Below are 56,608 nucleotides of genomic sequence, written 5' to 3'. Positions count from 1 at the left end.
CCAGATGAGCGGCAAGACCTATGAGGTAGCCAGGACCGTCTCGAAAGATCGCGATGTTGCCGCCATCGTCGGTTTTCTGGGCGGTCGTCAGGCCAATCAGGCCAATCTCTTTGCCTCGCTCAAGGATAAATCCGCTCGCAACGATACGGTCACCCAGACCATCGAACGCCTGGGCCGCAAGTTCAGCCATATGGTGGGCGCCGAGATTTTCTTCATGGCACCCGGTGCCGTAAGGGCGGGTGCCCGTGGCGGCAATGCCTCCTACCAGTATGCCCTGCAGGGCCCCGATGCCGATGAGCTTTTCACCCTCACCCCCAAGGTGGTGGAAGCTTTCCAGAAAATCCCGGGGCTTATGGATGTCTCCTCCGATCTGAGCGAAGGCGGCTCGGCGCTGGATGTGAAGATCAACCGCGACCTGTCGTCGCGTTTCCAGATCACCCCACAACTCGTCTCGAACATTCTGTTCGATGCCTATGGCCAGCGTGCTGCCTCGGTCATCTACAAGCCGATCAACCAGTATCGTGTGATCATGGAGGCAGCGCCACGCTTCTGGCAGGACCCCAACACGCTACAGCAGGTCTGGATAAGCACCTCGGGCGGTACGGCCTCCGGCAGCGTCGCATCGAACCGCATCCGCGTTGTCACGACCAGCACGGCCTCAAGCAGCGTCTCGACCGCCGATTCCAACTACCAGAACCAGATGGCCAACAGTCTGGCCGGCGGTAGCAATGCCTCTTCGGGCTCGGCAGTTGCGACCAGCGCAGAGACTATGGTGCCGCTCAGCCTGACCTCGCATATCATTCCGGGCACCACGGCCCTGAGCGTGAACCATCAGGGACAATCGGTGGCTACCACCATTTCGTTCAACCTCAAGCAGGGCGTGTCGCTGGGTGATGCGGTGACGGCCATCAATGCTGCACTGATCAAGCTGCATGTGCCCTCAGACATTCAGGGTGGCTTTGCCGGTAATGCCGCCCTGTTCCAGAAATCGGTCAATGACGAGCCCCTGCTCATCCTCGCGGCCCTGGCCGCGGTCTATATCGTGCTGGGCGTGCTCTATGAGAGCCTCGTACACCCGCTTACCATTCTCTCCACGCTGCCTTCCGCCGGGGTCGGGGCCATTCTGGCGCTCCAGATCTTCGGCGAGGAGTTCTCGCTGATCGCCATGATCGGCGTGATCCTGCTGATTGGCATCGTCAAGAAGAACGCCATCATGCTGATCGATTTCGCCATGCAGGCCCAGCGCGACGGCGCCACCCCCGAAGAAGCCATTCGTCAGGCCAGCGCCCTGCGCTTTCGCCCCATCATCATGACCTCGCTCGCCGCAGCGCTGGGTGCAGTTCCGTTGATCATTGCCAATGGCTATGGTGCGGAATTGCGCCGCCCTCTGGGTATTTCCATTCTCGGCGGTCTGGTCGTCAGTCAGGCCCTCACCCTTTACAGCACGCCTGCGGTTTTCCTGACGCTCGATGCGATGGGACGCAGGATTTCACGGTTTTTCCATTCCATCTCCATGCTTTTCCGCCGGCACCATCAGGATCAGACCCAAGGATGACTCTCTTCCCGTCTCGCTCAGCCCGACGCCTGTCCCTCCTTGCTGCATGTTGCACGCCCCTGCTTTCAGGATGCTTCATGGTGGGGCCTGATTACCATCGTCCCCATGCGGTGATTTCGGCCAAGTTCAAGGAAGCCCCAAAGCCACCTGCGGGCTGGGGCGTCGCCCAGCCCCAGCTGGCCGAGGCGCCGAAAGGGGCGTGGTGGGAGGTCTATCATGATCCCCAGCTGAACTGGCTTGAGTCGCAGGTCGCGATCTCCAACCAGAACGTCAAGCAGTATGAGGCGCAGTATCGCAAGGCCGAGGCAACCATCGACTCCATTCGTGCCCAGCTCTTCCCCACGCTTTCCGGCTCGTTCAGTTTCAGCCGCAATGCCCAAGGTAGCGGCTCACGAAGCGCAAGTTCCGGGTCTGTGGTCAACTACTCGTCTACCACCACAGTCAATACATGGAATACCGGGCCGTCGGCTTCCTGGACACTCGACGTATGGGGTCGCATCCGTCGCCAGATCCAGCAACAGGTGACGGCCACTCAGGCCAGCGCGGCTGATCTCGCCAATGCGCAGCTGTCTTATCAATCCCAGTTGGCCAATGCGTATTTCAACCTGCGTTATCAGGACAGCCTGAAGAAGCTCTACCTCGATAATGTCGGCTATTTCCGTCAGGCTCTCAGCATCGTGCAAAATCAGGTCGATGCCGGCGTAACGGACCCGAGTTCGCTCTGGCAGGCGCGATATCAGTTGCAGCAGACCGAGGCGCAGGCCACCCAGGCCGGGATCACACGGGCACAATACGAACACGCCATAGCGGTGCTGATCGGTCGGGCACCTGCTGATCTGACCATTCCTGTCGGGGCTCTTCCCCTCACCCTGCCCACAGCGCCCAGTGCCGTGCCGTCGGTGCTTCTGCAGCGCCGCCCCGATATCGCAGCCGCCGAACGCAACATGGAAGGGTATAATGCCGAGATCGGCTATTATATCGCCGCCTTCTATCCGGAGATCTCGGTTAGTGCGAGCTACGGGTATAGTGGCAACCCACTCCAGACATTGATCCAGGCAGCCACGCGCTTCTGGTCACTCGGCGCGTCATCGACCGAGACCCTGTTCAATGGCGGCGCACGCAGCGCGGCCGTGCTCAGCGCCCGGGCCGATTACGATGCCTCGGTGGCGACCTATCGTCAGACCGTGCTGAGCGCACTGCAGGGCGTTGAGGATAATCTGTCGAACCTGCGTATTCTTGAAGAGCAGCTGGCTCAGCAGGATGTCGCCGTCAAGTCAGCTCAGGAAGCCGTGCGTGTTTCGCTCAATGAGTACATGGCCGGCACTCAGACTTACACGACCGTCCTGACCAGCCAGCAGAATGCCCTCAATTACGAAGTTCAGGCTCTCGGCATCCATCAAAGCCAGGCTATCGCCCATGTCGATCTGATTGTGGCCCTCGGCGGCGGCTGGGATGTCTCGCAGCTTCCCAGCAAGGCTTCGCTGCAGACCAATAATCCGCTGCTGCCGGAATTCCTGTCCAAGACCAAGCAGTAAGCCCTATGCACCGTTTTCGGCTCGGCACTACGAGCGAATAAAAAAGGGAGAGCCTTTCGGCTCTCCCCTTTTCGTTGTGTCGTCTCTGATGAGCTCAGGTCACGGCCTTGCCGACAAAGACGGCAATGACCAGAAAAAGCACAAACAGGGCGATGAAGAGGAAGAACAGGATTTTCGCGATTCCCGCCGAAGCTGCCGAGATACCGGTGAATCCGAAGAGCCCTGCAATCAGGGAGATGATCAGGAAGAAGATGGCGAGCTTTAGCATAGCGAAACCCTTTTTAGTTCTGTCCGGGGTCAACGCGAAGTCGCAACGAAAGTTCACCCTGCCGCCGCACTGGTGACAGACGCAAGGTCAGTGCGTGTGTGGAAACACGAACACGACAGCAAACTCCACGCACCATAGCTCCATCGTCTCACTGAACTGGTTCAGACGACGGAAATAACGCTCATGCTCGCCCCGCCAATAGGCGAAGCTCCGGTCGCCCTCGCCTTCCTTGGCCGCGAAAGCCTCGTCCACGTCACAATAGCGTCGTTTCTCGATAGCCAGCGTGCGAGTGATGACACGAGGCTGGTCCCTGCCGTCACAGATGACGCTCAACTTCCCGATATGGGTTTGCTGCCCGTCGCAGGCGGCCCAGCATGTGCCGGTCTTGATCCCGTGGATAACGAGGCCAAGGAGTTCATCAGCAAGAGCGGGACTGTCGCCGAAGGAAAAGCGATCGAAGCTTTCCCATCCTGATGGTGGTGAAGAGACAGGGTTAGTCATCCAGAAAGAGAAAAGGCGCCGTCGACAGATGTCAACGGCGCCTCGCCAAGTCTGTAAAGGAGGATGTGAACCTTTAGTGTCCGACGGCCGTCATGTTCTCACCACGGGCAAGCGCTTCCTGCGTATAACGACGCGCCTCGTCCGAGATACGAAGCGTGATCGTCATACCGGCGGCTGCCAGATAGATCAGGGCAAAGGCCCAGATGATCCCTTCCATGCCAAAACCGAACACGCTCTCGCAGATGCCGGCAATGGCCGGGCCAACCCAGGTGCTCGCACCGGCACCCAGACCAAGGATCGACAGCGCGGCCGCCTTCTCCTTGGGGCAGATCTGCGGCATCAGGCCGGAGAGCGGCACGAAGGCAGCGACGGTCGCGCCGTAGAAAATGCCAACAGCCGCAGCAGCGGCGAAGTTACCAGGATACCAGACCGGGATATAATAAAAGAGCGGGATCGAGACAAAGCCACCAATGCCGCCGAACACCGAGACGATGAAGCGGTGTCCGAGTGCATCGGCCAACATGCCCGAGACGAGATTGAACAGGATATTGCTGAGGAAGATCAGCGACAACAGGTTCAGCCACTGGCCTTGGGTGAAACCAAGGTGATCGATGAAGAACGCCGGCATGATCGCGAGGAACGCGTATTCCGACGACGTGTCGATGGTGCGCACGATACCAGCGATCAGTGTCTTGGGCTCGCGCCACATGATGCTGATCGACCCGAAGAAAATGTCACGCGTGCTCACATGGTCGGGCAGCAGACGCTTCTTCCCGGTCGGTTCATGGGTAAAGAGCAACGCCACCAGACCGCCAAGGATCACGAGACCAAGCGAGCACCAGAACGTGGCCAGCTCGCCAATTGCGGGGATGGCGTAACGGGCAAACTGCGAGCCGAGCGTCGGCAGACCGGCCGAGAAGGAAAACCAGAACCAGCCAGCCGCCGAGCCCAGCATCGTAGCCGGTGTCGCCGCCGCAATCCAGACGAGGAACCCGTAGGCGAAGAGCGGATACGCGAAGCCGCGCAGCGTGTAGAAGACGAGCGTCATTGTGAAGTTGTTCGGGCCAAGACCCAGAGCAAGAAGCCCAACCTCAAGCACGGACCAAAGGATCAATCCGATCCACATCACACGCTTTGGACCATAAAGGTCTGACAGCGGCCCGGAAAACCAGGCCGAGATCATGACCGTGATACCGTAGGTCGTGAACAGAAGGTTCACGTCGCCCTGGGTATGCCCGTTATGGAGCATGAATGTATCAAGGTATCCCGCCTCGACACCGTCACCGATCATGAACAAAAGCAGACCGACGAAGCCGAAAAAGAGAGGGCGTGGAATACCGAGGATCTCTGCGATCCCGCGTCTCTGGGTGGTGCTTGCCTCAGACAAAGAAGCTCTCCTGTATCTACACGCAGCGCGAGCGTACCGGGCCTCATTGCCCGGATCGGCATGGGATGCGTGGTGACTGGTCCTACGAGAGTGCTCGGACCGTGAAAGAAGCCAGATCTCGCCAACGCGAGAAAACGTCCGGATATTCATGTAGAATATCGAAACTGGCCCCCCGACCCCGTGAAAGGAAGGATCGGTATCGAAACTGATCAAAAATCCTGCTCTTCGAGGTAGGATTGATGTGTTTACGCGTTGGGAGGTTGTTTAAACGATTGGACAGAATTTTGTAAGTCCAAATGAAAAAGGCCGGGCAGTTTCCTGCCCGGCCTCCTCATCAACGTGTCGATCCTCTGGGATCAGGCAGCCATCGGCTCTTCACCGGACTGGTTGAACACCGGGCCGCTATCCTTGCCCTTGGCGTCAACATCACGGTCAACCATCTCGACAACGGCCATGTCAGCGTTGTCGCCGTAGCGGACGCCGGCCTTCAGGACGCGGGTGTAGCCACCCGAACGGCCCTGATAGCGCTCTGCAATGGTCGAGAACAGCTTGGTGACGATGGTCTCGTCGCGCAGCTGCGCAAAAGCCTGGCGACGAGCGTGCAGCGTGCCACGCTTGCCGAGGGTGATCAGCTTCTCGACGATCGGGCGAATTTCCTTCGCCTTGGGCAGCGTCGTCGTGATCTGCTCGTGCTTGATGATAGCCACGGCCATGTTGCGGAACATGGCTGCGCGGTGGGTCGAGGTTACGTTGAGCTTACGCCCAGCAACACCATGACGCATGATCGGGTTTCCTTACTCTGCTTTCTACCGGATAGGGCTCAGAACGTCTCGTCGAGACGCTTTGCCAGATCCTCAATGTTCTCGGGAGGCCAGGCCGGAACATTCATGCCCAGCGACAGACCCATGGAAGTCAGGACTTCCTTGATTTCATTCAGCGACTTACGACCGAAATTCGGCGTACGCAGCATTTCCTGCTCAGACTTCTGAACCAGATCGCCGATATAGACGATGTTGTCGTTCTTCAGGCAGTTGGCGCTACGCACCGACAGCTCGAGCTCGTCAACCTTGCGAAGCAGGTTGCGGTTGAACGGCAGATCGTCACGCGGCTCTTCCTGACGCACCGGACGCGGCTCGTCGAAGTTGATGAAGAGCTGGAGCTGGTCCTGCAGGATGCGGGCGGCCAGAGCCAGGCTGTCTTCCGGGGTAACCGCGCCATTCGTCTCGACCGTGAGCAGCAGCTTGTCATAGTCGGTGACCTGACCCACGCGGGTCGGCTCAACCTTGTACGACACCTTGCGCACCGGGGAATAGATCGCATCGATGGGGATAAGCCCGATCGGCGCGTCTTCCGGACGGTTGGCAGCAGCCGGAACATAGCCCTTGCCCATGTTCACGGTGAATTCCATGCCCAACTTAACGCCGTCATCGAGCGTGCAGATGACCAGGTCGGGGTTCATGATTTCGATGTCATGACCGGCCTGGATCTGGCCTGCACGCACTTCGCCGGGGCCCGTAGCCGTCAGCACCATGCGCTTGGGGCCTTCGCCGTGCATGCGCAGGGCAAGCTGCTTGATGTTCAGCACGATGTCCGTCACGTCCTCACGGACGCCCGGCACGGACGAGAACTCATGCAGCACGCCGTCGATCTGGATCGCGGTGACGGCAGCACCCTGCAGCGAGGAGAGCAGCACGCGACGGATCGCGTTGCCGAGCGTCATGCCAAAACCACGCTCCAGCGGCTCGGCAATCACCGTGGCTGTCTGCGTGGGCACGGAGCCGGGCGCGACTTCCAGCTTTTCCGGCTTGATAAGGGACTGCCAGTTCTTCTGGAGGACCAATGTCGTGGCCTTTCAAACAACTTGTCCCGCTGGGGACCAACGGAACATCAACCGCGCCGGAGCGCGGTCAGAACGTGCCGGTGGCCTCTCCCTAGAGAGAAACCACCTACGGACGGGTGGTGACAGACAACCGGCCCCCGAAGGGGCCGGAGCCAATCAGACGCGACGACGCTTGCGCGGACGGCAGCCGTTATGCGGCACCGGGGTCATGTCGCGGATCGACGTGATGGAGAACCCGACGGCCTGAAGGGCACGCAGGGCGCTCTCACGGCCCGAACCCGGACCCGAAACTTCGATTTCCAGCGTCTCCATGCCGTGGTCGCGTGCCTTGCGGCCTGCGTCTTCAGCGGCAACCTGTGCGGCATACGGCGTGGACTTACGCGAGCCCTTGAAGCCCTGCGCGCCAGCCGAAGACCATGCAATCGAATTGCCCTGGGCGTCGGAGATGGTGATCATGGTGTTGTTGAACGTCGAAAGAACGTGCGCGACACCGGAGATGATGTTCTTGCGCTCCTTCTTACGGATACGCGGAGTTGCGGCCTTGGCCATGATGAGGTCGTCCTGTCAAACTTGGCAATGAGCGAAGGGCAGAGGACAGCCTGAGGGCCGCCACTCGCCACGATCCGCCTAAGATGCGCGAATTAGCGCGTCGCTTTCTTCTTACCGGCAATCGCCACGGCCTTGCCCTTGCGGGTACGGGCATTCGTGTGCGTACGCTGGCCGCGCACCGGCAGACCACGACGGTGACGCAGACCACGGTAGCAACCAAGGTCCATCAGACGCTTGATGTTCATCGCGGTTTCGCGGCGGAGGTCACCCTCGACGCGGTAATCGCCGTCAATCAGTTCGCGGATCTTCACGATCTCATCGTCGCTCAGCTCGTTGACGCGCTTCGCTTCAGGTACTTCGAGCTTCGAGCAGATTGCCTTCGCCGTCGACGGACCAATGCCGTAGATGTAGCTCAGGGCAATGACTACCCGCTTGTTCGTCGGAATATTTACGCCGGCAATACGCGCCACGCCACTCACTCCCTGCCTGACCGGAAGGTCAGGCTCTCTTTCTGCTTCGACCCATGTCATGGGCCAGTTCAATCGAAACTGTTCAATCCGCCAAAGAATCGAACGCCTCACGGGCGACGATTAACGCGACTGACAGCACCTGTGTCGAGGGCGCGCAATATATCGAGCACCCCCCTTGAGTCAAATAAAACCGTTCACTTTTGCGTGATCGACCCTATCCGACTTATTTTGTAAGCCCAAGAGCCGCGACGATAGCCTGATGCACCGTCTCGACATTCTGCATACCATCAATGCGACGCAGACGCCCCGCATTCTCATAATAGGGCAGAATAGGCGCCGTCTGGTCACGATAGACCTGTATACGACGACGGACCGTGTCAGGTTCATCATCGGCACGTCGTGAGCCATCCGGCGCACGTCGTTCGGCCAGACGAGCCACGATCTGCTCGGCATCGACCTCAAGCAGCAGCACCGCATCGATCTTCATATCGCGCGAGGCCAGCATCGCGTCCAGCGCCTCTGCCTGGCTCTCCGTGCGCGGGAATCCATCGAGGATGAACCCATTCGCGCAATCGGCCTGCAAGGTGCGGCTTTTGATCAGGTCGATCATCACCGGGTCCGGTACGAACTGCCCGGACTCGACGATCGACTTCACATTGAGACCCAACGGCGTTCCTGCGGCCATCTCGGCGCGCAACATATCGCCCGTCGAGATCTGCTTCAGTCCGTATTCCTGCTCGAGACGCTGGGCCTGCGTTCCCTTGCCCGCACCAGGCGGGCCAAGAAGGATGATGTTCATCGACGGCGCACTCCCCTGCCAGCCTCAGCCTTGCCGTTTCCGCGACCACGCTGCTTGCGGATAAGGCCCTGATAGCGATGAGCGACCAGATGCGACTGTACCTGCGTCATGGTGTCGATCGTGACTGACACGATGATGATCAGGCTCGTGCCACCGAAGTAGAAAGGCACGTTGTAGCGGCTGATCAGAATTTGAGGCAGCAAGCAGACCGCAACGAGGTAGAGCGCACCGATGGTCGTCAGGCGCGAGAGGATACGGTCGAAATAACGCGCCGTGTTCGAGCCGGGTCGAATACCTGGCACGAAGCCACCCTGCTTGCGCAGATTCTCGGCAGTCTCTTCAGGGTTGAAGGTGACCGCTGCGTAGAAATACGAGAAGAACAGGATCATCGCTGCGTAGAACAGCATGTAGAGCGGCTGCCCCTGCCCCAGTTCCTGACCAAGTGTATTGAGCCAGCCCGGAAGCCCCTTGCCGTTCATGAAGCCTGCAATTGTCACAGGGATCAATAGAACAGAGGAGGCGAAGATGGGCGGGATCACGCCTGCCGTATTGACCTTGAGCGGCATGTGCGAGGAATCGCCGCCAAACATGCGGCTGCCGACCTGACGCTTGGGATACTGGATGACGACCCGGCGCTGCGCCTGCTCCATGAACACGATGAACGCAATGGTCGCCCCGGCAAGCACCAGGAACAGCAACACGAAGAACGGCGAGAGCGCGCCCGTGTAGCCAAGCTGGAACAGGCTGGCGAGCGCGTGAGGCAGGTTGGCGACAATACCAGCAAAGATAATCAGCGAGATGCCATTACCGACGCCACGCGACGTGATCTGCTCACCCAGCCACATCAGGAACATGGTTCCGCCCACGAGGGTCACCACGCAGGACAGGATGAAGAACGGGCCAGGCGCCACGACAGCCAGGGCACCGGTCTTGCTGGTCATGTGCTCGAGCCCCATGGCGATGCCATAGGCCTGGAACAGGGCGATCAGCACAGTCAGGTAACGCGTGTAGGCGTTGAGCTTCTTGCGGCCCTGATCACCCTCTTTCTTGAGTGCCTCAAGCGAAGGCAGCGCCGTGGAAAGCAACTGCACGATGATCGACGCGCTGATGTAAGGCATGATGTTCAGGGCGAACACAGTCATACGCCCAAGCGCACCACCGGTGAACATATCGAACATGCCGATGATGCCGCCCTGATTCTGGTTCAGGAGCTGACCCATCACGGTCGCATCGACGCCGGGAACCGGGATGTAGGTTCCCAGACGATAGATGATGAGCGCGCCCAGGGTGAACCAGATGCGCTTTTTGAGCTCGGTCGCCTTGGAGAACGAACTCAGATTGAGATTGGCGGCAAGCTGCTCGGCTGCGGAGGCCATCCACCGGTCCTTTCAACAAAAACAGCGTCGCCGCAGGCGCGGGACGCTGTTCAGGATTACCGTCGTTCGTCGCGCACGAAAAGGTGCGCGATGAGCGTTTCGGGCGATCAGGCTTCTGCCGGAGCTTCAGCCTTGGCGGCAACCTTGACAGAGCCACCAGCCTTCTCGACAGCCGCAATCGCGGTTGCCGAAGCGCCGGAAACTTCAACGGTCACGGCCCGGGTCAGCTCGCCCTTTGCCAGTAGACGGATACCGGCATACTTGCCAGTGCCCACCAGACCAGCGGCGCGCAGAGCCTCTTCCGTGATCGTCGCGTCTGCCTGAAGCTTGCCATCAGCCAGTGCACGGTCGATCGCGCCCAGGTTCACAGGAGCAAATTCCTTGCGGAAGATGTTCTTGAACCCGCGCTTCGGCATACGACGATACAGCGGAAGCTGACCACCCTCGAAGCCGTTCAGCGAAACGCCTTCACGGGCCTTCTGACCCTTGACGCCGCGACCGGAGGTCTTGCCTTTGCCCGAGCCGATGCCACGGCCCAGACGCTTCTTGCGGTAACGCGCACCGGCGTTATCGCGCAGTTCATTAAGGTTCATATCAACCCTCCACCTGAATGAGGTGGGCAACCTTGCGGATCATGCCGCGAACCGAAGGCGTATCCTCCAGTTCACGAACACTGCCGATGCCGCGCAGGCCCAGACCCACGAGGGTCTCAGCCTGGCCGGGCTTGCGCCCGATAGCCGAAGCGATCTGCTTGACGCGAACAGTCTTGTTCTCAGCCATTGGTCGCCTCCACTGCCTCGTCAGACGATGCATCACGCTTTGCGAACAGCTCAGAGGCCTTCTTGCCACGGCGGCTTGCGACAGCGCGGGGGCTGCTGCAACGCTCGAGAGCGGCAAAGGTCGCCTTGACCATGTTATGCGGGTTACGGGTCCCGAGGGACTTCGCAACAACGTCATTCACGCCCAGCGATTCGAAAACGGCGCGCATCGGGCCGCCTGCGATGATGCCGGTACCGGCTTCAGCTGCACGAACCACGACCTTGCCAGCACCGAAATGCCCGTAGGAATCGTGATGCAGCGTGCGGCCTTCCTTCATCGGAACGCGGATCATCGTGCGCTTGGCGCGCTCGGTGGCCTTGCGGATTGCTTCCGGCACTTCACGGGCCTTGCCCGCACCGTACCCGACGCGACCCTTCTGGTCACCAACGACAACCAGGGCAGCAAAAGCGAAGCGACGTCCACCCTTGACCACCTTGGCCACGCGGTTGATCGTTACCAGCTTGTCGACCAGATCGTCGCCTTCGCGTTCCCGCTCGCGACCACCACGGCCGCCTTCTCTTGGCTCACGTGCCATGTGTGATCCTTCCTTAGAACGAAAGGCCGCCCTCGCGGGCAGCTTCGGCCAGCGCCTTGACGCGACCATGATAGAGATACGCACCGCGATCGAACACGACCGCCGTCACGCCAGCGGCCAGAGCGCGCTCTGCAACCAGCTTGCCGACAACCGAAGCCGCATCGACATTTGCACCCGTCTTGCCAGACTCGCGAAGAGTCTTCTCGAGGGTGGAAGCGCTGGCGAGGGTAACACCCTGGGCGTCGTCGATCACCTGTGCGTAGATGTTCTTGCCAGAACGGAAGACCGACAGACGCGGCCGGCCACCGCTCTTGCGGCGAAGCTGGAAGCGAAGCCGCTGACGGCGCCGTTCCTGCAATCCATGCTGCGTAGCCATTATTTCTTCTTGCCTTCCTTACGACGGAGAACTTCGGTCTCGTAACGCACGCCCTTGCCCTTATAGGGTTCCGGCTTGCGGAAGTTACGGATGTCGAGCGCAACCTGACCAACACGCTGCTTGTCGTTTCCTTCGACCGTGATGGCCGTGGGACGAGGCGTGGTGATCTTCACGTCGGCGGGGATCGGATAGACGACGTCGTGGGAATAACCCAGGTTCATCACCAGGTTCGAACCCTGCACGCTGGCGCGGAAACCCGTACCGGTGATTTCGAGCGTCTTGCTGAAACCTTCGGAAACGCCCTTGACCAGGTTGGCGACGATGGCGCGGGTTGTGCCCCACATCGTCCAGGTCTCACGCGAACGGTTACCCACCGGAAGGATCGAAACCTTGCCGTCTTCCACCTTCGCCTGAACGAAGCGGGTCAGAGGCATGCTCAGCGAACCGCGCTTGCCCTTGGCAGTCAGGGACCCATCAGCAATGGACACGTCCACGCCAGCAGGAATGACGACCGGATACTTGCCTACTCGTGACATGTGATCCTCCTCAGAAGACGCGGCAGAGGACTTCGCCACCGACATTCGCGGCGCGAGCCTCGATATCCGAAAGGATACCGCGCGGGGTGGACAGGATCGACACGCCGAGACCGGCATACACGCGCGGCAGTTCCTTGATCTTGGAATACACGCGACGGCCCGGCTTGGACACGCGGTGGATTTCCTTGATCACGGGCTGGCCGTCTGCATATTTCAGCTCGATGCGCAGCTGGGAGACGCCGGCGCGCAGCTCTTCCGTGGTGTAGCCACGGATATAACCTTCGCGACGCAGCGCTTCCAGAACGTTCGCACGCAGCTTGGAAGCCGGCGCGATGCAAGCCGCGTGACGTGCACGCTGGGCATTGCGAATGCGGGTGAGCATATCACCCAACGGATCGGACAGGGACATTCGCTTCTACCTTACCAGCTCGACTTGACCATACCGGGGATCTGGCCGGTGGAGGCCAGGTCGCGCAGGGCGATACGGCTCAGCTCGAACTTGCGATAGTTCGCGCGGGGACGTCCCGAAACCTTGCAGCGCAGACGGAAACGAACGCGCGACCCGTTGCGCGGCATTTCTGCCAGCTTCAGGGTTGCGTCGAAACGCTCCTCTACCGGAAGGCTCCGGTCCTTGATGATATCTTTCAACGCGGTCCGCTTCGCCTTATCGCGCGTCGCCATGTAGGCGCGCTTGGCGTTGCGGTTCACGGCGGAGATTTTTGCCATGCTAAATCTTCTCCCGGAACCTGTCGGGCCAATCCCAACGGTTTTCCAAACAGCGTGTGTATATAGGGAGCCGAGCTTCCTTTGAAAAGGAAAAAACCCGGCTCAACCCGATAAATCAGGCAGTGAAGGGCAGATCGAACGCCTTGAGCAGCGCTTTTGCCTCTTCATCGCTCTTCGCCGTGGTGACGAAGATGATGTCCATGCCGCGTACGGAGTCGATCTTGTCGTAGTCGATTTCCGGGAACACGATCTGCTCCTTGATGCCCATGGCGAAATTGCCACGACCGTCAAAGCCCTTGTTGGGGGGCAGACCGCGGAAGTCACGAATGCGCGGCATCGCGATCGTCACGAGACGATCGAGGAATTCGTACATGCGTGCGCGACGCAGGGTCACCTTGCAGCCGATCGGCAGGCCTTCACGGATCTTGAAGCCTGCGATTGCCTTGCGGGCAACCGTCTTGACGGGCTTCTGACCGGAGATGGCTGCCATTTCGGCAACGGCGGCATCGAGCTTCTTCTGGTCGCCGGCGGCTTCGCCAACGCCCATGTTCAGCACGATCTTTTCCAGCTTGGGAACCTGCATGGCGTTCTTGTAGCCAAACTGCTCACGCAGCTTGTCACGGAGAACGTCATTGTAACGCTGTTGCAGGCGCGGCTGGATGCGGGTAATGGTCTCGCTCATTGTCGCCCCCTTAGCCTTCGATCACTTCGCCGGTCACCTTGGCGACACGGACCTTGCGTCCATCCTCAAGCTGACGGAACCCGACGCGAGTCGGCTTGCCGCTCTTCGGATCGACGAGCTTCAGGTTGGACAGATGAACCGGCATTTCCTTGGCGATGATACCGCCTTCCTGGTTCATGCGGGTCGGCTTCTGGTGACGCTTAGCCACGGCAACGCCACGCACGATGGCCTTTTCGACCTTCGGCAGAACGGCCAGGACTTCGCCACGCGTGCCGCGCGACGAGCCGGAGAGGACCAGAACCTGGTCACCCTTCTTGATACGAGCAGCCATTATAGCACCTCCGGAGCCAGGGAGATGATCTTCATGAACTTGCGCGCACGCAGCTCACGAACCACCGGGCCAAAGATACGCGTGCCGATCGGTTCCATCGACTTGTTGATCAGCACAGCCGCATTCTTGTCGAAACGGATGGCGCTGCCGTCAGCACGACGAACGGGGTAGGACGTGCGAACGATGACGGCCTGATGCACGTCACCCTTCTTCACCTTGCCGCGGGGAATCGCTTCCTTGACGGACACGACGATCACGTCGCCGACCGAGGCGGTTTTCCGCTTGGAGCCGCCCAGCACCTTGATGCACTGCACCTGACGTGCGCCGGAATTATCGGCGACGTCCAGATTGGTCTCGGGATGGATCATTTCTCAGTCCCCTCTTACGCTGACGCCTGAGCCGGTGCCGCCGCTGCTGCCTCAAGGGCCGCACCGTTGCGGGTAATCACCGTCCAGGTCTTGCGCTTGGAAATCGGAGCGCATTCTTCGATGCGCACCGTGTCTCCGATCTTGCACTCGTTCAGCTCGTCATGCGCCGCGTACTTCTTGGAACGACGAATGAACTTCTTATAGAGCGGGTGCATGATACGACGATCAACAAGAACGGTAACCGTCTTGTCCATCTTGTCGCTCGTCACTCGCCCTGTCAGGACGCGCCTTGGCATCGTCCGTCTCCTCTCAGGACTCTGCGGCGGACGTTTTTGCGCCCGCCTTGTTCTTCGATTGATGCGCCACCGTCTTGATGCGAGCAATCGCACGACGGAGAACGCGAACGCGTCCGACTCCCTCTGACTGGCCCGTGGCAGCCTGGAACCGGAGGTTCAGCTGCTCACGCTTCAGGTCCAGAAGAAGGGCCTGCAGTTCATCAGGGGACTTGGCGCGAAGATCGGCTACCTTGTAAGCGTCAGCCATTCTTATGCCTCCCCGATACGGGTGATGAACTTGGTCTTGATCGGCAGCTTCGCTGCGCCAAGAGCCAGGGCCTCACGTGCCACTTCGGGCGGCACGCCTTCGATTTCAAACAGCACGCGGCCGGGCTTCACGCGGGCCACCCAGAACTCGGGCGAGCCCTTGCCGGAGCCCATGCGGACTTCGGCAGGCTTCGTGGAAACCGGCAGATCCGGGAAAATCCGGATCCACACGCGACCGGCACGCTTCATCGCACGAGTGATCGCGCGACGCGACGCCTCGATCTGGCGTGCGGTGATACGTTCGGGTTCAAGAGCCTTAAGGCCGAACGCGCCGAAATTCAACGTCGTTCCGCCCTTGGCCAACCCATGAATGCGGCCCTTGTGGGCCTTGCGAAACTTAGTCCGCTTCGGGGAAAGCATGGTGTCGTATCCTCATGCGCCTCGCGGCGCTTGTCATAATCTACTGCTCAGCGCTGCGGCGCTTGTTCCGCTGCACGACGGTCCTGAGCCATCGGATCATGGGCAAGGATTTCACCCTTGAAGATCCAGACTTTCACACCGCACGTACCATAGGTCGTCTTGGCAGTGGCGATACCGTAATCGATGTCGGCGCGCAACGTGTGAAGTGGCACGCGACCTTCGCGATACCACTCGATACGGGCGATTTCCGCACCACCGAGACGGCCGGAGCAGTTGATTCGGATACCCTGCGCGCCAAGACGCATGGCAGACTGAACCGCACGCTTCATCGCACGACGGAAGGCCACGCGGCGCTCCAGCTGCTGTGCAATGTTCTCGGCAACCAGGGTTGCGTCGATTTCGGGCTTGCGGATCTCGACGATGTTCAGCGCCACGTCGGTCTTTGCCAGGCGGCTCAGATCCTTGCGCAGAGCGTCGATGTCCTGACCCTTCTTGCCGATGACGACGCCCGGACGCGCTGCATAGATCGTGACGCGCGGCTTCTTGGCCGGACGCTCGATCACAACGCGGGAAACGCCTGCACCCGACAGCTTGCGACGCAGGTAAGCGCGCAGCATCAGGTCTTCATGCAGCAGACGGGAATAGTCGTTGCCGGCGTACCAGCGGCTATCCCAGGTGCGGTTTACGCCGAGCCGGAGCCCGATCGGATTGACTTTGTGTCCCATATCAGGCTGCCTTCTGCTCTGCTGCGTCCTTGCCCTTGCCCTTCGGCGCAGGCGCTTCGTCTGCAGCGCGCTCGGCAACGACGATCTTCAGGTGGCTGAAGAACTTCTCGATGCGCGAGGAACGACCACGGCCACGAGCGTGGAAACGCTTCATGACGATCGACTTGCCAACTTCTGCGGTCTTGACCACGAGCTGATCGACATCGAGCTGATGATTGTTCTCTGCATTGGCCACGGCGCTCTCCAGGGTCTTGCGAACCTGCTGAGCGATACGGCGACGCGAGAACGTCAGCGCTGCGATTGCCTTGTCTGCCGGCTGGTTGCGGATCATCGCCGCAACCAGGTTCAGCTTGCGCGGGCTGACGCGGATGTTGCGGGCAACAGCCTGCGCTTCCGTATCAGCGAGTGTGCGAATGTGCTTCGGCTTGCTCATGATCAGCCCCGCTTCGACTTCTTGTCGGAAGCATGACCGGGGAACGTGCGTGTCGGCGAGAACTCACCGAACTTGTGCCCGACCATGTTTTCCGTCACCTGCACCGGCAGGAACTTGTGGCCATTATAAACGCCGAACGTGAGTCCGACGAACTGCGGCAGGATGGTAGAACGACGCGACCAGATCTTGATCACCTCATTACGACCCGAAGCGCGCGACGCTTCAGCCTTGCCGAACAAGTACCCGTCAACGAACGGGCCCTTCCAGACGGAACGTGCCATCTCTGTTTGCCCCCTTCTTACTTGCCGGTCTTGCGGCGACGGATGATCAGGCTGTCCGTCTTCTTGTTAACACGAGTCTTGTAGCCCTTGGTCGGCTTGCCCCACGGCGTAACCGGATGACGGCCACCAGAGGTGCGACCTTCACCACCACCATGCGGATGGTCGACCGGGTTCATGACGACGCCGCGGTTATGCGGACGACGGCCGAGCCAACGGTTACGACCGGCCTTGCCGAGATGCTGGTTCATGTTGTCGGGGTTCGAAACCGCGCCAACCGTAGCCATGCATTCGCCACGGACGAGACGGAGCTCACCGGACTGCAGCTTGATCTGGGCGTAGCCAGCATCCTTGCCGACCAGCTGGCAGTACGTGCCAGCCGAGCGGGCGATCTTGCCGCCTGCACCGGGCTTCAGCTCGATGTTGTGCACGATCGTACCGACGGGCATGGAGCCCAGCGGCATGGCGTTGCCCGGCTTCACGTCAGTGCGTTCGCCAGCGATCACCTGATCGCCAACCTTAACGCGCTGCGGTGCCAGGATGTAGGCCAGCTCGCCGTCTTCGTACTTGATCAGCGCAATGAAGGCGGTGCGGTTCGGGTCATATTCCAGACGCTCAACCGTGCCGGCCACATCGAACTTGCGACGCTTGAAGTCGACATAGCGGTAGGACTGCTTGTGCCCGCCGCCACGGAAACGCGACGTGGTACGACCGTGGTTGTTACGGCCGCCCGTCTTGTTCTTGCCTTCGGTCAGCTGCTTGACCGGCTTGCCCTTGAAGAGCTCGCTGCGGTCGATCAGTACCGTGCCACGTGTGCTCGGCGTCGTGGGATTAAAGTGCTTGAGTGCCATGGTATCCTATCCCGCGTCAGCCCAGCTTCGCGGTGAGGTCAATGGACTGACCTTCCGCAAGCTGGACATACGCCTTCTTGATGTCCGAACGGCGACCAGGACGGCCCTTGACCATCTTGGTCTTGCCCTTCTGCACCAGCGTGTTCACGGAGACGACCGTGACGCCGAAAAGCGTCTCGATCGCAACCTTGATTTCCGGCTTCGCGGCGGTCATCGCCACGCGGAAAACAACCTGGTTACGCTCGGAGAGGGCCGTCGCCTTCTCGGTGATGAGCGGCGCGCGAACGATGTCAAACATCGCTTCACGCGTCATGCGCTGCGCCTTTGTGCGGCGCGCAAGAACGATGCCCGTGGTCATGCCAGGCGCTCCTTGAGACCCTCGAGCCCTGCGCGCGTCAGCACGAGAACATCGTGGTTCAGAATGTCATAGACGTTGGCGCCGATCGTGGGCAGCACGTCGATCTTGGGCAGGTTGCGCACAGCGCGACCGAAAGCCACATCAACGGCACCGTCGACGATCAGGGCGGAGGACCAGCCGAGAGCAGCCAGCTTTGCAGCGGCTTCACGGGTTTTGGTCACACCAGCAGCCTGGTCGATAACGATCAGCTTGCCAGCGGCAGCCTTCTGCGACAGCGCAGAAATCAGGCCGAGGCGACGCACCTTCTTGGGCAGGTCATAGCCGTGGTCGCGAACGACCGGACCATGAACGACGCCACCAGTGCGGAACTGCGGTGCGCGCAGCGAGCCCTGACGTGCCGAGCCTGTGCCCTTCTGGCGGTACGGCTTCTTGGTCGTGCCAGAAATCTCGCCCATGCCCTTGGTGCGGTGCGTACCGGCGCGGCGCTTGGCCAGCTGCCAGTGAACAACGCGTGCCATGATGTCCGCGCGCGGGGTCGCGCCGAACAGTTCCTCTGGCAGGGTCACCGTTCCGGCGCTGCCATTATCGAGGGTTTTGATATCGTATTCCATCGCCCTCAGTCCTTAACCGGCGGCCGCCGCAGTCGCTGCCGGGTACGGCGCATCTGCATGGCGGGCCTTCTTGATCGCATCGCGGATCATCACCAGGCCATTCTTGGCACCCGGAATCGAACCACGAACCATGATCAGGTTGCGTTCGGCGTCGACGGCTGCCACTTCGAGATTAAGCGTCGTGATGCGCTCGTCACCCATGTGACCGGCCATTTTCTTGCCCTTGAAGACCTTGCCCGGATCCTGGCGCTGACCCGTCGAACCATGCGAACGATGGCTGATGGACACGCCGTGGGAGGCTTCAAGACCAGCGAAGTTCCAGCGCTTCATGACGCCGGCGAAGCCTTTGCCCTTGCTGGTGCCGGTGACGTCGACCTTCTGGCCAACGACGAAATGGGCCGCAGAGAGCTTCGTGCCAGCCTCAAGCACGGCATCTTCTGCCACGCGAAACTCGACAAGAGTCTTCTTCGGCTCCACCTTGGTGCGAGCATAATGGCCACGCATCGGCTTGGTGACGTTCTTCACCTTTGCCTTGCTCATGCCGATCTGCACTGCCGTGTAGCCATCACGCTCCTGCGTGCGGGCGTCCACAACCTCGACCTCGTCGAGATGCAGCACTGTGACCGGCACATGTGTGCCATCTTCCTTGAATAGCCGGGTCATACCCAGCTTTTTTGCGATCAATCCGGTACGCATCGTCTGGACCTTAAAGTTTGATCTCGACATCAACGCCAGCGGCGAGGTCGAGCTTCATGAGGGCGTCCACGGTCTGCGGTGTCGGCTCAACAATGTCGAGCAGGCGGCGATGAGTCCGAATTTCGAACTGCTCGCGGCTTTTCTTGTCCACATGTGGGGAACGGTTCACGGTGAACCGCTCGATATGCGTCGGTAGCGGGATAGGACCCCGAACCCGCGCACCCGTACGCTTCGCCGTGTTTACGATTTCCTTCGTGCTGTTGTCGAGCACGCGGTGATCGTACGCCTTTAGGCGAATGCGGATGTTCTGGTTGTCCATCTTACCAATAATCCAACTCGTTGGGGTTCGGGTCTTACCCTGCTCCCTCCTGGTCCCTTCTAAAGCCGACCCCGGCCGGATTACTCCGACCGGGGCCAGCCAATTCAGGGCCCGTGCTTACAATCAGGCGCTGATCGAGGAGACCACGCCTGCACCGACGGTGCGGCCGCCTTCACGGATAGCGAAGCGGAGACCTTCGTCCATGGCGATCGGAGCAATAAGCTCGACGTCCATGGCAACGTTGTCGCCCGGCATGACCATTTCCGTGCCTTCCGGCAGCTGAACGACGCCCGTGACGTCGGTCGTGCGGAAATAGAACTGCGGACGGTAGTTTGTAAAGAACGGAGTGTGACGTCCGCCTTCTTCCTTCGTGAGGATGTAAGCCTCAGCCTTGAACTTCTTGTGCGGGGTGATCGAACCCGGCTTTGCAAGAACCTGACCGCGCTCAACGTCTTCACGCTTTGTGCCACGAACCAGCGCACCGATGTTGTCACCGGCTTCACCGCGGTCGAGCAGCTTGCGGAACATCTCAACGCCCGTAACGGTCGTCTTGACGGTGTCCTTGAGGCCGACGATTTCGACTTCGTCACCCACGTTCACAACGCCGCGCTCAACGCGACCCGTGACAACCGTACCACGACCCGAGATCGAGAACACGTCTTCGATCGGCATCAGGAACGGACGATCAACCGGACGCTCCGGCTGCGGGATGTAGGTGTCAACGGCTTCCATCAGTTCGAGCACGCGGTCTTCACCGATTGCTGCGTCGCCGTCTTCAAGCGTCACCAGAGCCGAACCCTTGACGATGGGGATATCGTCGCCGGGGAACTGGTAGGACGACAGAAGCTCACGGACTTCCATTTCGACGAGCTCGAGGAGCTCGGCGTCGTCAACCTGGTCAACCTTGTTCAGGAACACGACCAGCGCAGGAACGCCAACCTGGCGAGCGAGCAGGATGTGCTCACGCGTCTGGGGCATCGGGCCGTCAGCAGCGGACACAACCAGGATCGCGCCGTCCATCTGGGCGGCACCCGTGATCATGTTCTTGACGTAGTCAGCATGGCCCGGGCAGTCGACGTGGGCGTAGTGACGGTTCTTGGTCTCGTACTCAACGTGAGCGGTGGAGATCGTGATGCCGCGAGCGCGCTCTTCAGGAGCAGCGTCGATCTGGTCATACGCACGGAAGGTCGCGCCGCCGGACTTGGCGAGCGTCTTCGTGATTGCAGCCGTCAGTGAGGTCTTGCCATGGTCAACGTGACCGATGGTGCCGATGTTGCAGTGCGGCTTCGTCCGCTCAAATTTAGCCTTAGCCATCATTCTCTCCATAACCCACCGCCGAAGGTGCGGCGGGGAAGATTGCTAATTCGTACCAGGCACCCCCGAAGGAGGCACCCGGGAAAACCGGTTAGCCTTTTAAGCTTACCAACGATAGTGGCTGAATGCTTTATTTGCTTCAGCCATGCGATGCGTGTCTTCGCGCTTCTTGACGGCGGAGCCGCGATTGTTGATCGCGTCCATCAGCTCGTTGGAAAGGCGTTCCTGCATCGTGTTCTCACCGCGCTTGCGCGAGGCGTCGATCAGCCAGCGGATGGCGAGGGCCTGACGGCGCTCGGCACGGACTTCGACGGGGACCTGATAGGTCGCACCGCCGACGCGGCGGGAGCGAACCTCTACGGCCGGCTTCACGTTGTCCAGAGCCGCATGGAACATGGCGACCGGGTCGGCCGTGGCACCGCCACGACGACGCACGGACTCAAGCGCACCGTAAACGATACCCTCGGCTGTGGACTTCTTACCATCGTACATCAGGGCGTTCATAAAACGCGTGATGACGACATCTCCGAATTTCGGATCGGGAAGGATCTCACGCTTTACAGCGCGATGACGGCGACTCATGCCTGAATTTCCTCTTACTTCGGACGCTTCGCGCCATACAGCGAACGGCGCTGACGACGCTTGGCGATGCCCTGCGTGTCAAGCACGCCGCGCAGGATGTGATAACGCACACCCGGCAAATCTTTTACACGGCCGCCGCGGATCAGCACGACGCTGTGTTCCTGCAGGTTATGGCCTTCACCCGGAATGTAGCTAACGACCTCATACCCGTTGGTCAGGCGCACCTTTGCCACCTTACGCAGGGCCGAGTTCGGCTTTTTCGGGGTAACCGTATAGACGCGCGTGCAAACGCCGCGCTTCTGGGGGCAACCCTGGAGGGCCGGCACTTTATTCCGCTTGGCGGCAGGCTCACGGCCCTTGGCGATCAACTGGTTGATGGTCGGCATACGCCCTTCCCGATCCTTGCTCACTGCTAGACCGAGCGACGCCCGATCTGCTTGCTTCCAACAAAATTCAGCGCGCGGCAGAATGCCGCCCGCTTTTGACTCTTTCACTACCGGCCTGAGCCTCACCCGAAGGCGGCGGCACCGTTAGCGTTTGATGCTGTCTATCAACGGCTCAGACGCCTTAGGAGACGGGGGTAGCCGAGGGCGCGGACCCTATGACCGTTCTGAATGAAAGTCAAGCATACTCTAGTGTTCTGCCCGATTCTCGTTCGATTCCCGTCTCGAATCGCCGGATACGAAATCGGGCGGGTATTACCCCGCCCGATCTCAAACGTAAACTAGTTTTTCCAGGACTGGAGCGGGGTCTTACTCCGCTGCGTCGTCCGTTACCTCGGGAGTTGCCCGGCTGACACGCTGACGATCCTGAGAGGCCGCCATGGCGCGCAGCTTGTTCATCACGCTGCCCGTACCTGCCGGGATCAGACGCCCGACAATCACGTTCTCCTTCAGGCCGTTCAGTGTGTCGACCTTGCCGGCTGTCGCCGCTTCGGTCAGCACACGTGTCGTCTCCTGGAAGGAGGCTGCAGAGATGAACGACTGCGTCTGCAACGAGGCCTTCGTGATGCCCTGCAGGATGGGCATGCCGCGTGCAGGTTCCTCACCCATCTTGACGCGCTTCTCGTTCTCGACCTCGAACTCGATGCGATCCACCGTCTCGCCAATCAGATACGTCGTATCGCCTGGCTCGAGGATTTCCACCTTCTGCAGCATCTGACGAACAATGACTTCGATGTGCTTGTCATTGATCTTCACGCCCTGCAGTCGATAGACGTCCTGGATCTCGTTAACGAGATAATCGGACAACGCCTCTACACCCATGACCTTGAGAATGTCATGCGGCACGCGAGGACCGTCGACCAGCGGATCGCCCTTCTGCACGAAGTCGCCTTCCTGCACCGACACATGCTTGCCCTTGGGAATGAGGTAGTTGGTCTCTTCCCCGGTCTCGTCGTTCTTCACGATGATGCAGCGCTTGGACTTATAGTCCTTGCCGATCTCGATCCGGCCTTCGGTTTCCGCAATGATCGCGTGATCCTTCGGGCGACGGGCTTCAAACAGTTCGGCCACGCGCGGCAGACCACCCGTAATGTCACGGGTCTTCGAACCTTCACGCGGGATACGGGCCAGCACGTCACCGGCATGGACCGTAGCGCCATTCTCGATCGACAGCAGCGAGTCGGGCGACAGGAAGTAGCGCGCCTCGTTACCGTTCGCGAGTCGGACCACATTGCCCGCCGCATCCTTGAGCTGCAGGCGCGGACGCAGGTCCACACCCTTGCTGCCCTGCTTGTAGTCAACGACCACCTTCGAGGTCAGGCCCGTCACTTCGTCCATACGCTCGACGAGCGTGATGGAGTCGATCAGGTCGAGATATTCGACCGTACCGGCCTGCTCGGTGATGATCGGCAGGGTGTAGGGGTCCCACTCGGCCATCTTCAGGCCGCGCGTCACTTCCTGGCCCTCATTGACCATCAGACGGGCACCGTAGGGCACGCGGTAGCGTGCACGCTCGACACCCTTCTCGTCCGTCAGCAGGATTTCGCAGTTACGCGACATCACGATGGTGACGTTCTGGCTGTTCTGGACCACGTTGCGGTTGCGGATGGTCACCTTGCCGTCACGCGACGCCTCGACCATCGACTGCTCTGCACCACGCGTAGCCGCACCACCAATATGGAAGGTACGCATGGTCAGCTGCGTGCCGGGCTCACCGATGGACTGTGCAGCGATAACGCCCACGGCCTCACCAATATTGACCGGCGTACCGCGTGCAAGGTCGCGGCCATAGCAGTGACCACACACACCAACGCGACTGTCACAGGTCAGCACCGAGCGAATCAGCACGCTTTCGACGCCTGCCTTCTCGATGATCTCTGCCTCGGCTTCCTCGATCAGCGTGTTGCGCGGGAAGAGAACCGCACCGCTCACCGGATCCGTCACGTCAGCCGTGAGGGTACGACCCAGGATACGCTCGGAAAGCGAGGAGATCACCTCACCACTATCCATGACCGCACGGATCGTCAGGCCACGCTCGGTGCCGCAATCGTTCTCGACGATGATGCAATCCTGCGCCACGTCGACGAGACGACGCGTGAGGTAACCCGAGTTCGCCGTCTTCAGCGCCGTATCCGCGAGACCCTTACGGGCACCGTGGGTGGAGGTGAAGTAATCGAGAACCGAAAGGCCTTCCTTGAAGTTCGCGATGATCGGCTGCTCGATGATCTCGCCCGAAGGCTTGGCCATCAGACCACGCATACCGGCAAGCTGCTTCATCTGGGCTGGCGACCCACGCGCACCGGAGTGGCTCATCATCCACACCGAGTTCGTCGGCTTGCCGATAACCTGGCGGGAAATCTCCTTCATCATCGCCGCCTGGACTTCGTCCGTGCAACGCGACCAGGCATCGACCACCTTGTTATAGCGCTCGCCAGCCGTGATCAGACCGTCCTGATACTGCTGCTCGAATTCCTTGATCTCGGCCTGTGTGCGCTCGACCAGTTCCTGCTTCTCGACCGGGATGATCATGTCATCCTTGCCGAAAGAGATACCGGCGCGCGCGGCATGGCGGAAACCGAGGCCCATGAGACGGTCGCAGAAAATGACCGCTTCCTTCTGGCCGCAGTGACGGTACACGGCGTCAATCACGTCCGATACGTTCTTCTTGGTCAGCTGCTTGTTGACCAGCGAGAACGGGATGGCGGCATTGCGCGGCAGGATCTGCGCGATCAGCGCACGGCCCGGCGTGGTCAGCATGGTCTGCCGAACGGGCTTGCCGTCGGCATCCAGCGTATCCATGCGCAGACGGATCTTGTCGTGCAGTTTGAGCGTGCCCTCGTTCATGGCGAGCTCGATCTCGGCCACCGACGCATAGGCAGACGGACCGGCCTTAACCAGACGCCCTTGTGCATCATACTCGGCCTGATCCGGCGTCGTGTGATATTCGGGAACCTCGAGGCTCAGATAGTACAGGCCAAGCACGATATCCTGCGACGGCACGATGATCGGCTTGCCGTTCGCGGGGCTGAGGATGTTGTTAGTCGACATCATCAGCACGCGGGCTTCAAGCTGGGCTTCGAGCGACAGCGGCACGTGAACAGCCATCTGGTCGCCGTCAAAGTCGGCGTTGAACGCAGTACAGACCAGCGGGTGCAGCTGGATCGCCTTGCCTTCAATCAGCACGGGCTCGAAGGCCTGGATGCCAAGACGGTGAAGGGTCGGGGCGCGGTTCAGCATCACGGGATGCTCGCGGATGACCTCTTCAAGGATGTCCCAGACTTCCGGACGCTCCTTCTCCACCATGCGCTTTGCAGCCTTGATGGTGGTGGCGTGACCGTATTTTTCCAGCTTGCTGTAGATGAAGGGCTTGAACAGCTCGAGCGCCATCTTCTTCGGCAGGCCGCACTGGTGCAGCTTCAGCTCGGGTCCGACCACGATGACCGAACGGCCCGAATAGTCGACGCGCTTGCCGAGAAGGTTCTGGCGGAAGCGGCCCTGCTTGCCTTTCAGCATGTCGGAAAGCGACTTCAGCGGACGCTTGTTGGCACCCGTAATGGCGCGGCCACGACGACCGTTATCGAACAGTGCGTCAACGGCTTCCTGAAGCATGCGCTTTTCGTTGCGGACGATGATGTCCGGCGCACGCAGCTCGATCAGGCGCTTCAGTCGGTTGTTACGGTTGATCACGCGGCGATAGAGATCGTTCAGATCGGACGTCGCGAAACGACCGCCATCCAGCGGCACAAGCGGGCGCAGCTCGGGCGGAATGACCGGAACGAGGTCGAGAATCATCCATTCCGGGCGTGAACCGCTCTCGGCGAAGGCTTCGAACAGCTTCAGGCGCTTGACGAGCTTCTTGCGCTTGGCTTCCGACGTGGCTTCACGCAGGTCTTCACGCAGCAGATCGCCGTCAGACTTGTCCTGATCGCGACCGTCACGGTCGATCAGGCCCGGACGATCGGTTTCAGTGGAAAGCAGACGGGCCTTCCACAGGATCTTCTTGACCGCTTCGGCGCCGATACCGACTTCCAGGCCTTCATCGGCATAGTCGTCCATGGCGTCGAAATACTGGTCTTCCGACAGCAGCGAATAGCGCTTGAACGGGCTCGTGCCGGATTCGAGAACGATGTAGCTCTCGAAATACAGAACCTTTTCGAGGTCCTTCAGCGTGATATCGATCATCGTCGCGATGCGGCTCGGCAGCGACTTAAGGAACCAGATATGCGCAACCGGCGATGCCAGTTCGATATGGCCCATACGCTCGCGGCGAACCTTGGCGAGCGTGACTTCCACGCCGCACTTCTCGCACACGATGCCGCGGAACTTCATGCGCTTGTACTTGCCGCACAGGCACTCATAGTCCTTGATCGGGCCAAAGATACGCGCACAGAACAGGCCGTCGCGCTCAGGCTTGAACGTACGGTAGTTGATGGTCTCCGGCTTCTTGATCTCGCCGTAAGACCAGGAGCGGATCTGCTCGGATGAAGCGAGCTGGATTTTGATCTGGTCGAAAGACTGGGTCTGGCCCGTCTGACCAAGGATCTTCATGAGTTCGTTCATGCGCCGAAATCCCATTTCACGGAGCGGGCCGGAAGACCGGCCGCGCCCGCGTTAGCAACAAACACGGAGGAGGCAGAGACAAAGCGCATCAGATTGCGCTCTGCTCCAGATCGACATTCAGGCCGAGCGACTTCAGTTCCTTGATCAGAACGTTGAAGCTCTCGGGGATACCGGCTTCGAAATCGTCCTGCTCACGCACAATGGCCTCATAGACCTTCGTACGGCCGGAAACGTCATCGGACTTGACCGTGAGCATTTCCTGCAGGGTGTAGGCGGCACCGTAAGCTTCAAGAGCCCAGACTTCCATTTCACCGAAGCGCTGGCCACCGAACTGCGCCTTACCACCCAGCGGCTGCTGCGTGACGAGCGAGTACGGACCGATCGAACGGGCATGGATCTTGTCGTCAACAAGGTGATGCAGCTTCAGCATGTAGATGTAGCCGACCGTGGTGCGACGCTCGAAAGCCTCACCCGTACGGCCGTCGATCAGCTGCGACTGACCCGACTTGTCCACACCGGCCTTCACCAGCATGTCCTCGATATCCGGGATCGACGCACCGTCGAACACCGGCGTTGCGATCGGCACGCCCTTGCGGAGGTTACCGGTCAGCTCGAGGAGCTGCTCGTTCGGCAGGGTCGCGATATCGCTTTCGAACACGGCATCGCCATAGACGTCACGCAGGCTCTCAAGCAGTTCGAGCTTGCGCTCACCCGTACGCTGGTAATCATCGGCAATTCTGCCGATGTTCTGGCCGATATTGGCACAGGCCCAGCCCAGATGGGTCTCGAGAATCTGACCGACATTCATGCGCGACGGCACGCCCAGCGGGTTCAGCACGAGATCGACCGGCGTACCATCCTCAAGGAACGGCATGTCCTCAACCGGCACGACGCGCGAGACGACACCCTTGTTACCGTGACGACCGGCCATCTTGTCACCGGGCTGCAGCTTGCGCTTCACAGCCACGAAGACCTTGACCATCTTCATCACGCCCGGCGGCAGCTCGTCACCGCGCTGCAGCTTCTCGACCTTGCTGTCGAAACGGGCCTGAATCTTGCCTACGGCAGCGTCGTATTCGCGGCGCAGCGTTTCCAGCTCGGACATCACGCTGTCATCGCTGACCGTGATGTTGCGCCAGGCGCCACGGGGATGCTCGTCCAGAACCTCGTCGGTGATGACGGTGCCTGCACGGATACCCTTGAAGCCGGCAGCCGCCGTCTGGTTGAGCAGACGCTCACGCAGACGGGCTACGAAGCTGCGCTCCTGGATGGCGCGCTCGTCGTCACGATCCTTGGTCAGACGCTCGATCTCGGCGCGTTCGATCGCCATAGCGCGCTCGTCCTTGTCCACGCCACGGCGTGAGAAGACGCGCACGTCAACGATCGTACCGCTCGTGCCCGGGGGCAGCTTGAGCGAGGTGTCGCGAACGTCGGAAGCCTTTTCACCGAAGATGGCGCGCAGAAGCTTCTCTTCCGGCGTCATCGGGCTCTCGCCCTTCGGTGTAACCTTACCGATCAGGATGTCGCCCGGGTTCACCTCGGCGCCGACATAGACGATACCGGCTTCGTCGAGGTTGCGCAGAGCTTCCTCACCGACATTCGGAATGTCACGGGTGATTTCTTCCTGACCGAGCTTGGTGTCGCGCGCCATGACTTCGAATTCCTCGATATGGATCGAGGTGAACACGTCATCACGGGCAATACGCTCGGAGATGAGGATCGAGTCTTCGAAGTTGTAGCCATTCCAGGGCATGAACGCGACGAGCACGTTGCGGCCCAGAGCCAGTTCACCCAGCTCGGTGGACGGACCGTCAGCAATGATGTCACCGGCATGAACCGTGTCACCCACGCGCACCAGCGGACGCTGATTAATGCAGGTGGACTGGTTCGAGCGCATGTACTTGCGCAGACGATAGATATCGACGCCCTGTGTCGAACCTGCTTCGTCGGTAGCCCGCACGACGATACGCGCACCGTCGATCTGGTCGATCACACCATTGCGCTTGGCAACGATGGTCGCGCCCGAGTCATGGGCCACAGCAGCTTCCATGCCCGTACCGACCAGCGGCGCATCGGCGCGCACCAGCGGCACGGCCTGACGCTGCATGTTCGAGCCCATCAATGCGCGGTTGGCGTCATCGTTCTCAAGGAACGGAATGAGCGCGGCGGCGACCGAAACAAGCTGCTTGGGCGACACGTCGCAGGCCGTGACCTGCTCGGGCGGCACAAGGCGGAAGTCACCCGAACGACGGACAGAAACGAGTTCGTCGGTCAGACGGCCCGTGCTCTTGTCCTGCGCGGCATCAGCCTGGGCAACGATCAGCTTGTCCTCTTCCATGGCGGAGAGGTATTTCCAGCCGGCCTGCAGCACACCATCCTGAACGAGGCGGTAAGGCGTCTCGATGAAGCCGTACTTGTTCACCTTCGCATAGGTCGAGAGCGAGTTGATCAGACCGATATTCGGCCCTTCAGGCGTCTCAATCGGGCAGATACGACCGTAATGCGTCGGATGAACGTCACGGACTTCGAAGCCAGCGCGCTCACGGGTCAGACCGCCCGGACCAAGCGCCGAAAGACGACGCTTATGCGTGACTTCGGAGAGCGGGTTGGTCTGGTCCATGAACTGGCTGAGCTGCGACGAGCCAAAAAACTCACGTACGGCAGCAGCAGCAGGCTTGGCGTTGATCAGGTCATGCGGCATGACCGTATCGACATCAACCGAACCCATACGCTCGCGAATGGCGCGCTCCATGCGGAGCAGGCCGACGCGATACTGATTTTCCATCAGCTCGCCGACGGAGCGGACACGACGGTTACCGAGATTGTCGATATCGTCGATCTGGCCGCGGCCATCCTTGAGCTCGCACATGATCTTGACGGTACGCAGGATGTCTTCCTTGCGCAGCACGCGCATGGTGTCCGGTGCATCGACTTCAAGACGCATGTTCATCTTGACGCGACCCACGGCCGAGAGGTCGTAGCGGTCAGCATCGAAGAACAGGCCCTGGAACATGGCTTCTGCCGTTTCCGGGGTCGGCGGCTCACCGGGGCGCATGATGCGATAAATATCGATCAGCGCTTCATCGCGGCGGTTGTTCTTGTCCACGGCGAGCGTGTTGCGAATCCAGGGGCCATGCGAGGAGTCGACGGCAAGCATCGGCAGCTCGGTGACGCCCGATTCCTCGAGCGCTTCGAGGCGCGCTTCGGTCAGCTCTTCGCCGGCCTCGGCGTAGATCTCGCCGGTGTTCTCGTTGACGAGATCCTGCGCGATGAAGCGGCCCAGCAGATCGGCGCGACCAACGAGCACGTCCTTGGTCGTTTCCGCGATCTTGCGGCACATGCGCGCGGTCAGCTTGGCGTCGGCCTCGGCCACCACTTCGCCGGTATCGGCGTCGTAAAGCGGCTCAAGCAGCTTCATGCCACGGAAAGCTTCGGGGTCGAACGGACGCGCCCAGCCCTTCGGCATGCGTGTGAACGGCACGGTGCCGTAGAAATAGGCCAGGATTTCGTCCTGATCCATGCCACGGATGCCAAGCGCCTCGACATCACCACCCTCGGCAGCCTTGGCAGCGCGGGCAGCGATGGAGTGCTCGCCCTCAAGGGCATAGAGCAGGGTCGTGACCGGCAGCTTGCGCTTGCGGTCGATACGCACATAGATCAGGTCCTTGGCGTCGAATTCGAAATCGAGCCATGAACCACGGTACGGAATGACGCGGGCAGCGAAGAGATACTTGCCGGAAGAATGTGTCTTGCCCTTGTCGTGATCGAAGAACACGCCGGGGCTGCGATGCATCTGGCTGACAATGACGCGCTCGGTGCCATTGATGATGAACGTGCCGTTATCGGTCATGAGCGGCATGTCGCCCATGTAAACCGGCTGCTCCTTGATATCGCGGATCGAGCGCGAGCCCGTATCCTCGTCCACATCCCAGACGATCAGACGCAGAATGACCTTCAGCGGCGCGGCAAAGGTCAGCCCGCGCTGGATGCATTCCTCGACATCATATTTCGGCTCTTCGAGTTCATAGGAAACGAACTCGAGACGGCCACGTCCCGCAAAATCGTTGATCGGGAAAACCGACCGGAACACTTCCTGAAGACCCGTCTGCTGACGGCTGTCAGGCGCCACGTTCATCTGAAGGAACGTCTCATAGCTTGCGCGCTGCACGTCAATCAGGTTGGGCATCGGCGCCACTTCGGGGATCCGCCCGAAGCTCTTGCGAATCCGCTTGCGTCCTGTGAACGATTTGGTGATTGCGTTCATCTATCCCTGCCCTCTCGCACCAGACCTTCGGGTCGTCCACATGCCAGGAGACCTGTCATGGCGGGCGACCGGAACGACCGGTACCGTGAATTCAAATTGTTGTTGCGTGACAACCGGCCCTTATACAGGGTTTGTCCGCAACGGCAAATCGGGCGGAAACCCGAAAGGATTTCCGCCCTGACCTGTCTCAATCCACAACCGGCCCCGCCCGAAGGCGAAGCGCGGTCCGTGGGCTTGATTACTTGACTTCGACCTTGGCGCCGTTGTCTTCGAGCAGCTTCTTGATCTTGGCTGCCTCGTCCTTGGAAACGCCTTCCTTGACGGTCTTCGGTGCGCCTTCGACCAGGTCCTTGGCTTCCTTCAGACCCAGACCCGTGATGCCACGGATTTCCTTGATCACGTTGATCTTCTTGTCGCCGGCTTCGGCGAGGATCACGGTGAACTCGGTCTGCTCTTCAGCAGGAGCAGCGGCAGCGGCCGGGCCAGCAGCAGCAACGGCAACCGGAGCAGCAGCGGAAACGCCCCACTTCTCTTCGAGCAGCTTCGAGAGTTCAGCAGCTTCGAGAACGGTCAGAGCGGACAGTTCGTCAACGATTTTGTTCAGATCGGCCATGATGATGGTCCTATATGGTAACTGGTTTTCGATTCACAACCCGCGCTCCTAAAGAGGAGCGGTGCTGCGTAAGACAATTCAGGCGGCTTCGCCGGTCTTGGCATAGGCGCCGAAAACGCGAGCAAGCTGGCCGGCCGGAGCCTGGACAACGCCTGCGATACGCGTAGCGGGGGTAGAAATCATACCCACCAGCTGCGCACGCAGTTCGTCCAGCGACGGCAGTGCGGCAAGAGCCTTGACACCATTCGCATCAAGCGTCTGGCTACCAAGGGCGCCACCGAGCACCACAAGCTTCTCATTCGTCTTGGCGAACTCGACGATCGCCTTCGCGACTGCAACCGGATCCTCAGACCACGCAAGCGCGGTCGGGCCCTTCAGCAGCGGAAGAATCCCGTCGAATTGGGTCCCATGCAGAGCGAGGCTGGCCAGCCGGTTTTTCGCAACCTTGTACGTCGCACCCGCCGCACGAACGCGTCGACGCAGCTCCGTCACATCAGCTACCGTGAGACCTTTGTTTTCGGTCACGACAACCATGGACGTGCTGTTGAACACGTTGGCGAGGAATTCGACGAAGGCCCGTTTTTCCTGACGGTCCAAATCCATTCTCCTCGTCAGTCCGGAAACCTTGGCTTCCAGACCGGGTTACCCATGGCACTTCCCCGCAATTGGAAAAGTACCGCTCGCCTGTCCATTCAATCGGAACCCAGCATTCCGGCAGGTTGCCCCACCCTTGTCTGCTGGCGCCCCGTCTCCCGCTCGCGGATCTCTCTCAAGATCCCTTAGACTGCCCCTTGGAACAGCACGCCCGGTCTCGGACAGGTTCGGAAGCGGGGGAATTTCCCCCGCCCCTGCGCCGCCGCACGGTCAGACCGCGCGGCGTCATCTCTCAAATCAGGCCGTGAACGACGCCACGTCGACGCGTACGCCCGGACCCATCGTGGAAGACAGGGCTGCCTTCTTCAGATAGGTGCCCTTGGCGCCAGTCGGACGAGCCTTCTGGACGGCATCGACCAGAGCCTTGATGTTCTCGACCAGCTTGTCTTCACCGAAGGAAGCCTTGCCGATACCGGCATGGATGATACCGGCCTTCTCGGCGCGGTACTCGACCTGGCCGGACTTGGCTGCCTGAACGGCACCCTTCACGTCCATGGTCACTGTGCCCAGACGGGGGTTCGGCATCAGGCCACGCGGGCCGAGGATCTTACCCAGACGACCGACCAGCGCCATCATGTCCGGGGTCGCAATGCAGCGATCGAACTCGATTTCACCGTTCTGGATCTTCTCGGCCAGATCTTCTGCACCAACGACTTCCGCACCGGCTGCCGTGGCTTCTTCAGCCTTCGGGCCGCGGGCGAACACGCCTACGCGCAGGGTCTTGCCCGTGCCGTTCGGCAGCGAGATCAGACCACGAACCATCTGGTCAGCGTGGCGAGGATCGATGCCGAGGTTCAGCGAGATTTCGATGGTCTCGTCGAACTTGGCCTTGGCGTTACCCTTGACCAGGGCAACAGCTGCGGACAGGTCGTACTGCTTGTCGGTGTCAACCGTCGCGCGGGCGGCGTTCAGCCTCTTGTTCTTGGCCATAGGATCAGCCCTCCACCACGTTCAGACCCATCGACTTGGCCGAACCGGCCAGCATGCGCACAGCGCCGTCGATGTCATTCGCGTTCATGTCCTTGAACTTCTCTGCAGCGATCTCGCGCAGCTGCGCGGTCGTGACAGAACCAACAGCGGCAGCCTTGCCGACTGTCTGACTGCCCTTGGAGACCTTTGCGGCCTTGAGCAGGAAGTAGGTGTTCGGCGGGGTCTTGGTGACGAAGCTGAACGTACGATCCGCATAGGCCGTGATAACGACCGGGATCGGCATGCCAGGCTCGAGGGTCTGCGTCTTGGCGTTGAACTCCTTGCAGAACTGCATGATGTTCAGGCCGCGCTGACCCAGGGCCGGACCAACTGGCGGCGACGGATTCGCCTTGCCTGCCGGGATCTGCAACTTGATGTAGCCAACGACTTTTTTGGCCATATCCGGGACTCCTTGATGGTTTGCCCGAACCGCGGTTCCAGTGAGGCGTTTGCGATCTCGCGACCGCTCATGCCTCTCCCGCGTTCCGAATGGGAGCGGCCCCTTAACGCCCCGCGGTCGGGGCTGTCAAGTCTTTCGTCATCGCGTGGTGCCCGTTGCCGACAGGGGAGTCACCGCCGGAACGGCGGGTGTCGCACCGGTCAGGTTCACATCGCTGGCGCTGTTGCGCGTATCCACATCGCCTGCGGGTCGCGGGTGATGCAGCCCGTCATATTGCAGCACACCGAACGGGTCGATGGACTTGACCGAAGGCAGGGCCGAACGATCCCAACCACCGCCAAGCGCCTTGATAAGGCGGACACTGGCCTGAAGCTGAATGGTCTGGGCCTGAACCGCATCAATACGCGCCACAAGGGCAGCCTGCTGCGCCACAACCACGTCAAGATAATTGGTCAGCCCGCCCGTGTAGAGCGCCATGGTCATGCGCTGCGTCCGCAACGCTGCGTCCACCGCGGCATATTGCTGCTTCTGCTGGTCAGCAAAGGCGCTTGTCTGCGAGAGGCCGTCTTCCACATCCTGAAAAGCGGACAGCACGGTAGAGCGATAATGATCGGCACTTTCGCGATACTGGGCCCAGGCACGCTGCAAGGCCGCACGACGCAAGCCCCCGGTAAACAGCGGCTCCACGGCCTGCACGCCGTAACTCCACATCGAGTTACCAAGGCTTGCGAGGTCGAAACCATTGTTCATGAAGCCACCATTCAGGCTGAAGGTGACATCCGGGTAGAACGCGGCCCGCGCAACGCCAATGGCGCGGCTATTGGCTGCGAGATTGCGCTCGGCAGAGGCAATATCAGGGCGGCGCTCCAGAAGCTGCGAGGGCAAGCCGCTCGGGATACGCAGGATGGAATACGGCAGAACCTGCTTGTTGGTCGGGGCGATCTGGAAGCTGCCCGGAACTGTGTTCACCATCACCGCTATGGCGTGTTCCAGCACCTGACGCTGGGCACGCACATGGCTCTGCGAGGCCATCGTGGCGTAGAGCTGGTTCTCGGCTCGGGAGACGTCGAGCCCCGCCGCAATTGCTCCGGCCTGACGAAGCTGGGTGATCTTTACCGCAGTCTGGTAATAACGAATCGAGTCGTCATACACGGCATACTGGGCATCCAGCCCGCGCAACCCGAGATAATTCGATGCCAGCTCCGCCTCGAGCATCAGGCGCAGATTAGCGTAGTCGGCCGCACTGGCCTGCGCCATGTTTTTTTGCATACGTGTGGAATTGCGGATGCGGCTGAAGAAATCAGGCTCCCATGTCGCGGCACCGCTATAGAACACGCTCGATTCGGTTGTCGGCGAATTGGCATTGGCCCCGCGCCACAGACGGGTGAGCGACGTCTTGTTGTTCGACATCCCCGCTGAGCCATTGAGCTGTGGCGCCAGTTGCGCCTCTGTCTCCCGCGCAATGTCGCGTGACTGCGTGAACACCTCCGCCTGAGCCTGCAGGTCAGGATTGGAGGCCAGCATCTTTTCCTCAAGGGCGTTCAGCTGGGGGTCATGAAAGACCTCCCACCATTTACCCTTGGGCACATCGTCGGCCGGCTTGGCGTCCACCAGAACGCCCTTCCCTTTCCATCCATCGGGATAGATGAATTTCGGGGCCTGGTAGTGCGGCGCAAGATCGCAGCCGGAAAGCAGGGCGAGGCTGAAAACCGCGCTAGCAGCACTGCCACGCAAGGCGCGGCGCCTGGATCCTGCCCTCATCGACGCGCCCCGTTCTCGTTGGTGCCACCATCGTCATCTTCCGGAACCGGCTGATGCGGCGCAGGGGCCACGTTCTTGCGCGGTGCGGCTGTCGCATCGTTATAGCCGCGCGTTGCAGGCACTACCTTCACCTCGTCACCTTCGAGCATATCCGCCGTGGGATTGGCCACGATCTGGTCCTTGGCTGCAATGCCGCCAAGGATCTGGATCGTCATGCCATAGTTGATGCCCGTTTTCACGTCGATCAGATGAATACGGTTATCGACCACCGTGGCGAGCTGCGTGCCCTGAGCGCGAAAGATCAGCGCATTGACCGGCACGATCAGGACACCGGGCTCGCCGGGAGCGGTGAAATGGGCGGTAGCGTAGGAATCCGGCCAGAGCGACCCGTCCTTGTTATCAAGCTCGAGCTCGGTGGTGACCGTTCGCGTCGAGGCATTGAAGGCCTGCGCAGTGGCCAGGAAGCTTGCATCGTAAACGCGACCGGGGAATTGCGGCAGGGTGAGCTTGGCCGCGAGCTTGTCGGAAATCACAGCTGCATAATCCTGCGGCACCGACACGAAAACACGCATGCGATGCGTATCTGCCACTGTAAAGAGCTCGGATGCACTTCCGCGGGAGTTCAGATCACCGCCGCCTGCATTCACGTAATCGCCCACATTCACCAGACGTGACGTTACGATACCGTCGAACGGTGCCACGATGCGCTTGAAGTTTTCCAGAGCCTCAAAGCGCTCGACCTCGTGCTGTGCCTGATCGACCTGCGCTTTCTGTGCCGCCGCGTTGGCAGCCTGCACATCCACTTCCTGACGCGACACGGCCTGGGTGTCACGTAGATCAGCCCAGCGCTTGGCTGTGATCACGGCCAGTTTGTAGCGGGCCAGAACCACGTTGTAATTCGCCTTGGCGGCCTCGTACTGGGCATCAAGGCTTGGCGTGCTGATCTCGGCCAGCAGGTCGCCCGATTTCACATGCGCGCCGTAGTCCTTGTACCACATCTTCACGTAGCCAGAGACCTGCGCATAGATCGGCGCCTGATACCAGGCGGCCAGATTGGCTGGCAGATCCAGATGCCGCTCGGCCGGGCCGGCCTGCGGGTTGATCAGACTGACACGCGCCCGGGCATTGTCGTCTGCCTCCTCGCGCAGGGTGCCGTAATGCATCGAACGCTCGACGATTCCCCAGACGGCCAGAAGAACGGCAACCCCCAGAACGATGAGAATGATCAGGCGGCCCCGCTTGCGGTTCGGCTCGGCACCTTGTTTTGGGTGCTGGGTCATGCGTGGGCTCCCTCATCTCCGCGTTCACGCGGCTTTCTGTAATGGACAATGGCAAAAACACAGGGGACGAACAGGAGTGTCGCCGCCGTCGCCACCAGCAGGCCACCGATCACGGCCTTGCCGATCGGGGCATTGTCGGAATTGCTTATGGACATCGGCACCATACCGATAATCATGGCCAGCGCTGTCATCAGCACAGGGCGGATACGCTCATAACCTGCTTCGAGCGCCGCCTTGAGCGCATCACCATGGATCTCCATCCGCTCACGCGCGAAGGAGATGACAAGAATGGCGTTGGCCGTGGCTGTACCCATGCACATGATGGCGCCCGTCAAGGCGGGTACCGAAAGCGAGGTATGGGTCAGGAACAGGCTCCAGGCGATACCACCCAGCGCTCCGGGAAGCGCTGTGATGATCACGAACGGATCCAGCCAGGACTGGAAGTTCACAACGATGATCAGATAGACGAGCGTGATCGACATCGCGAGGCCGACGATCAGCTGCGAATACGCATCCGTCATCGTCACCGCCTGACCACGAACCACCAGATGCGAGCCGCGCGGCAGCTCCGAACGCATCGAGTCCGCAACGCGCTGTACGGATTTGGCCACAGTACCAAGATCGATATTTTCGTTGGCTGCGTAGATATCGAACACCGGCATGATGTTATAGTGCGCAACCTCCGCCGGGGTGCCTGTCTGCTCGATTTCGGACAAGGCGCCCAGAAGCTGGGGCTGGGCATTTGTCGGGTTGCCGTCACCGCGGTCAATCGGCACGGTCTTGAGATCATTGAGCGTCTGCAGATAATTCGCGGGCGTCTGCACGTCGATCAACTGGGCGACGCCTGAACTGTTCAGGAAGTACACCTGCCCGACCTGCGCCGAGCCCGAGAGCACGACGAGCGCGTTCTGGGCGATATCCTGCTCGGTAATACCGGTGCCCAGAGCAAAGCTCCGCTTCGCGTTGATGCTGAGCGTAGGCTGCGTCATAGGCTGCTGGATCGAGACATCGGTGATGCCCGGTATCGTGGCCAGCTTGCGGCGCAACTTTTTGGCAAAGGCGAAATTGCCGTAAAGGTCACGGCCCACAACCTGCACGTCCAGCGGGGCTGGCAAGCCAAAATTTAGGATCTTGGCCGTGAGGTCGGCAGGCTGGAACGTGATCTGTGTGCCGGGGAAGGCCTCGATCAGGCCCGCACGTATCTTGCGACGGTACTCGGCGGTCGGGCTCTCGTCATTCTTGAGCGAGACGGTGATATCGCAGTCTTCGGTCCCTACGGTGGGGGTCGGGATGAAGGCCTGGTTCAGCTGCGAGAACGGCAGGCCGCAATTATTCAGCACGGCGTCGATCTGCCCGGGCAGGATCTCGTGCATCTTCTTCTCGATCAGCACGGAAATCTTGCCGGATTCCTCCAGACGCGTCCCGATGGGGGCACGCATATGAAGCTGCAGTGTGCCGGACTTGATTTCAGGGAAGAAATCCTCACCCACGAAGTAGTAGAGCCCGGTGGACAGGATCGACACGCCCATAAAGAACGGGACGAACTTCACACGCTCCTCGATCAGACCGGCAAGCACAATCTTGTAGCGCTCGCGAAAGCGAAAGAACCCGCTTTCGAAGCCACGCTGGAAGCGGCCGAAAAACCCCGGCTCCTTGCCGTCATCACCATGCTCATGCGCAGCGACCTGCGCCGCCAGCATCCAGTTGGCCATGGTCGGCACCAGCGTTCGCGACAGGATAAATGACGCGATCATGGCGAAGATGATGGCCTCGGCCATCGGCATGAACAGCCAACCCGCGACGCCTGTCAGTTCGAAAAGCGGGAGCCACACAATGCAGATACAGGTTGTCGAAACGAAAGTCGGGACCACGATCTGATTGGCCGCATCAATGATGGCCATTTCCAGATCCTTGCCCATCTCGAGATGGGCATCGATATTCTCGATCATGACGGTCGCATCATCGACGAGAATACCCACCGCCAATGCAAGACCGCCAAGCGTCATCACATTGATGGACTGACCCGCAAGACTCAGCCCGATGACCGAGCAAAGAATGGCGAGAGGGATAGAGGTCGCGACAATCAGGGTGGAACGCCATGACCCAAGGAAGAGCAACACGGCAAGAGAGGTCAGAAGCGCGGCGATGATCATCTCGCGCACTACGTCCTCGACCGAATCCTTCACGAAACCGGAGGCGTCGGTCAGGATCTTGATGCTCGTTCCCTTGGGTAGTGTATCGATAACCTGAGGCAGCAGTTTTTTGACGCCTGCCACCACATCGAGTGTCGAGGCATCGCCGCTTTTCATGATGACCATCATGACGGCCTGACGGCCCTTCACCAGCACCATATTGGCCTGTGGCGGGCCACCGCGATGCACGTAAGCCACATCACGCAGATAGACGACTGAATTGCCAACCTGCTTCAGCGGCAGGTTGTTGAAGGTCTCCACCTCGCGGGGCTGCGCATTGGTCCGCACCATGTAGTCGAACGGCCCGATACGCTGATCGCCCGCTGGCAGCACGATGTTCTGCTTGTTCAGCGCCGTACTGACGTCCACCGCGGACAGGTTATGCGCCATCAGCTTGGAGGGATCGATATCGACGGTGATGTAGGGCGCCAGACCACCATAGGGATTGGGTATCGAGACGCCGGGTACGGAAACGAGTTGCGGCCGGATCAGGTTGGATGCCATGTTGTACAATTCGGAGCCATTGAGCTTGTCCGAATTGATCTGCAACGTCAGCACCGGCACCGAGGAGGCGTTATAGGCCAGAATCAGCGGTGGCGTCGCCCCGGTGGGCAACTGCTTGATAACCGTCTGTGAGACCGAGGTGATCTGGGTCTGGGCCACCGAGGTATCGGTACCGGGCTGGAAATAGACCTTGACGATACCGCGGCCGTAATAGGAGCCACTCTCGATGTGCTCGATATTATTGACCGTCGTGGTCAGGGTTCGCTCGTAATAATAGACGACACGCCCCGACATATCCTCCGGCATCAGGCCCAGATAGGACCAGACGATCGCCACAACCGGGATATTGATGTTCGGAAAAACGTCTGTCGGCGTCTTGAGAACCGAACGGACACCGAAAATGACGATGAAGATGGACAGGACAACGAAGGTATAGGGCCGCTTGAGTGCGGTGATGACAACCTGATTCATGCAGTCGCCCCATAACGCAGTATGGAGACCGCCCCTCGCCTGTGCTGATCACCCGGCATGAGGAGTCCCCATCCGTTTCCCGATATCATCAAGGAGATTCCTTTTCCTGTTACGGCCAGAAATACAAATACCCCGGGGGGCGACAAGGAAAATTCCTTTTAAGTTCCGTTCTGGAACAACCTTTCACGTGACTGTCACAGAGCATGGTCAATGATAGTACGCCTGCGCCAGCATGGATGTGTCACCCCGCGCCTTAAAGGTTTTTCCCTAAGGGGAGCCTAATCATGACGTGCCTGGTCATGGCGTGGCGTGCTTTCGCCAATGCCCTCAGCAATCGGTCCTGCAGCGAAAGCGCAGATATTGTCAGGCAGATTCAGACGGCTCTGAGACCTGAAACACCATCTCGAAGGCACACCCTGGGCGATCAGCTGTCCCGTCACCATCCGCAATCGCAAGATCGATTCCATGCAACCTCAATATAGCCATGACAAGACTGAGCCCCAGACCGCTACCCGGCACATGACGACTTTTGTCAGAACGATAAAAACGTCCCAGAACAGCCTCTCGTTCCGCTTCCGGAATACCAATGCCAGTATCGGCCACACGCAGACGGATAACCCCAGGTGCCGGCGAGGCTGAGATCGTGACGCACCCGCCAGCAGGCGTGAATTTCATCGCGTTGTCGAGCAGATTGGCCAGAACCTCCACAAGCAGGTCGCGATCACCAAAGGTAATCATCGGGTCAAACGCACATTCGCCGGAGCGCAATGAAGACGAGGATGGGATTGATGGCTGAACCGCGTTGGTGAGTGTCAGACCGTTGGTTTCTGCAATTGGCTCATAGAGATCAACGATATCGGCCACGAGATCCGCCAAATTGACGAGCGCAAAACCTGCGCGACGCCGGCCATTCTCGATCTCGCCAATACGCAAGAGAGCCGTGATGACTGAAAAGCACTGGTCCAGATCCTGCGTTGCGCGCTCGATCACCGAGTTCAGATAATCAGCGTCGTGTGGGCTCGACGTCGCGCGCTCAAGTCTCGCCCGAACGCGCGTCAGCGGCGTGCGCAGGTCATGGGCAATGTCGTTACCGACATCGCGTATCTCATCCATCAGATATTCAAGACGGTCGAGCATCCGGTTGACCGAACCGGCCAGACGTTCAAGCTCGTCGCGCTCGCGCGCTGCGGGCAGCCGCTCATGCACATCGCCCTGCATGATGCGATCAATGGCCTCGTGCATGGTCTTGACGCGGGCCAGCGCCCGATGGCTGAGCACGACACCTGTCAGCAGCGCAAACATGACAACCGGAAAGACCGACAGCAGGGCGCCACGCCGTATCATGTAGTGAAGTTCGGAGAGCAGATGCAGCGAATGAGCCAGCACCAGTATGCGGCCGCCCGGCACCTTGACCGCCAGAAAACGCATCTCGTAGGGCGCGTCATCTGTGGGTGAGAGCGTCAGGCGGTGAACCTTGCCATCCACCTCCAGCCCCTCGGGCCAGGCTTTCAGATCGCCTGCAATATGATGATAATGGCCATCGAACAGACCAACCCAGTTGATCACCACGCGCAACTCGTTGCTGGCGCGTTCGCGAACCTGATATTCGAGCCGCTCCGGCGTTTCCTGCACCAGAACCTCAGCCTCGCGATGCAGGATACCGCTCGACCGCTCAGCCTCGAAATGCGTCATCTGCACGAAAAGCAGGACGAATTGCAGCACCATGCCGCCAATGATGGCGGCCACGAAAGCCAGCGTCAGGCGGAAGGTCGCCGTGCGAAAAACGCCGAAGCGTGGATTGTCAGAGAGCGACACGCAGCATGAACCCCGATCCCCTGATGCTGTGGATCAGCGGTGTCTCACCGGTGGCATCGACCTTGCGACGCAGCTTGCCGATATGCACGTCAACCAGATTGGTCTGGGGAATGAACCGGTAGTTCCAGACATCCTCCAGCAGCATGGTGCGGGTGAGCACCTGGTTAGGCCTGCGCATCAGATATTCCAGAAGACGGAACTCGCGGGGCAGCAACTCGATATCGCGCCCCTCGCGGGTCACGGTGCGGTCGATCAGGTCCATATCCAGTGGCCCGACACGCAGCATTGTCGCGCGCGTGTCATTGGGGCGCCTCAGCAGGGCCTCGATACGTGCCACGAGTTCATCCATGGCGAAAGGCTTGGTAAGGTAATCATCGCCACCGGCCTTGAGACCGGTCACACGATCATCCACCGCCGAGAGCGCCGACAGAACAAGCACAGGTGCGTGGATATTCTGGTTGCGAAGCTTCTCGATAACAGAAAGCCCGTCGAGCAGGGGCAACATGCGATCAAGAACCAGCAGATCATAGGCGTCGCTCGTTGCCGCTTCGAGTCCGGCCTGACCGGTGGAAACATGCGAGACTGCAAACCCACGCGCCGCCAGCTCCTCAACAACTTCCCTCGCAAGCGTGTCATCATCCTCAACAAACAGGATGCGGGCTTTTGACGACAGATCTGGCAAAGCAGAAGAGAGACTATGATCCGGTTTCATGATGTCATTTCTGCCTAATCCTGCCCCGCTTCGATAGTAAAATTCAGCTTAAAGCTCATCCAGTGTTTCAAGGTCGTCACCCGGCCCCTGCCCGTCAAGCCCACGAAGCTTGCGCCCCAGAACACGGGTGCGCCGCCTTGCTTCATCAATCGTATTGCTCATGGCACCCGCGCCACGTGAGAGTTTTTCAAGCACGCCGTCCATGCGCAGCATTTCCTGCCGGGTGAGCCCCAGAAGCCTTGCGATGGCGTCCGTGCGTTCCTCCAGCGCCAATGTCACATATCCGAGATGGACTGTACGCAGCAGGGCGGGAATGAGGGAAGGCCCCATGATGATAACGCGGTGCACACGCCCAACCTCGTCGATCAGCCCCGGTATACGCGCAACCTCCATGTAGAGCCCGTCTGTTGGCAGATAGAGCACGGCAAACTCGACGGTAAGCGGCGGGTGGATATATTTCTCGGCAATCTTGCGGGCCTCAAGGCGCACCGCATTGTCGAGGGCGCGGCGCGCGATACGCTCTGCCGCCTGATCGGCGCGATCCACCGCATCAATCAGACGCTCATAGGCTTCGGTGGGGAATTTGCTGTCGATGGCAAGGCGCGGCGGCGTGGCGCTGCGCACCGGCATGCGAAGGGCAAACTCCACAACTTCACCACCATCACCAATCCGGTAGTTACTGTCGTAGGATTCCGCGGGCAGAATATCATCAAGTATCGCGCGCAGCTGAGCTTCCCCCCAACCCCCACGCGTCTTGACGTTGCCAAACAGCCTTTTCAGATCGCCAATCTGGGCTGTCACGGCGGAGACTTCGCCAATGGCCTTCTGCATGGCTGAAAACTGCTCGACAACGCGCTGAAACGAGGTCTGCATCTGTTTTTCGACGGTAACGTGCAACTGCTCGCTGACTGAGGCCCGGATCTGGGCGAGCTGCTCTGCATTTTCGCGCATCATGTCACGCAGCATTTGACCCTGAGCAAGCCTTGTTTCGGCAAGCTCCTGACCGAGGCGATGACTCAACCCGGCCAGACGATCGCTCATATCGCTGCGTTGCTGTTCGAGACGCGCAGACAAGACCCGCTCGGTCTCGATCAGGGCACTACGATGGAATTCGCTGTCGCTGCCACGTTCTGCTGCGTCACGCTCAAGCAGCACGTAGATGCGTGAGAGAAGATCCCTGTCGGTCCCACGGCGCGAGAGCCGTGACCACAGAAACACCGAGACAGCCAGGGCGATGACAGCCACCAGCCAGGGGAAAAAACTGAAAAAATCCTGCGACAAATCCGGCTCCGCTTTACCTCTCCTCTATAGGAACAAAATAGGAATAGCGGAAGGTGTTTCGCTGCAAGCCTTTCTGCCTCAGCCTGCAGCGGCCAGATTGATTACAACAGAGACAGAGCCCCCCTGATGCAGATTACCAGCAGGGACGCCCTTCAGTTGTGATCAGTGGATATTGCCGTAGGAGGCAGCACCAATACCCGGGCAGGAACACGGGTTACCAAGCGGCACCTGTGTCGGCATCTTGCAGGTATAGATGCCTGCCTTACAGGTATAGCCGTAGCCAACGACCTGCGTACCCGGCGGCGTAGGACCGGGTGCCGCCGTTCCCTCACAGGCGGCAAGCATGAGCAATCCGGCAAGGCCGCCTAGAACACGGGCAGAACGTCTGGAGTTTGTCGGGTTTGTCATGGTTTACACCTTTCTTGTTTGCTCGCGGCTCCGAAGGTCGCCGGTTTTCTCATTGGTCAGAACGACGCAGAAACAAGGCAGTTTTCAGGCGGATTTGTCACGATATTGCGCCACCAGCGCCTCGCAGAATGCCGGAAGATCGTCGGGATTGCGCGATGTGACCAGATTGGCATCGACCACAACCTCGCGATCCACCCAGTTTGCCCCGGCATTGAGCAGATCCGTCTGGAGTGACGGCCACGATGTCAGGGTGCGGCCTTTGACGCCACCCGCCTCAATCAGGGTCCATGCACCGTGGCAGATGCTCGCAATTGGCTTTCCCTGAGCAACGAACCCGCGCAGGAACGCAATTGCGGCCTCGTTGATACGCAGCGCGTCGGGATTCGTTGTCCCGCCAGGGAGAAGGATGCCAGCGAACTCCATATCGGCAGCTTCGCCGATGGTCGCGCCAACCTCGATGGTCGAGGCCGGGTGCACGTCGCCCTTCATGGACTGGATAGTGCCTTTCTCCGGGGCGACGACCAGCGTCCTGAAGCCATTTGCCTCAAGAGCCTGGCGTGGCTGGACAAGCTCACATTCCTCGACGCCATGTGTGGCGAGGATGGCAATGCATGGATTCATGAGATCATCTCCTGATACGACGCGCCCACAGCCCGGCATTGAGCCCTGTCAGCGCATGATGTTCTGCCATGACGCTGCACAGGCTCGAGGGTTCGCTATTCAGCGCCTTGCGGCAATCGCCCGTCCGGCGGCCACGCCACTCGACCACGCCCACTGGAAATTATAGCCGCCAAGCCAGCCGGTCACATCCACCGCTTCGCCAATTGCGAAGAGACCCGGCACATCGCGAGCCTCCATGGTCTTGGACGACAGTGCGCGCGTATCGATCCCACCCTTCATGACCTCGGCCTTGGCGTAACCCTCTGTACCCGACAACCGGGGGCGCCAGGACGCAATCCGGGCAGCCAGCTCGGCAATGCGTTTGTCTGGCAGGTTTGCAAGGGTGCAGGTCACATCCGCGAGGCTGATCCCCGCAATATGACGCGCCAGACGTTGCGGCAGGTCCGCCAGCAGCGAGGCAGGCTCGGCGCGAGGTCGTGCCTTCTTGATGGCACCCAAAGCCTCGCAAGCATCCTTGCCGGGCATCATGTCGATCAGCGGCGCATCGAGCGGACCGTCCTGATAGGAGGAGATCTGCAATATCGCCGGGCCGGAAAGACCTCGATGGGTGAACACCATCCCATCCGTGAAGCCGGTTTTGCCAAGGCTTGCGCGCACAGGCAACGACACGCCGGCAAGATCAGGCAGCGGTGTTTCCAGCGTGAGAGGCACGAGGCCGGGCACAGTCGGCACAACATCCAGCCCGAACTGCCGTGCAAGACGCAGCGATAGATCGGTCGCACCAAGCTTGGGGATGGAAAGCCCCCCTGTCGCCAGTACCAGATTGCGGCCTTCGATCTCACCCCGGTCTGTCCTGACGATAAAAGTCTCGCCTTTGGTGACCGCCTGGATGCGCGTGTCGAGATAGAGCGCGCAGCCCTCGGCCTCGCGCAGGAGCAGTGTCACGATGTCACGGGCCGACTCGGCACAGAATAGCTGACCTTCCGCCTTCTCCTGCCAGCCAATCCCGTGGCGCTCGACCAAGGCCAGAAAATCACGCGGTGTGTAGCCTGCCAGAGCGGAGCGCATGAAATGACGATTGGCAGAGAGAAAGTTCTCGGCGCGCGCATCGAGATTGGTGAAATTGCAGCGCCCACCCCCTGAAATCAGGATCTTGCGGCCGGGCTCGGACGCATGGTCGAGAATAGCCACCGACGCCCCACCCTTGCGGGCCGCCGCCGCCGCCATGAGGCCGGCAGCGCCGGCGCCGAGAACGACCGCATCAAACACATTGCTCATCTGATACCCTGCGTCGCTCAGAAATCGAGATCGGCATAATGCGCGGGCGGATTGAATCCGTTGACCCGGTCATTGAGCAGGGAACGAAAGCTGGGGCGTGATTTCATGCGTGCATACCAGTCCTTGGCCGCAGGCGCCTTCGACCAGTCGATATCCCCTATATAATCGAGGCAGGACAGATGCGCCGCCGCCGCAAAATCGGCCATCGAGAGCATGTTACCTGCCAGCCAGGCGCGTGTTTCGGCCAGCCACCCGATATAATCGAGATGAAAGCGCATATTGGCATAGCCCGCGCGCAGCGCTGTTCCGTCCGGATTGCCGCGCCCGGCCAGACGCTTGTCGACCTTTTCACCCAGAAGATTGCGCGAGACTTCATGGCCGAACTTGCCCTCGAACCATGCCATGAGGCGACGGACCTCGACGCGCTCTGCCAGGGTGCGCCCCATGAGCGGCGTGTCGGGGTAAGCCTCCTCCAGATACTCGCAGATCACCCATGCATTGGGGATGGAAAGGCCGTTCTCCTCCACCAGAAGCGGGACATCGCCCGCCGGGTTCAGGGCGAGATATTCAGGACGGTTTTCCCAGACCTTTTCGGTCTTGGGTTCATAGGGTAACCGTTTCTCGGCAAGAACGAGCCTGACCTGACGGCTTTGCGGCGAGAGCGGCAGATGATACAAAATGCGCATGCAGTATTCTTACGCATCTGCCATGCCGTGAAGCAAGAGAGCTGCAGCGTTCCTTTGCGCCATTTTCTGCCCCATTTTCGATCCTGATCCCTCAGGGTCTCCCCAGAGCGTCCCCCGATCATGACAGACCAGATAACCCGCGCTGAAACCGACCTTGCCGCCGCTGCCGCACCCATGCGCATTCGGGCGCGTGGCCGCTCTTTTCTCGCCCTTGTCCTGTCACCTGAGGCGCCGCTTGCCGACTGGCTTCAAGGGCTGGACAACCAGATCGCCCGCTCTGTCAGCTTCTTTGCCGGTCGCCCGGTCATCCTCGATCTCGGTCTGCTCGCCCCCGAAACGGAAGGACTGGGCGACCTGCAACAGGCTTTGCAGGATCGCGGGATACATATGATCGGTATCGAGGGCGCCGATCGCAGCTGGGAGCAGCTTGGGCACTGGGTCTGGCCTGCCACGCTTGAAGGCGGCAGGGCCAGCGGCGCGGTCGAATTCCCCGAAGCCGAGAGCGATACCCCTCCCACTGCCATGGCCCCGGTCCAGCGTGCCGAAAGCCTTATCATCGACCGCGCCATCCGTTCCGGCCAGAGCATCATGCATCTGGATGGCGACATCGTGATTATCGGCTCTGTGGCCTCGGGTGCTGAACTCATTGCCGGGGGCTCCATCCATGTTTATGGGGCGCTGCGGGGCAGAGCCATCGCCGGTGTGGGCGGCCAGCCCGGCGCACGCATCCTTGCCAGCCGTATGCAGGCAGAGCTGCTGGCGATCGACGGATTCTACATGATTGCCGAGGAAATCGACCCGGGTCTGTACGATCAGTCAGCTCAGGCCATGCTGTGCGAGGATCGCGTAAGTGTTACCCGTCTGGGCTGACGGGAACTATTTGCGATCTGGCGATTGCAGCGCGAACCTATTCCTCAGTAGTATCGAGTCTGGTCGCCTGACGAATGCGCGGCCGTTTCATGGAAGTTTGGTGGAGCGCACATGGCTAAGGTGCTGGTAGTCACATCCGGTAAGGGCGGGGTTGGCAAGACGACCACGACAGCAGCACTGGGTGCCGCACTGGCCCAGTCGGGTCAGAATGTGGTGGTGATCGATTTCGATGTCGGTCTGCGAAATCTCGATCTCGTCATGGGGGCCGAGCGTCGCGTCGTTTTCGACTTCATCAATGTGGTACAGGGCGATGCCAAGCTCTCGCAGGCGCTGATACGTGACAAGCGTGTCGAGACCCTCTCCATTCTTCCGGCATCGCAAACACGCGACAAGGATGCCCTGACCTCGGAAGGGGTTGCCAAGGTCATTGAAGAGCTCCGCGAGAAATTCGACTGGATTATCTGCGATAGCCCGGCCGGCATCGAGCGCGGCGCCCAGATGGCCATGTATCATGCTGATATCGCAGTCGTTGTGACAAATCCCGAAGTTAGCTCCGTCCGTGACAGTGACCGTATCATCGGTATGCTGGACAGCACGACTGAAAAGGCCAAGAACGGCGAGAAGGTCGAGAAGCACCTGCTGATGACGCGCTACGATCCGTCGCGTGCGGCCAAGGGCGAGATGCTGAACACCGAAGACGTGCTCGAAATCCTCTCTATCCCGCTCCTGGGTATCATTCCGGAGAGTGAAGAGGTCCTGCGTGCTTCCAACGTTGGTGCGCCTGTAACCTTGTCGAACCCGGAATCCGCTCCGTCTCGGGCTTATTTCGCCGCGGCAAGGCGCCTGCAGGGTGAGAAAATCGAAATCCAGATCCCGCTCGAACGCAAAGGCCTGCTCGAGTGGCTGTTCAAGAAGAGGGTCGCATGAGCCTGTTCGGACTGTTCACCAAGCGCAATACAGGCGCTGTCGCGCGCGACCGACTGCAAATCCTGCTGGCGCATGAGCGCTCTGGAAGTGGCAACTCTGAACTGATCAGTCAGTTACATCGCGAGATCCTCGAAGTGATCAAACGTCACGTGGCGGTTGATCAGGACAAGGTTCAGGTCAAGCTCGATGGCGGACATGACGGATGTTCCGTGCTCGAAATCGATATCGAGATGCCGCAAATCGACAAGGAAACACGACGCTCAGCCTGATTTTCTGGCGGGGCACGAAGTCTGGAGAGAAGGTTTGAGTGGTTTTTTTGGATCAATGATCAATTCCGCCCTTGGGTCCGTGGGCGACAAGCTCAAGGAAAAGCTGGGCGGCAGCATTGGCGAATATCTCACCAGCGAACAGGGTATCCAGACACTGGTGGAGCAGGCTCGCAAGGCCGGCCTTGAGGACAAGGTACGTTCGTGGATCGGTTCGGGTGAAAACCTCCCCATCTCTGCTGACGAACTGCGCGCTCTTTTGACAGATGAACAGATCCAGATGCTCGTTTCCAAAACGGGCCTACCGGCAGGGGCGCTCCTTCCTGCCCTCGCCCAGTTCATTCCCGGTGTGGTCGATCATCACACTAGCGAGCAGGATCAGCCCCCGGCCGCTGGCTGAAGCCTGACAACTCTACTTTTCAGCGCGTCTGCATACCGGCCGGATCATCACATGTTCCGGCCGTCGTCCTTTCTGCATCATCAGACATTACTCAACCCGCCTCCCCTGGCATCGCATTGAGCGGCGCTGACGCCTCAACCGGGAAGCGGATCAGCAGATAGGGCGGCTCGCGTCGGTTATGGCCGTCATTGAATAACGGCAGGCGATTCCACTGCCCCAATGTGCAGTAGATCCAGTCACGCGTAGCACAGATGCCATCAGGTGACAGGATACGGGCATCCCTGACAGCCATCGCAAACGACCCGTCAGGATCACGGCGCAGGATGCAATCATGCTCGTAATTCGTGGTGTAGAGCCGGCCATGCTGATCGAAACATAGGCCATCGGCTGTGCCCTTTTCGCCCTCATCCCGTATCTGGGCAGCCAAGGCCTCATCCGACAGGCTTTGATCGGCCAGTATGCGCGTCGGTATGCTGTAAAGGCGCCGGCTTGTCAGCGGTGCGTAATACAGGCGGGATTCGTCAGGCAGCAAGGCAATACCATCCGCCCCCCCTGACACCATCTGGGGATGATGCGGCACGTAGCGTCTGGGCTCTCCTTCCACAATTGCCATGAACCCCGGTACGGCCTGGGTCGAAACATGATGCGCCAGAACCCGCTTGGTCTGGCCAGTGGCAATATCTGCAACAAGCATGGCAGGCTCATCGCCGAATGAGGAATCCGTCACGAAAACGGTTCCCTTGGCACCGACCGACAGGGCAACGCGCAGATCATTCATATGACTGTTCGGCAGCATGACCGGGGATTTGAGCAGGATCTTGTGCGTGACGCGGTTGCTAACCGGGTCGATGCAAATAATCTTGGCGGCGCCCTCAGGAATGTCGTGGCCCGCGAGCTTGCCATCATCGATCACCCATAGCCGCCCGGCAGAATCATGGGCGATGCCATGGACAGACATCAGGCGATCTGCCGGGGCCCTGTCGGATGGGAGGCTGAGCTCGGCTGACGGATAGGGCACCACCACGCCCCCCTTGACTTCACCCAGTGTGGCACCGGCATGGTTATCGGCGTGACGCGGAAAGCTGACAAACATGCGGCCATCGGGCAGCACCGCAACGCCAGATGGCCCCGGCCCGACAAACTTGGCGACAATGTCGAACTCACCGCTCGAACTCGTCCCGTCATCAGCATTGCCTGAGGCGAGGGCCGGACCAGCCACCCCCAGCAGCGGTGCAACGGAAGCAGCAGAAAGAAAGGACCGGCGTTTCATGGCGGGATTCACCTCGATCAGGACGGGACGACCTGCTTGAAACGCTATGCGACCGATGCGGCTTCGTCCTTAAAATGCTTTTCATGAGGGAGGTTGAATCCCCCCTTGGGCTACCTCCTCACCTGTCGCCAATTTGTCACAGTTCGCAACAGAGCCAGTGGACAGAGATTAAGAAAGAGTTGTTATGTTATATCATACAGAATAGGAACGAAGGCGATTTGTTCCGCCTTCAACCTGTTGGGTAGTCATGATGTCATCCCGATCCCTGTGGTCGTCCAGCCTGTTCCTGTCATGCTCGGTTCTGGCGCTCACCACGCCCGTTCATGCGCAGACTGCAGTGCCCTCCTCAACCACGACGACCCCGGTTGTGACGCCCGTGACAACCCAGTCTGGCACGCCAACGAGCGACCAGGCGTCCAGAACCTCCTTTGACAGCACAGGTGATACAGCTTCGCAGGGCGTGAACGCCCAGAAGGAAGAGCACATCATCGTCAATGCGCGCCTCGATGAAATCCGCTCCTCTCTCCAATCCTCCACGGGTGCGACAACCTATCGCTTCACCCGACGTGATATCGAGAATAACCCGGGCGGCGATAATGCGCCGCTCAACACACTGCTTCTTCAGGCACCCGGCGTCGCGCAGGACAGCTTTGGTCAGATTCACGTGCGCGGCGATCACAACGAGGTTCAGTTCCGCCTCGATGGCGTCCAGCTTCCTGAAGGGCTGAGCGTTTTCGGTCAGGCGTTGATGACTCGCTTTGCCCATTCCGCCTCGCTCACCACCGGCGCGCTGCCCAGCGAATATGGTTTTCTGCAAGCCGGTGTGATCGACATCACCACCAAGAACGGCAGCGCCGATCCGGGTGGCGATGCCTCGATCTATGGTGGTGCGCGCGATTATTTCTTCCCGTCGTTGCAATATGGTGGCCATGCCGGGAAGTGGGATTTCTTTGCAACCGGTGACTTCGTTCATAACCGGGTCGGTGTTGAAAACCCGACATCGAGCTTCAACCCGATTCACGATCTGAGCAACCAGTATCATGCGCTCGGTCATCTGCGTTACACGGCTGATGCGAATACCCGTATCAGCCTCACCGGAGGGGTGTCGAACGCTCAGTACCAGCTGCCCAACAACCCCGGTCAGCAACGCCAGTTTGCCAATCCGAGCTTCCTGGATTCAGCGCTGTCACAACAGGTTTATGGCAGCGTGGACAGTGCCAGTCTGAACGAGCGCCAGAAGGAGATCACCGATTTCGGCATCCTCTCGCTTCAGAAGGACATGGGCAAGGTCAGCCTGCAGAGTTCGGTCATCACGCGCTACTCGTCGCTCGGCTACTCGCCCGATCCGCTGGGTGATCTGGTCTATAACGGAATCAGCCAGCACGCGGCGCGTTCGGTCTTCTCGACGGGCTCCCAAACCGATGTCACATGGCATGCCAACCGACAGCATACGGTGCGCTTCGGTTATCAGGTCTATGTCGAGCGCAACAGCTCCAAGACGGATTCCATCGTCTATCAGCAGACGGGCGCCGAGGATGACGGCACGCCAATCTATGATGGCACGACCACCAATGTGCACGATGGCAGCGGCCGCACTGGCTGGATGTACGGGCTTTACGCTCAGGATGAGTGGCGCCCGGTGCGTGATCTGACCATCAATTACGGTCTGCGCTTCGACGGTGTCGATGAGTACACGCACTCGAAACAGGTCAGCCCGCGCATCAATATCGTGTGGCGGGCATGGCGGGGTGGCGTGGTTCATGCCGGATATTCGCGCTATTTCACCCCCCCGCCCTTCGAACTCGTCGCCAATACCTCGCTCAGCAAATATGTCGGCACATCCAACGAGCCGCAGACCTTGCAGAACAATACGGTCAAGGCGGAGCGCGACCACTACTTCGATGCTGGCGTAACGCAGTCCATCCTGCCCGGCTGGCACGCTTCTTTCGATGCCTATGTGAAGCTCGCCAAAAACATGATCGATGAAGGTCAGTTTGGCGCACCGATCATCCTCTCGGCGTTCAATTATCGTCGCGGGCAGGTGAATGGCTACGAGCTCTCGACGAATTACGAGCATGGCCCGCTCTCGCTCTACGGCAACGCGGCCTGGTCGCGGGCGATCGGCAAGGACATCACCACCGCCCAGTGGACGATGGACCCTGATGATCTTGCCTATGTCCAGAATCGCTGGATCCATCTCGATCATGACCAGCGCTGGACGGCGTCCGCAGGGGGGAGCTATTCCTTCTTCTACCACACGGGCCACCCCACCCGTGTTTCGGCCTCGATGGTCTATGGTAGCGGCCTACGTGCCGATGGTGTGGTGCCCAATGGCCGCTCTGTCCCGATCTATGCCACGTTCAACCTCTCGCTCGTCCAGTCCTTCAAGGATCTGTTCCGCGTGCCCTTCCTCAAGCGCACTGAACTGCGTCTCGATGTGCTGAACCTGTTCGACAAGAGCTACCAGATCCGCGACGGATCAGGCATCGGCGTTGGGGCGCCCCAATATGGCCTGCGTCGCACCATCCTGACCGGTATTTCGCAGAGGTTCTGAGCCCCAGGCCCTTGCCTGCCAGAACGGGCAAGGGTCGGGACATCAGTCTCGCCCTGCCAAGGGTAGGCCGCTCCCGGTGCGCCGAGCCTATCTAGCAATCAGCTGGCGGGGTTGCCATCATGCAGAAGTGGGAAATGGCACGCCGCACTGCGCCCTGCGCCGTAATCCGTAAGGATCGGCCGCTCAATTGCACAACGGGCCCGGGCAATCGGGCAGCGCGTGTGGAAGCGACAGCCCGGTGGCGGGGAAAGAGGACTTGGCACATCGCCCTGCAAGGGCGCCGCCAGCGGTTTGCCCGGTTGAGGCACGGCCTCTACCAGCGCCCTTGTATAGGGATGGAGCGGTCGCGAGAGCAGGGCGAGCGTCTCTCCTTCTTCGACAATCGCGCCCACATACATCACCGCCACGCGGTCCGAAATCTGTCTCACCACCGCCAGATCATGCGAGATGAACAGACAGGCCAGACCCATCTCGGCCTGGAGCTGGCGCAGCAGATTGACAATCTGCGCCTGTACGGAAACGTCCAGCGCCGAGACGGGCTCGTCCGCGACGATGACCTGCGGTGAGAGCGCAATGGCGCGGGCAATGTTCAGCCTCTGCCGCTGCCCGCCAGAGAGCGCACCGGGATAACGGGATAGATAATCCGCCGACAGCCCCACGCGTTCAAGGAGTGCCGTCAAGGTGGCTCTGGACCACTCACGCCGATGGATGCGAAACGGCTCTGCCAACGTATTACCGATTGTCCAACGCGGATTGAAGGACGATCCAGAGTCCTGAAAAACCATCTGCAGATGGCTGCGCAGATCGCGCAGGGCGCGTCTCCCCATTTGCGCCATATCCTGTCCGTCGAACAGGATCTCTCCCTTGTCAGGACGATCGAACCCCATCATGAGACGGCCCAGTGTGGATTTGCCGCAACCCGACTCACCGACGAGGGCAAGGCTCTCTCCACGCTTCAGAGCGAGCGAGATGCCATCGACGGCCCGGAGTGTCCTACCTCGCCCAAGCTGATAGGTCCTGGCGACATCCTGCGCTTTAAGCAGTTCCGTCATTCGTAGAGCACGCAAGCCACCTCATGGCGCTCCTCTTTCTGCGCCTTGGCTGAGGCGGTTGTCATCGTGCCGAACAAGCCATCGATGACGGGACGCATCGCCGGGCGCACTTCACAAGGCTGCGTGAGATGGGGGCAGCGCGGCGCGAAAACGCACCCGCTGGGGCGTGTCTGTGGCGAGGGAGGAGCACCCGCGATCACGGGCAATCTGTCAGGGCGTGGTCCTTCGAGCGGTGGTATGGCCTGCAACAGGGCCTGCGTATAGGGATGGCGCGGGGCTGAGAGAACAGCCGCCACCGGACCGGTCTCGATGACGACCCCGGCATAAAGAACGGCGACATGCGTGCAGCTTTGCGCCACCACCCCCATGTCATGGGTGATCAGCATGACGCTCGCCTCACGTGCACCGATCTCACGCAGCAACGCCAGAATCTGCGCTTGAACCGTGACATCGAGCGCCGTCGTCGGTTCATCAGCGATCAGCAGATCCGGCTCACAGGACACAGCCATCGCAATCATGGCGCGCTGGCGCAGCCCGCCAGACAGTTCATGCGGAAAACGCAAAGCGGTTTGCGCGGGAGACGGCACGCCCATACGCCCGAGCAGTGTCACCACACGCTCATTCGCCTCGCGTTTCGATACAAGCTGGTGCAGCCTGATCTGCTCGGCAATCTGGGCACCGATACGCCGAACCGGCAGAAAAGCCGTCATCGGATCCTGAAAGATCATAGCGGCCCGTCTGCCGCGAAAATGCTGCCACGCCCTCTCGGTCTGGGATTGCAGATCCTGCCCGTCGAAAATCAGCTCGCCGGACAGGATGCCGGGAGGCTGCAGCCCAAGCACGCTCAACCCGGTCAGGCTTTTCCCCGAGCCTGATTCGCCCACGACCCCAAGGATCTGCCCACGTTGCAGCGAGAGGGTCACGCCATCGAGCAGATAACCGGCTCTGGGGTGTTTCAGCCGCAGGTTGCGCAGGGACAAAAGCGGCTCAGTGCCCATTTTTCCCTCCCCCGATGCGCGGGTCGAGCAGGCGATACAGCCCGTCGATCAGGGCGTTGGCAACCACCACGAAAAATGCCGCATAGAGCACGGTTGCCATGATAAGCGGCAGATCCAGTGTGCTCAGGCCCTGATAGGTCAGATGCCCGACACCGGGCAGCGCAAACACGACTTCCGTCAGCAGGGCACCGCCCCCGAGCAACTGGGCGAAATCGAGGCCGAACAATGAGAGCGCGCTCAGACCGGAAAGGCGCAAGGCGTGGAAGAACCAGAGGCGCCACGGCCCTGCCCCTTTCGCACGTGCTGTGCGCAGCGCGTCTTCCTGCATGGCCGAAAGCAGGTCCGAGCGTAGAACCCGACTGTAAAGGCCGATGAAAGCAACAGCGAGCGTCAGCGCCGGGAGGATCAGACATTTCGTCCACCCGAGAACGCTTGTGGAGAGTGGCACATAGCCCAGTGGCGGCACCCAACGGAACAGCCAGGTGTCATGCAACCGGCTCTGACTCACCAGATTGACCATCTCGCCCAGCCAGAAAACCGGGATGGACAAACCAACCATAGCCAGCACAGAAAGGAGACGGTCCAGGGCACCGCCCTGAAACGCCGCACCCATCATGCCAAACACCAGCGCGCCGCTCACCCAGAACAGCGCCGCCCAGAGCACAAGCGAAAGCGTGACAGGTGCAGCAGCAAACACCTCCGAAACCACATTCTGCCCGTGATTGACGTAGGACGTCAGGTTTCGCGAGATGAACAGATGATCCATCATTGTGAGATAACGGACAGGTAGCGAGCGATCGAAGCCATAGGCATGGCGAACACGTTCGATCACCTCCGGGCTCGCGCCGCGCCCCGCAATACGGGCTGAGGGGTCTGACCCCGGCGTTGCAAAGAACACGGCAAAGACGAGTACCGAAATGCCGAACAGCACGAGCAGCATCTGGCCTAGGCGGGAGAGAAAGCCCCTCATCTGCCGCCCCGCTTGCGCAACGCCGTCTGCGCAGCGTCACCCAGCGTGTTGAGGGCCAGAACAGTCACGATGATGGCCAATCCCGGCGCGATGGCAACGACCGGGCGGCTATAAATCAATCCCTCGCCATCATGAATCAGGCTCCCCCACGAAGCGGCAGGTGCCTGCACACCGAGGCTGAGAAAAGACAGCGCGGACTCCGCAAGGAGGCAAAGCGCCATAATAAGCGGTGCCAGCACAAAGACGGTTTCCGCCAGCAGAGGCAGGATTTCGCGCAGAATGATACGCAGGGACGACGCCCCCAGCCCACGCGCGGCCAGAACGAAGCCAGCATTTTGCAGGCTTTTCGTCCGGGCCCGGATAGGCCGCGCCGCATAGGGCACGTAGATGAGCGCGATAATCAGAATGGGCAGAAGCAGTGAGTCCGCCCGCAAGTGGAGCGGGCCAAAGGAGAGGTCATGGCCAATTGTCACCACGCTGAGGCTGATGGCGAACAGATAAACCGGCACTGCCCAGAGAATATCGAGCCCGCGCGACAGGACCAGATCGACCCACCCCCCACAATATCCGGCTGCCAGACCACAGAACGTCGCAGCAATCAGGCACA

General features: G+C 60.2%; 61 protein-coding genes (2 of these 61 cut by a window edge). 7 read left to right on the top strand and 54 right to left on the bottom strand.

Annotated elements, in window-relative coordinates; translation table 11 throughout:
- On the top strand, positions 1-1,555 hold the 3' end of the coding sequence (locus ED655_RS04765; RefSeq protein ID WP_122049173.1) for an efflux RND transporter permease subunit. It extends 1,724 nt beyond the left edge of the window; the window shows 1,555 of its 3,279 coding nt (coding positions 1,725-3,279); its start codon lies beyond the left edge, outside the window; it ends in the stop codon at positions 1,553-1,555.
- Entirely contained in the window at positions 1,552-3,090 is a 1,539-nt protein-coding gene (locus ED655_RS04760) for an efflux transporter outer membrane subunit (RefSeq protein WP_122049172.1), read from the top strand. Before ED655_RS04765 ends, ED655_RS04760 begins: the two co-directional genes overlap by 4 nt.
- Positions 3,091-3,184: 94 nt before the next feature.
- Here ED655_RS04760 and ED655_RS04755 read toward each other — a convergent pair whose 3' ends face one another.
- The 49 genes from ED655_RS04755 to fzlA all read right to left on the bottom strand — a co-directional run bounded on the left by ED655_RS04755 (position 3,185) and on the right by fzlA (position 46,694).
- Positions 3,185-3,358: a DUF1328 domain-containing protein gene (locus tag ED655_RS04755; RefSeq protein WP_023978976.1), complete on the bottom strand. Its 174-nt coding sequence runs from the start codon at positions 3,356-3,358 to the stop codon at positions 3,185-3,187.
- 87 nt (positions 3,359-3,445) lie between these two features.
- The gene (locus ED655_RS04750; RefSeq protein ID WP_122049171.1) at positions 3,446-3,859 is read right to left on the bottom strand and encodes an ASCH domain-containing protein; all 414 of its coding nucleotides are present in this window, start codon (positions 3,857-3,859) and stop codon (positions 3,446-3,448) included.
- Between the two features lie 73 nt (positions 3,860-3,932).
- Complete coding sequence (locus ED655_RS04745; protein ID WP_122049170.1) at positions 3,933-5,246, bottom strand: MFS transporter; 1,314 nt, start codon at positions 5,244-5,246, stop codon at positions 3,933-3,935.
- Between the two features lie 356 nt (positions 5,247-5,602).
- Positions 5,603-6,028 carry a 50S ribosomal protein L17 gene (rplQ, locus tag ED655_RS04740; protein ID WP_062164123.1) on the bottom strand — a complete coding sequence of 142 codons (426 nt, stop codon included), beginning with the start codon at positions 6,026-6,028 and terminating at the stop codon, positions 5,603-5,605.
- Positions 6,029-6,066: 38 nt separating this feature from the next.
- Positions 6,067-7,086, bottom strand: a complete 1,020-nt coding sequence (locus ED655_RS04735; RefSeq protein WP_023978980.1) for a DNA-directed RNA polymerase subunit alpha — start codon at positions 7,084-7,086, stop codon at positions 6,067-6,069.
- 156 nt (positions 7,087-7,242) lie between these two features.
- Positions 7,243-7,635, bottom strand: coding sequence for a 30S ribosomal protein S11 (gene rpsK, locus ED655_RS04730; protein WP_023978981.1), 393 nt, complete (start codon positions 7,633-7,635; stop codon positions 7,243-7,245).
- A 92-nt stretch (positions 7,636-7,727) separates the two neighbouring features.
- On the bottom strand, positions 7,728-8,105 hold the full coding sequence (rpsM, locus tag ED655_RS04725; protein ID WP_023978982.1) for a 30S ribosomal protein S13: 378 nt from the start codon (positions 8,103-8,105) through the stop codon (positions 7,728-7,730).
- Positions 8,106-8,328: 223 nt separating this feature from the next.
- Positions 8,329-8,904 carry an adenylate kinase gene (locus ED655_RS04720; RefSeq protein WP_023978983.1) on the bottom strand — a complete coding sequence of 192 codons (576 nt, stop codon included), beginning with the start codon at positions 8,902-8,904 and terminating at the stop codon, positions 8,329-8,331.
- Positions 8,901-10,280 (bottom strand): preprotein translocase subunit SecY, encoded by a 1,380-nt coding sequence (secY, locus tag ED655_RS04715; protein ID WP_023978984.1) that lies wholly within the window; start codon positions 10,278-10,280, stop codon positions 8,901-8,903. The genes ED655_RS04720 and secY overlap by 4 nt, the downstream gene beginning before the upstream one ends.
- A 107-nt stretch (positions 10,281-10,387) precedes the next feature.
- On the bottom strand, positions 10,388-10,873 hold the full coding sequence (gene rplO / locus ED655_RS04710; protein ID WP_023978985.1) for a 50S ribosomal protein L15: 486 nt from the start codon (positions 10,871-10,873) through the stop codon (positions 10,388-10,390).
- Position 10,874: 1 nt separating this feature from the next.
- Positions 10,875-11,060: a 50S ribosomal protein L30 gene (gene rpmD, locus ED655_RS04705; RefSeq protein WP_023978986.1), complete on the bottom strand. Its 186-nt coding sequence runs from the start codon at positions 11,058-11,060 to the stop codon at positions 10,875-10,877.
- Entirely contained in the window at positions 11,053-11,634 is a 582-nt protein-coding gene (rpsE, locus tag ED655_RS04700) for a 30S ribosomal protein S5 (RefSeq protein WP_023978987.1), read from the bottom strand. Before rpsE ends, rpmD begins: the two co-directional genes overlap by 8 nt.
- 13 nt (positions 11,635-11,647) lie before the next feature.
- Positions 11,648-12,010 carry a 50S ribosomal protein L18 gene (gene rplR / locus ED655_RS04695; RefSeq protein ID WP_023978988.1) on the bottom strand — a complete coding sequence of 121 codons (363 nt, stop codon included), beginning with the start codon at positions 12,008-12,010 and terminating at the stop codon, positions 11,648-11,650.
- Positions 12,010-12,546: a 50S ribosomal protein L6 gene (gene rplF, locus ED655_RS04690; RefSeq protein WP_023978989.1), complete on the bottom strand. Its 537-nt coding sequence runs from the start codon at positions 12,544-12,546 to the stop codon at positions 12,010-12,012. The genes rplR and rplF overlap by 1 nt, the downstream gene beginning before the upstream one ends.
- Positions 12,547-12,556: 10 nt before the next feature.
- Positions 12,557-12,955: a 30S ribosomal protein S8 gene (rpsH, locus tag ED655_RS04685; protein WP_023978990.1), complete on the bottom strand. Its 399-nt coding sequence runs from the start codon at positions 12,953-12,955 to the stop codon at positions 12,557-12,559.
- Between the two features lie 11 nt (positions 12,956-12,966).
- Positions 12,967-13,272: a 30S ribosomal protein S14 gene (gene rpsN / locus ED655_RS04680; protein ID WP_023978991.1), complete on the bottom strand. Its 306-nt coding sequence runs from the start codon at positions 13,270-13,272 to the stop codon at positions 12,967-12,969.
- Between the two features lie 115 nt (positions 13,273-13,387).
- The gene (gene rplE, locus ED655_RS04675) at positions 13,388-13,954 is read right to left on the bottom strand and encodes a 50S ribosomal protein L5 (RefSeq protein ID WP_023978992.1); all 567 of its coding nucleotides are present in this window, start codon (positions 13,952-13,954) and stop codon (positions 13,388-13,390) included.
- Positions 13,955-13,964: 10 nt separating this feature from the next.
- Complete coding sequence (rplX, locus tag ED655_RS04670) at positions 13,965-14,285, bottom strand: 50S ribosomal protein L24 (protein ID WP_025840917.1); 321 nt, start codon at positions 14,283-14,285, stop codon at positions 13,965-13,967.
- The gene (rplN, locus tag ED655_RS04665) at positions 14,285-14,653 is read right to left on the bottom strand and encodes a 50S ribosomal protein L14 (protein ID WP_023978994.1); all 369 of its coding nucleotides are present in this window, start codon (positions 14,651-14,653) and stop codon (positions 14,285-14,287) included. The genes rplX and rplN overlap by 1 nt, the downstream gene beginning before the upstream one ends.
- Positions 14,654-14,667: 14 nt before the next feature.
- Complete coding sequence (rpsQ, locus tag ED655_RS04660; protein ID WP_023978995.1) at positions 14,668-14,949, bottom strand: 30S ribosomal protein S17; 282 nt, start codon at positions 14,947-14,949, stop codon at positions 14,668-14,670.
- Between the two features lie 13 nt (positions 14,950-14,962).
- Positions 14,963-15,196: a 50S ribosomal protein L29 gene (gene rpmC, locus ED655_RS04655; protein ID WP_023978996.1), complete on the bottom strand. Its 234-nt coding sequence runs from the start codon at positions 15,194-15,196 to the stop codon at positions 14,963-14,965.
- 2 nt (positions 15,197-15,198) lie between these two features.
- Positions 15,199-15,615, bottom strand: a complete 417-nt coding sequence (rplP, locus tag ED655_RS04650; RefSeq protein ID WP_023978997.1) for a 50S ribosomal protein L16 — start codon at positions 15,613-15,615, stop codon at positions 15,199-15,201.
- A gap of 47 nt (positions 15,616-15,662) precedes the next feature.
- Positions 15,663-16,340, bottom strand: a complete 678-nt coding sequence (gene rpsC, locus ED655_RS04645; RefSeq protein WP_023978998.1) for a 30S ribosomal protein S3 — start codon at positions 16,338-16,340, stop codon at positions 15,663-15,665.
- 1 nt (position 16,341) lies between these two features.
- Entirely contained in the window at positions 16,342-16,773 is a 432-nt protein-coding gene (gene rplV, locus ED655_RS04640) for a 50S ribosomal protein L22 (RefSeq protein ID WP_023978999.1), read from the bottom strand.
- Positions 16,774-16,775: 2 nt separating this feature from the next.
- Complete coding sequence (rpsS, locus tag ED655_RS04635) at positions 16,776-17,054, bottom strand: 30S ribosomal protein S19 (RefSeq protein ID WP_023979000.1); 279 nt, start codon at positions 17,052-17,054, stop codon at positions 16,776-16,778.
- A 17-nt stretch (positions 17,055-17,071) separates the two neighbouring features.
- Positions 17,072-17,902, bottom strand: coding sequence for a 50S ribosomal protein L2 (gene rplB / locus ED655_RS04630; RefSeq protein ID WP_023979001.1), 831 nt, complete (start codon positions 17,900-17,902; stop codon positions 17,072-17,074).
- A gap of 16 nt (positions 17,903-17,918) precedes the next feature.
- Positions 17,919-18,215, bottom strand: coding sequence for a 50S ribosomal protein L23 (locus tag ED655_RS04625; RefSeq protein ID WP_205835989.1), 297 nt, complete (start codon positions 18,213-18,215; stop codon positions 17,919-17,921).
- Between the two features lie 41 nt (positions 18,216-18,256).
- The gene (gene rplD, locus ED655_RS04620; RefSeq protein ID WP_023979003.1) at positions 18,257-18,871 is read right to left on the bottom strand and encodes a 50S ribosomal protein L4; all 615 of its coding nucleotides are present in this window, start codon (positions 18,869-18,871) and stop codon (positions 18,257-18,259) included.
- Between the two features lie 12 nt (positions 18,872-18,883).
- Complete coding sequence (gene rplC / locus ED655_RS04615) at positions 18,884-19,567, bottom strand: 50S ribosomal protein L3 (RefSeq protein WP_023979004.1); 684 nt, start codon at positions 19,565-19,567, stop codon at positions 18,884-18,886.
- Between the two features lie 10 nt (positions 19,568-19,577).
- Positions 19,578-19,886 carry a 30S ribosomal protein S10 gene (gene rpsJ / locus ED655_RS04610; RefSeq protein ID WP_007282720.1) on the bottom strand — a complete coding sequence of 103 codons (309 nt, stop codon included), beginning with the start codon at positions 19,884-19,886 and terminating at the stop codon, positions 19,578-19,580.
- A gap of 123 nt (positions 19,887-20,009) precedes the next feature.
- On the bottom strand, positions 20,010-21,200 hold the full coding sequence (gene tuf, locus ED655_RS04605) for an elongation factor Tu (RefSeq protein ID WP_023979005.1): 1,191 nt from the start codon (positions 21,198-21,200) through the stop codon (positions 20,010-20,012).
- A gap of 105 nt (positions 21,201-21,305) precedes the next feature.
- Positions 21,306-21,782, bottom strand: coding sequence for a 30S ribosomal protein S7 (rpsG, locus tag ED655_RS04600; protein ID WP_023979006.1), 477 nt, complete (start codon positions 21,780-21,782; stop codon positions 21,306-21,308).
- 14 nt (positions 21,783-21,796) lie between these two features.
- Positions 21,797-22,168, bottom strand: coding sequence for a 30S ribosomal protein S12 (rpsL, locus tag ED655_RS04595; protein ID WP_023979007.1), 372 nt, complete (start codon positions 22,166-22,168; stop codon positions 21,797-21,799).
- A 366-nt stretch (positions 22,169-22,534) separates the two neighbouring features.
- Entirely contained in the window at positions 22,535-26,785 is a 4,251-nt protein-coding gene (gene rpoC, locus ED655_RS04590) for a DNA-directed RNA polymerase subunit beta' (RefSeq protein ID WP_023979008.1), read from the bottom strand.
- Positions 26,786-26,873: 88 nt separating this feature from the next.
- Positions 26,874-31,049 carry a DNA-directed RNA polymerase subunit beta gene (gene rpoB, locus ED655_RS04585; protein WP_122049168.1) on the bottom strand — a complete coding sequence of 1,392 codons (4,176 nt, stop codon included), beginning with the start codon at positions 31,047-31,049 and terminating at the stop codon, positions 26,874-26,876.
- Between the two features lie 238 nt (positions 31,050-31,287).
- A complete protein-coding gene (gene rplL / locus ED655_RS04580) occupies positions 31,288-31,662 on the bottom strand; it encodes a 50S ribosomal protein L7/L12 (protein WP_023979011.1) in 375 nt (124 codons plus the stop codon).
- A gap of 78 nt (positions 31,663-31,740) precedes the next feature.
- Positions 31,741-32,259 (bottom strand): 50S ribosomal protein L10, encoded by a 519-nt coding sequence (gene rplJ, locus ED655_RS04575; protein WP_062165691.1) that lies wholly within the window; start codon positions 32,257-32,259, stop codon positions 31,741-31,743.
- A gap of 294 nt (positions 32,260-32,553) precedes the next feature.
- Positions 32,554-33,246: a 50S ribosomal protein L1 gene (rplA, locus tag ED655_RS04570; RefSeq protein WP_023979013.1), complete on the bottom strand. Its 693-nt coding sequence runs from the start codon at positions 33,244-33,246 to the stop codon at positions 32,554-32,556.
- A gap of 4 nt (positions 33,247-33,250) precedes the next feature.
- Entirely contained in the window at positions 33,251-33,685 is a 435-nt protein-coding gene (gene rplK / locus ED655_RS04565) for a 50S ribosomal protein L11 (RefSeq protein ID WP_023979014.1), read from the bottom strand.
- Between the two features lie 138 nt (positions 33,686-33,823).
- On the bottom strand, positions 33,824-35,446 hold the full coding sequence (locus ED655_RS04560; protein ID WP_122049167.1) for an efflux transporter outer membrane subunit: 1,623 nt from the start codon (positions 35,444-35,446) through the stop codon (positions 33,824-33,826).
- Positions 35,443-36,726, bottom strand: a complete 1,284-nt coding sequence (locus tag ED655_RS04555) for an efflux RND transporter periplasmic adaptor subunit (RefSeq protein ID WP_122049166.1) — start codon at positions 36,724-36,726, stop codon at positions 35,443-35,445. The genes ED655_RS04560 and ED655_RS04555 overlap by 4 nt, the downstream gene beginning before the upstream one ends.
- Positions 36,723-39,893: an efflux RND transporter permease subunit gene (locus ED655_RS04550; protein ID WP_122049165.1), complete on the bottom strand. Its 3,171-nt coding sequence runs from the start codon at positions 39,891-39,893 to the stop codon at positions 36,723-36,725. Before ED655_RS04550 ends, ED655_RS04555 begins: the two co-directional genes overlap by 4 nt.
- A 363-nt stretch (positions 39,894-40,256) precedes the next feature.
- Positions 40,257-41,708: a sensor histidine kinase gene (locus tag ED655_RS04545; RefSeq protein WP_240993501.1), complete on the bottom strand. Its 1,452-nt coding sequence runs from the start codon at positions 41,706-41,708 to the stop codon at positions 40,257-40,259.
- On the bottom strand, positions 41,695-42,420 hold the full coding sequence (locus ED655_RS04540) for a response regulator transcription factor (protein ID WP_122049164.1): 726 nt from the start codon (positions 42,418-42,420) through the stop codon (positions 41,695-41,697). The genes ED655_RS04545 and ED655_RS04540 overlap by 14 nt, the downstream gene beginning before the upstream one ends.
- A gap of 48 nt (positions 42,421-42,468) precedes the next feature.
- The gene (locus ED655_RS04535; protein WP_408735643.1) at positions 42,469-43,701 is read right to left on the bottom strand and encodes a DNA recombination protein RmuC; all 1,233 of its coding nucleotides are present in this window, start codon (positions 43,699-43,701) and stop codon (positions 42,469-42,471) included.
- Between the two features lie 162 nt (positions 43,702-43,863).
- A complete protein-coding gene (locus tag ED655_RS04530) occupies positions 43,864-44,109 on the bottom strand; it encodes a hypothetical protein (protein WP_122049163.1) in 246 nt (81 codons plus the stop codon).
- A gap of 84 nt (positions 44,110-44,193) precedes the next feature.
- Positions 44,194-44,730: a type 1 glutamine amidotransferase domain-containing protein gene (locus ED655_RS04525; protein WP_122049162.1), complete on the bottom strand. Its 537-nt coding sequence runs from the start codon at positions 44,728-44,730 to the stop codon at positions 44,194-44,196.
- 99 nt (positions 44,731-44,829) lie between these two features.
- A complete protein-coding gene (locus ED655_RS04520; RefSeq protein WP_122049161.1) occupies positions 44,830-46,008 on the bottom strand; it encodes a BaiN/RdsA family NAD(P)/FAD-dependent oxidoreductase in 1,179 nt (392 codons plus the stop codon).
- Positions 46,009-46,025: 17 nt separating this feature from the next.
- The gene (gene fzlA, locus ED655_RS04515; protein ID WP_023979024.1) at positions 46,026-46,694 is read right to left on the bottom strand and encodes an FtsZ-binding protein FzlA; all 669 of its coding nucleotides are present in this window, start codon (positions 46,692-46,694) and stop codon (positions 46,026-46,028) included.
- A gap of 120 nt (positions 46,695-46,814) precedes the next feature.
- Here fzlA and minC point away from each other — a divergent pair, with 120 nt between their 5' ends.
- The 4 genes from minC (at position 46,815) to ED655_RS04495 (ending at position 49,157) form a co-directional block, all read left to right on the top strand.
- Positions 46,815-47,564 carry a septum site-determining protein MinC gene (gene minC, locus ED655_RS04510; protein WP_240993500.1) on the top strand — a complete coding sequence of 250 codons (750 nt, stop codon included), beginning with the start codon at positions 46,815-46,817 and terminating at the stop codon, positions 47,562-47,564.
- Between the two features lie 111 nt (positions 47,565-47,675).
- Positions 47,676-48,491 carry a septum site-determining protein MinD gene (gene minD / locus ED655_RS04505; RefSeq protein ID WP_122049160.1) on the top strand — a complete coding sequence of 272 codons (816 nt, stop codon included), beginning with the start codon at positions 47,676-47,678 and terminating at the stop codon, positions 48,489-48,491.
- A complete protein-coding gene (gene minE / locus ED655_RS04500) occupies positions 48,488-48,760 on the top strand; it encodes a cell division topological specificity factor MinE (protein ID WP_122049159.1) in 273 nt (90 codons plus the stop codon). Before minD ends, minE begins: the two co-directional genes overlap by 4 nt.
- Before the next feature lie 34 nt (positions 48,761-48,794).
- A complete protein-coding gene (locus tag ED655_RS04495) occupies positions 48,795-49,157 on the top strand; it encodes a YidB family protein (protein WP_122049158.1) in 363 nt (120 codons plus the stop codon).
- A gap of 91 nt (positions 49,158-49,248) precedes the next feature.
- Here the strand turns inward: ED655_RS04495 and ED655_RS04490 are convergent, their stop codons facing one another.
- Positions 49,249-50,427, bottom strand: coding sequence for an SMP-30/gluconolactonase/LRE family protein (locus ED655_RS04490; protein WP_122049157.1), 1,179 nt, complete (start codon positions 50,425-50,427; stop codon positions 49,249-49,251).
- Positions 50,428-50,674: 247 nt separating this feature from the next.
- On the opposite strand from ED655_RS04490, the gene ED655_RS04485 reads away from it, so the two are divergent.
- Complete coding sequence (locus tag ED655_RS04485; RefSeq protein WP_240993499.1) at positions 50,675-52,981, top strand: TonB-dependent receptor; 2,307 nt, start codon at positions 50,675-50,677, stop codon at positions 52,979-52,981.
- A gap of 98 nt (positions 52,982-53,079) precedes the next feature.
- Here ED655_RS04485 and ED655_RS04480 read toward each other — a convergent pair whose 3' ends face one another.
- The 4 genes in view from ED655_RS04480 to ED655_RS04465 are tightly spaced (each overlapping or abutting the next) and all read right to left on the bottom strand, a layout consistent with a single transcriptional unit that may run on beyond the window.
- Entirely contained in the window at positions 53,080-54,033 is a 954-nt protein-coding gene (locus ED655_RS04480) for an ABC transporter ATP-binding protein (RefSeq protein WP_122049156.1), read from the bottom strand.
- Positions 54,030-55,031 (bottom strand): ABC transporter ATP-binding protein, encoded by a 1,002-nt coding sequence (locus ED655_RS04475; protein WP_122049155.1) that lies wholly within the window; start codon positions 55,029-55,031, stop codon positions 54,030-54,032. Before ED655_RS04475 ends, ED655_RS04480 begins: the two co-directional genes overlap by 4 nt.
- Positions 55,021-56,001, bottom strand: coding sequence for an ABC transporter permease (locus ED655_RS04470; RefSeq protein ID WP_122049154.1), 981 nt, complete (start codon positions 55,999-56,001; stop codon positions 55,021-55,023). Before ED655_RS04470 ends, ED655_RS04475 begins: the two co-directional genes overlap by 11 nt.
- A protein-coding gene (locus ED655_RS04465) for an ABC transporter permease (protein WP_122049153.1) crosses the window boundary here: on the bottom strand, positions 55,998-56,608 show its 3' portion. Its footprint extends 352 nt past the window's final position; 611 of the gene's 963 nt are visible here — the last part of the coding sequence; its start codon lies beyond the right edge, outside the window — the gene reads right to left on this strand; its stop codon occupies positions 55,998-56,000. The genes ED655_RS04470 and ED655_RS04465 overlap by 4 nt, the downstream gene beginning before the upstream one ends.

Origin of the sequence: Asaia bogorensis (genome assembly GCF_900465345.1) — a bacterium.
In the GTDB taxonomy this organism is placed as follows: domain Bacteria; phylum Pseudomonadota; class Alphaproteobacteria; order Acetobacterales; family Acetobacteraceae; genus Asaia; species Asaia bogorensis_A.
Note: the sequence above shows the minus strand (reverse complement) of the source record. Positions and strands in the feature narration are given on the sequence as shown.

Excerpts from the sequence above, each read along its gene's own strand:
- minC (WP_240993500.1), top strand. The coding sequence starts at position 46,815 with ATGACAGACCAGATAACCCGCGCTGAAACCGACCTTGCCGCCGCTGCC.
- ED655_RS04720 (WP_023978983.1), bottom strand. The coding sequence starts at position 8,904 with ATGAACATCATCCTTCTTGGCCCGCCTGGTGCGGGCAAGGGAACGCAG.
- ED655_RS04555 (WP_122049166.1), bottom strand. The coding sequence starts at position 36,726 with ATGACCCAGCACCCAAAACAAGGTGCCGAGCCGAACCGCAAGCGGGGC.
- rplP (WP_023978997.1), bottom strand. The coding sequence starts at position 15,615 with ATGCTTTCCCCGAAGCGGACTAAGTTTCGCAAGGCCCACAAGGGCCGC.
- rpsJ (WP_007282720.1), bottom strand. The coding sequence starts at position 19,886 with ATGGACAACCAGAACATCCGCATTCGCCTAAAGGCGTACGATCACCGC.
- rplQ (WP_062164123.1), bottom strand. The coding sequence starts at position 6,028 with ATGCGTCATGGTGTTGCTGGGCGTAAGCTCAACGTAACCTCGACCCAC.
- ED655_RS04760 (WP_122049172.1), top strand. The coding sequence starts at position 1,552 with ATGACTCTCTTCCCGTCTCGCTCAGCCCGACGCCTGTCCCTCCTTGCT.
- rpsQ (WP_023978995.1), bottom strand. The coding sequence starts at position 14,949 with ATGCCAAGGCGCGTCCTGACAGGGCGAGTGACGAGCGACAAGATGGAC.
- ED655_RS04755 (WP_023978976.1), bottom strand. The coding sequence starts at position 3,358 with ATGCTAAAGCTCGCCATCTTCTTCCTGATCATCTCCCTGATTGCAGGG.
- fzlA (WP_023979024.1), bottom strand. The coding sequence starts at position 46,694 with ATGCGCATTTTGTATCATCTGCCGCTCTCGCCGCAAAGCCGTCAGGTC.
- ED655_RS04625 (WP_205835989.1), bottom strand. The coding sequence starts at position 18,215 with ATGACGCGTGAAGCGATGTTTGACATCGTTCGCGCGCCGCTCATCACC.
- rplV (WP_023978999.1), bottom strand. The coding sequence starts at position 16,773 with ATGAGCAAGCCGAAGCACATTCGCACACTCGCTGATACGGAAGCGCAG.
- ED655_RS04525 (WP_122049162.1), bottom strand. The coding sequence starts at position 44,730 with ATGAATCCATGCATTGCCATCCTCGCCACACATGGCGTCGAGGAATGT.
- rpsS (WP_023979000.1), bottom strand. The coding sequence starts at position 17,054 with ATGGCACGTTCCGTCTGGAAGGGCCCGTTCGTTGACGGGTACTTGTTC.
- rplB (WP_023979001.1), bottom strand. The coding sequence starts at position 17,902 with ATGGCACTCAAGCACTTTAATCCCACGACGCCGAGCACACGTGGCACG.
- ED655_RS04480 (WP_122049156.1), bottom strand. The coding sequence starts at position 54,033 with ATGACGGAACTGCTTAAAGCGCAGGATGTCGCCAGGACCTATCAGCTT.
- ED655_RS04530 (WP_122049163.1), bottom strand. The coding sequence starts at position 44,109 with ATGACAAACCCGACAAACTCCAGACGTTCTGCCCGTGTTCTAGGCGGC.
- rpsK (WP_023978981.1), bottom strand. The coding sequence starts at position 7,635 with ATGGCCAAGGCCGCAACTCCGCGTATCCGTAAGAAGGAGCGCAAGAAC.
- rpsH (WP_023978990.1), bottom strand. The coding sequence starts at position 12,955 with ATGTCCCTGTCCGATCCGTTGGGTGATATGCTCACCCGCATTCGCAAT.
- rpsE (WP_023978987.1), bottom strand. The coding sequence starts at position 11,634 with ATGGCACGTGAGCCAAGAGAAGGCGGCCGTGGTGGTCGCGAGCGGGAA.
- rplE (WP_023978992.1), bottom strand. The coding sequence starts at position 13,954 with ATGAGCGAGACCATTACCCGCATCCAGCCGCGCCTGCAACAGCGTTAC.
- rpsC (WP_023978998.1), bottom strand. The coding sequence starts at position 16,340 with ATGGGACACAAAGTCAATCCGATCGGGCTCCGGCTCGGCGTAAACCGC.
- minE (WP_122049159.1), top strand. The coding sequence starts at position 48,488 with ATGAGCCTGTTCGGACTGTTCACCAAGCGCAATACAGGCGCTGTCGCG.
- rplK (WP_023979014.1), bottom strand. The coding sequence starts at position 33,685 with ATGGCCAAAAAAGTCGTTGGCTACATCAAGTTGCAGATCCCGGCAGGC.
- ED655_RS04550 (WP_122049165.1), bottom strand. The coding sequence starts at position 39,893 with ATGAATCAGGTTGTCATCACCGCACTCAAGCGGCCCTATACCTTCGTT.
- rpmD (WP_023978986.1), bottom strand. The coding sequence starts at position 11,060 with ATGGCTGAGAACAAGACTGTTCGCGTCAAGCAGATCGCTTCGGCTATC.
- rplC (WP_023979004.1), bottom strand. The coding sequence starts at position 19,567 with ATGCGTACCGGATTGATCGCAAAAAAGCTGGGTATGACCCGGCTATTC.
- ED655_RS04560 (WP_122049167.1), bottom strand. The coding sequence starts at position 35,446 with ATGAGGGCAGGATCCAGGCGCCGCGCCTTGCGTGGCAGTGCTGCTAGC.
- rpmC (WP_023978996.1), bottom strand. The coding sequence starts at position 15,196 with ATGGCTGACGCTTACAAGGTAGCCGATCTTCGCGCCAAGTCCCCTGAT.
- ED655_RS04470 (WP_122049154.1), bottom strand. The coding sequence starts at position 56,001 with ATGAGGGGCTTTCTCTCCCGCCTAGGCCAGATGCTGCTCGTGCTGTTC.
- rplA (WP_023979013.1), bottom strand. The coding sequence starts at position 33,246 with ATGGCCAAGAACAAGAGGCTGAACGCCGCCCGCGCGACGGTTGACACC.
- rplO (WP_023978985.1), bottom strand. The coding sequence starts at position 10,873 with ATGAACCTTAATGAACTGCGCGATAACGCCGGTGCGCGTTACCGCAAG.
- rplF (WP_023978989.1), bottom strand. The coding sequence starts at position 12,546 with ATGTCACGAGTAGGCAAGTATCCGGTCGTCATTCCTGCTGGCGTGGAC.
- rplD (WP_023979003.1), bottom strand. The coding sequence starts at position 18,871 with ATGGAATACGATATCAAAACCCTCGATAATGGCAGCGCCGGAACGGTG.
- minD (WP_122049160.1), top strand. The coding sequence starts at position 47,676 with ATGGCTAAGGTGCTGGTAGTCACATCCGGTAAGGGCGGGGTTGGCAAG.
- rpoB (WP_122049168.1), bottom strand. The coding sequence starts at position 31,049 with ATGAACGCAATCACCAAATCGTTCACAGGACGCAAGCGGATTCGCAAG.
- ED655_RS04540 (WP_122049164.1), bottom strand. The coding sequence starts at position 42,420 with ATGAAACCGGATCATAGTCTCTCTTCTGCTTTGCCAGATCTGTCGTCA.
- rplN (WP_023978994.1), bottom strand. The coding sequence starts at position 14,653 with ATGATCCATCCCGAGACCAATCTGGACGTCGCCGATAATTCCGGCGCA.
- ED655_RS04485 (WP_240993499.1), top strand. The coding sequence starts at position 50,675 with ATGATGTCATCCCGATCCCTGTGGTCGTCCAGCCTGTTCCTGTCATGC.
- tuf (WP_023979005.1), bottom strand. The coding sequence starts at position 21,200 with ATGGCTAAGGCTAAATTTGAGCGGACGAAGCCGCACTGCAACATCGGC.
- rpsL (WP_023979007.1), bottom strand. The coding sequence starts at position 22,168 with ATGCCGACCATCAACCAGTTGATCGCCAAGGGCCGTGAGCCTGCCGCC.
- ED655_RS04490 (WP_122049157.1), bottom strand. The coding sequence starts at position 50,427 with ATGAAACGCCGGTCCTTTCTTTCTGCTGCTTCCGTTGCACCGCTGCTG.
- rpsN (WP_023978991.1), bottom strand. The coding sequence starts at position 13,272 with ATGGCAAAAATCTCCGCCGTGAACCGCAACGCCAAGCGCGCCTACATG.
- ED655_RS04475 (WP_122049155.1), bottom strand. The coding sequence starts at position 55,031 with ATGGGCACTGAGCCGCTTTTGTCCCTGCGCAACCTGCGGCTGAAACAC.
- rpoC (WP_023979008.1), bottom strand. The coding sequence starts at position 26,785 with ATGAACGAACTCATGAAGATCCTTGGTCAGACGGGCCAGACCCAGTCT.
- ED655_RS04750 (WP_122049171.1), bottom strand. The coding sequence starts at position 3,859 with ATGACTAACCCTGTCTCTTCACCACCATCAGGATGGGAAAGCTTCGAT.
- rpsG (WP_023979006.1), bottom strand. The coding sequence starts at position 21,782 with ATGAGTCGCCGTCATCGCGCTGTAAAGCGTGAGATCCTTCCCGATCCG.
- secY (WP_023978984.1), bottom strand. The coding sequence starts at position 10,280 with ATGGCCTCCGCAGCCGAGCAGCTTGCCGCCAATCTCAATCTGAGTTCG.
- rplR (WP_023978988.1), bottom strand. The coding sequence starts at position 12,010 with ATGGCTACGCAGCATGGATTGCAGGAACGGCGCCGTCAGCGGCTTCGC.
- ED655_RS04520 (WP_122049161.1), bottom strand. The coding sequence starts at position 46,008 with ATGAGCAATGTGTTTGATGCGGTCGTTCTCGGCGCCGGCGCTGCCGGC.
- rplX (WP_025840917.1), bottom strand. The coding sequence starts at position 14,285 with ATGGCTGCTCGTATCAAGAAGGGTGACCAGGTTCTGGTCCTCTCCGGC.
- rplL (WP_023979011.1), bottom strand. The coding sequence starts at position 31,662 with ATGGCCGATCTGAACAAAATCGTTGACGAACTGTCCGCTCTGACCGTT.